We start from the raw sequence: 57671 nt of genomic DNA, 5'->3' as shown, positions 1-57671 counted from the left end.
TACTGCGCCTCCAGCGACATCTGACCCGACACGTACAGCGCCAGAGCGTCCGGCCCGTGCTCGTCGAGAATCGCCCGCAGCCGCCCGGCAGCCTGCGTGATCGCCGCATCCACGTCCAGGGCCACCGGCTCGGCACCCCGCTCGGGACGGACCCGCGCGGTCGCCAACCGCCCCGGCGCGGCCAACAGGTCCGCGTGCGTCGCACCCTTGGTGCAAAGCCGTCCGCCGTTGGCCGGATGCTCCTTGTCACCGGAGGACTTGGCGACCATCCGCCGCCCGTCGGCACCCTTGGCGATGTCCAGCACGATCCCGCAGCCGACCCCGCAGTACGAACAGACCGTCCGCACCCGCCCCGCCACAGCCTTCTGCTCCGCCACAGGAACGCCCCCTCCAGACCAGCAGCGCGGGTCGATCCCGTCCCCGCCAACCTAGAAAGGCCCTGTTTCCCCGGCATGACCGGCAACGCCACGACCATGTAACACCCACCGCACCCGATGCCGGCCCGGGCTGTGAGGGCCGCAGCTCACCGAGGCGACCGACACGAACGACAGGACAGGCGGACGCCCGACAACCCTCTCGCGCCAGGTCGCCGGTCACCCCCGGACCACCGTCCACGCCCACCTCGTTCGCCAGGCTGCGAATACGACCCCGCAAGCTGTAAAGCCTCGCCGCTCGTGACATATCGATCTTGCGTGACTTGGGCGTTCTTGGCTGTCTCACAGCCTCGTCACCCATGATCAGTCTCAAATCCGTGGCATTTCGTCGCTAGGGCGAGGGCAAGGGCGAGGGCAAGATCAGGCGGCTTGCCCGTGTCGGCCGAGTACACCACGCTGAGCCCGACCACGAGGACTACCGGCGAACCCGGATCGCGCACCGATGAGTTTCCCGCGCCGCGCCGGTCAATACGCCGGACACCCACGGACGGAAGGCTGAGCCATGCGAAAACTGATCTACGGCATGAACCTGACCCTGGACGGCTACATCGCCGCGGCCGGCGACGACATCGGCTGGGGCGGACCTCCGGGCGACGAGCTGTTCCAGTGGTGGCTCGACCACGAGCGGGAGAGTGGCCTGTCGCTGTATGGGCGCAAGTTGTGGGAGACGATGAGTTCCTACTGGCCGACCGGCGACCAGCAGCCCGACGCCACCCCGGCGGAAATCGAGTTCGCGCGGAACTGGCGGGACACGCCGAAGGTGGTGTTCTCCTCGACGATCGACAGGGTCGACTGGAACACCCGCCTGGTCACCGGCGACGCGATCGCCGAGATCACCCGGCTCAAGGCCGAGGACGGCGGCCCGATGAACATCGGCGGCGCAACGCTCGCCGGGGCGGCCATGCGCGCCGGGCTGATCGACGAGTACGCCATCGCCGCCCATCCGGTCCTGGTGGGCGGCGGCACGCCGTTCTTCACCGCGCTGGACAACTGGGTGAACCTGAACCTGGTGGAGACGCGGACGTTTCCCGGCGGCGTGGTCCTGACCAGGTACGAGACGAGGCGCTGAGCAGCAGCACCCACGCGCCAGGTGTACTGCCCACGGAGGTCGGTGACGGATCGCATGGCGGGTTGATCTTCGCATGTTCACGAACATCCGCCGCAGGCTTCTCGCCAGGGCGACACCGACGCTCGGTCCGGTCGCCGCGGGCATGCTCGTTTCGTCACTCGAACAGATGCGGGAACGACGGCGCCCGCCGGCCGCGACGGCCGCGCTCGGGACCCCGCACCACACCATGGCGCTGTGGCTGTTGGCCCAAGCCGCAGTGCCGATGGTGCTGGGACCGGCTCTCGCGCCGGCCGGGGGCCTCGGTCGGGTGGCTGTCGCCGGCGGTGTTCGGCGAACGCCCGCGCTTGGAACCGGGGTTCGTCGCGGCGATGACCGCTCCGGGCCGCGCCGCGGTCGTGGCGGTGACCGTGTCGAGCCTGCCCGCCCTGTGGCGCCTGATGCGACCCGAGGGGCTGCGCATGGAGTGACCGCCCGGAGGCGGGTCGAGTACCGACGCCCCACCGGAAGGCATACGACGGCACGGTGTCGGGGCATGGCCCCCACACCGTGCCATCGGACATTCTCCTGCGCAAGCCGAGCAAGAGAACGGTGACCATCGGCCCCGGCGCCATCACCGTGACCGGGCGGAAGGTCACACCGACCTTGAATGCGCCGACCGGGGAATCCCTCGACGCTTCCCGACTTTTGTCCCCGGTCCGTGGGGACGATCCCGGTCGAGGTATCCCTCGCCCGGGGCCACGTCCGGACACCGGGCATCGCACACTCCCACGGAGCACCCATGCGGCAACCCGAATACCGCGTATCCCACCTGCGAGCGCGCATCCTGGCGGCGGGACTGTCCGCACTGGCCGCAGCCGCACTCGTGCCCTCGACCGCCTCGGGCATCGCCGAGCACCGGTACGAATGGGTCGCCCTGGGCGATTCGTACACCGCGGGCCTGTTCATCGGGAGCCCACTCCCCGCACTCGGTGACCCCACCCGGGACGGATGCGATCGCACCACCGGCTCCTACCCCGACCTCGTCGCCAAGGCACTCGCCGCGAACCCGCCGGACAGACCAGTCCGCCTGACCGACGTCAGCTGCGACAACGCCACCGTCGACGAGATCGCCTCGACAGGACAGACACCGGTCAGCGTCGTGGATCCCCCCGCCGGCGGATGGCCCGCCCTCGACCCACAGATCCGACGAGCCGGACTCGACGAGCGCACCGACGTCGTCACCATCGGCATCGGTGCCAACGGCCTGCCCTTCGGCGGCTGCCTCCAACGCGCGCTGTCCGGCAAGTCCTGCCGCGACCACTACACGAACCCACCCCAGGGCCAGGACAGCCTCGCCACGATGCTCACCAGACTCGACCGGGAGTACTCACGCATGCTGGACGCCGTACACAAGGCCGCCCCGCACGCCCGCGTGATCACCATCGGCTACCCGGCCCTCCTGCCGGAACACGGCACGGACTGCGACCGCGCCGACCTCACCCACATCGGCCCGATCACCCCCGCCGACGTCGACTGGCTCCGCGAGGACGTGCTCGAGCCACTCAACGAAACCATCCACCGCGTCGCCTCCCACCACCACGACCACTACATCGACCTCTACACCGCCGGCATCGGCCACGACGCCTGCCGACCCCCGGGCACGAAGTGGATCGAAGGACTCTGCGGCGACGCCGCCGACTTCTGGCCGAGCGCGTTCCCCGGCGCGTTGCCCTTCGACTGCGCCGAGATCGACAAACGCGCCACCCTGGTCCACCCCAACGCCAAAGCGCACACCCACACCGCCCTCCACCTCGAACCCGCCCTCCGACACGCACTCCGGGAGAACACGGACGACCACGGCGACACCGAACATCCCACCGGCGGAACCACCGACACCGGACACACGGGGGCCTGATCAGCTCCACCGAGTACGAGAACCGTCACGACCCCGCAGCGTTCCACGCCATCCAGGTCCGGTAGAGCGCGGATGCCTTCCGCGCACATGGAGGATGCCGCCAAGTCCGGGATGAACAAGGCGATCCAGGTCCTGAGTGAGCACCCCGGGACCGCCGTACTGCGCACCACCGGCTGATCCCGCGAGGACCGGACGCCCGCAACTCCCGAACCACACCGAGGAGAGCGCCGCTGCTCGCCGTCGAGACCTCGGCACGCAGCCGAGGCACACCGATGCCCTGCCCGTTGGTCACGCCTGGGTCGCGTCGAGACAACGATGCGATCCGCGGGCATCGGCGAACCCGGGGAAACCCCCGCGAAATGGCGCCTACGGGCGAGAGCGTTCCCTCCTCGTCGCCGCGACTTCGCCTCGGAACGAGGCAACCACACCGGCTCGGCGACGGCCCCGTCCCCGTCCTCGTCGCAGCCTGCGTTCACGCCGTGGGCAGCGCCGGGGACATCCGGCCTTCCGTTTGCTCGGCCGTCCCCAGTCGGTATCCGTCCTCGGCGGAAAAGGCCGCGGTCACCGTGAACCGATCGGCACGCACCAACGTCTGACGCCACTCGACCGGGCGCGATGCGGCCACGCCCAGTCGGTCGATCGCGTACAGGGCCGTGTTCGGCGGGCTTTCCAGCATCGTGCGCTCGGCACGGTTGGGCACCACGGCTCGGATGCGTTCCCATCCCCCGGTGATCCTGATGCGGCAATGCCGCTCCAGTTCGGCGTACAGCGCCGTGTGCGTGAAGTCGACCCCCAGCAGGGGGGCGCTGATGTCGGCGGGGAGCCATACCCGATCGACGGCGAGCGGCCGCTCGTCGGCGAGGCGGAGGCGCTCCAAGTGCACCAGCGGTGTGGACTCCTCGAGGCCGAGCCGGGCGGCGACCACCCCGTCGGCGCGCCGATCCAGAACGCGCACCACGCTGCGCTGCACCGCGCCGATCTCCTCGACCGAGGCGAAGAGACTGTACGGCGTGCCGACCTGTTGTTCCATCGAGGTGTCCGCGAGTGCGGATACCCGTCCCCGGTGCGCCGTGACGACGCCTTCGCCGCGCAACTGGCGCAGGGCCTCGCGAACCGTGTGGCGGCTGACTCCGTATTCGGTCGCGAGGGCGTGCTCGCCGGGGAAGTGGTCGCGGAATTGGTCGGCCTCCAGGCGACGGCGCAGGTCGGCTCGCAGTTGGACCCACAGCGGCACTCCGCTCGCGCGATCGACGGGATTCGCTCCCGCGGGCTGCGTTGATGTCACCGAGGGTTCCCCTGACGTGCGACGGACCCGTGCTCGTGTCCTGTGTGAGGTCACGAAAGTACGGAAGCACGCCTTCCGATGGCAACTCCGCAGGGGCACCCGTGGACGTCTCCGGAGTGCTTGCTCGGCGACCCGCATACGGGTGTCACGGCAACGGTCGAACGGTCCAAAGGATCCAAAAACTCCAAACGGTCCAAACGGTCCAAACGGGCCGAACGGGCCGAACGGGCCGAACGGGCCGAACGGTCCACGAAGAGCGGCCACATGCATGAACGCCGCGGGGCGATGATGAGTAGCGCGGCGAACATCCACTGAAGGGCGATCCCCGAAAGTCCGTACGGCGAGGGCTCCTCCGCCGCCCAATGCACCGATGGCGAGCCCGATCCGGCGCCGGACGCGAGCGAGCATCAGGACGCTCCCCTCGGGGCCGGAACGTCGATTGTGGCGCGGCCTACGGGAAGTCCCGTCGTGCTGTGGGGTGCTCGCGGCGGTAGGAGGCGAAGCCGCCTTGGAGATCGCACACCTTCGTGAAGCCCGCCGCACGCAGGATCGACGCGGCGATGGAGGACCTGCGGCCGCTCGCACAGAAGACGGCGACGGACTCGTCGGGCGACAACTCGTTTATTCGTGACAGGAGTTCGGGGAGCGGGATCAGGTGGGCCCCGGGGATTGTGCCGTCGGTGCGCGCCTCGCCGGGATTGCGGACGTCGACGACGCGCGTGTCCGCGTCGAGCGCGACGAATGCGTCGACGCGATGCCGTACGGCGATCCGGCGGTGTCCGGGCTCGATTCCGGGTGCCCCGGCGGCGAGCGCTCCCGACACGCGGTCGAAGCCGATCCGGGCCAGTCGGTTGCGGGCCTCGCGTTCGGTGCCGGGGTCGCAGACGAGCAGGACGCGGCTGTCGGCGCTCAGGATCTCGCCGGCGAGTTCGGCGAATCGACCGCTCAGGGGGATGTTGATCGAGGCCGCGAGGTGTCCGGCGGCGAACGCGTCGGGATCGCGGGTGTCGAGCACGACACCGCCGGTCGATCGGGCGCGCAGAAACTCGGCGAAGGGCAGGGCGGGTACGTGGGCGGTCTCGTCCAGGGTCGACCGCGTCTGTCGATTGCGCGCGGCCGTGAAGGGGAAGTAGCGGGGCACGCGGGTCCGCGCGGAGCACACCAGATTCACGAATTCGTCCTCGGCCATGTCGGCCAGTGCGTGGTTCGTGTGCCGTTGCTCTCCGATGGTGCTGTGATGCGCGGCGGACAGGTTGCTGCCGCAGGAGGACCCGCTCCCGTGCGCGGGGTAGACGCCGGTGGCGTCCGGGAGGGCCAGCAGGCGTCGGGTGGAACGGTACAGGGCCCGTGCCGATCTCTCCGCCGACCAGCCCGCGCCGGCGGCCAGATCGGGACGTCCCACGTCGCCGACGAACACTGTGTCCCCTGTCAGCACGCCGAAGGGCACCCGGTCGTCCGCGTGGGCTCGCACGACCACGCAGATCGACTCGGGGGTGTGCCCGGGAGTGTGCAGGATCTCGAGTTCGACATCACCGAGCGGGAGTTTCCCGCCGTCGGGCAGCGGATCGACGGCGAAGTCGACCACGACTGCGGAGCCGTAGGAGATCCGCGCCTGGGTCCGGGCGGCGAGTTCGAGGTGTCCGGACAGGAAGTCGGCGTGCACGTGGGTTTCGACGACCCGCTCGATGTTCAGGTTCAGTCGTGCGGCGTCGGCGATGTACTCGCCCACGTCGCGTCGGGGATCGACCACGACCGCGCGTCCCGATCCGCTGTCGCCGACGAGATACGAGGCGTGGGAAAGGCAATCCAGGTAGTACTGCTTGAAAACGAGCGTATCGACGCGTTCCATTGAGGAGCTCCGGCCGGGTCGGATGGGTGGCTTCTTCGGGTGCGGTGCGATGCGGTGCGGCGGGCGCGGGCAGGCGCGGCTCGGCGGCGGCCTCGAAGTGGCGGTCGTGATGTGGCTAGGCACGCCCGCGAAGCATCAGGTTCCAGTACAGGAACGGCAGTCCGTAGCGCTTGAGGTACCACATGTCGGTGCGTTCCCTGGTCGTGTCGATCAACGGGATCGAAGGGGCGGGCTTCATCGAGTAGTCGAACTCGGCGAGGAGCATCTTGCCTCGCGCCGTCGTCAGCGGGCAGGACGCGTATCCGTCGTAGCGGGCCGGTGGCGCGAGACCGTTCAGGCGCGCGATGAGGTTTCGCACGACGACCGGGGCCTGTTTGCGCACGGCGGCGCCGGTCTTGGAATTCGGTGACGAGCCGACGTCGCCCAGTGCGAAGACGTCGGGGTAGCACGGGTGTTGCATGGTCCACTGGTCGACGAGGACGTAGCCCGCGGGATTCTCGGGGTCGGCCAGGGGACCCTGCTTGATCCAGTCGGGCGCGCTCTGGGGAGGTACCAGGTGCGCCATGGTGTAGGGCAGCGTGGTGGATGCCCGGGTGCCGTTGTGGGTGACCACGACTTCCTTGGACTCGGAACGGACCTCGCTCACCTCGCTGTCGAAGTGCACGGTGATGCCGTATCGCCGAACGACCCGATCCAGGACACGCGAGAACTCCGGGACCGCGAACATGGTGGGTGTCGGGAGCACCAGGTGCACGTCGATGTCGCCCAGGACGCCTTCGCGGCGCCAATGGTCGGCGGCCAGGTAGGCGATTTTCTGGGGCGCGCCGCCGCACTTGATGGGTCCCGACGGCATGCCGAACACGGCGGTTCCCGACCGGGTGTCCCGGATGAAGCGCCATGTCGCCGGTGCCGTTTCGGGCAGATAGTTGCTGGAGACGCCCTCGACGCCGAGCGTGGCCTCCAGTCCGGGGATTCTCGACCAGTCGAGTTGGATCCCGGGACACACCACGAGGCACCGGTAGCCGATGATTTCCCCGTCGTCCAGGGTCACTTCCCGCGCGTCCGGATCGATGTGGACCGCGCTCCGACGGATCGACCGCACTCCTCGAGGCACCACGGACGCCTGCGGGCGGGCACTCTCCCCGATCGTCGCAAGTCCGCCGCCCACCAGGGTCCATAAGGGTTGGTAGTAGTGCCGGGTGGCCGGATCGATGATCGCGACATCGCGCTCGCCGGAGCGGCGCAGCCGTGCCGCCACGGTGATGCCGGCGCTCCCTCCCCCGATGATCACTGTCCGATGACGTTGCGCCGACACCATCACGACCTCCAGGACAGGGATCAAATGTACAGACATTTAATATGGACAAGACCTACGGTCTTGCGCAAGAAAATGTGCGTACATTTCTATCCGGTCAGGTCGGAGCATCCGAGTCGGTCCGACGGGTCGGCGCCTGATCCGGCGGAACGCAACCCGGCCGGGACGCCCGGCAACGCGGCCCCACGTGCGTGCGCTTCGCAAGACTCGCGCCGGCGGCAACGCCTCGGCCACCGCGCCTCGGCCATGGTGCTCGGCTCCCGTCCGGCGAACCGGCCACCGGCAATCGCCCCTCGAACGCGCGCTATTCGAGCACGTCACCGCGCCCACACCACGAACCGGACTCCGCGAAGGGCCCGTTCGTCCCGGACCTGCGCCTGCGGGGCGGCCGTCCCGTGCACTCGGCCCTGCCCGCCCGCACGGGACACGTCCGGTCGCCGGGCGCATTCGAGGAGGCCGGCGCCTTCGCCGAGCAGGCGTGCACCCGGTGCCGGCGTTCGCGGGTGGTCTGTTCGCGGATCCCGCCGGGGCGGGCGGGTTTGACGGCAGCCTCCGCCCGGGGACCGAGCGGCCCGGTGTACGGCAGCCGTGACCGTACCGTCGACAACGGTGTACGGGTGAGAGTCGACGGCGGGTGATCGTGAGCGCCGCCGACGGGCGGGAGTCGGGACGTCGCGCGGTCGTACGCACGGGGGTTCGACGGCACCCGGGCTCAACCGGCCCAAACGTGACGATCGAAGCGGCGTCGAACCCCCTGCTGTCGATCCCCCGCCGCGCCGAGGGCGGGGCTGGTGGATCAGTAGGTCAAAGCCGGGCTGAACGCGCTCTTGCCGACACACCAGATGTCGACGTTGTTGGGATTGTGGTGCAGCTTGACCGACCAGTTCGTGGCGCTGGGCGGACTGGCCGACTGGATCACGGTCATGGCCTGACCGGCGGATATCGTGCCCGCCGTCTTGTTCAGCGGACCCAGGTTGACCGGACCGAAGGGACCGGACGTGCCGGCGGTACCGCTGAAGGTGACCGTGCCGCTCGGACCCCCGAGGTTGGCGGTGATCGTGAGATCGCCGTTGTTGATGGTGATCAGCGGCGCGAGCGCGATGGTGGCCGAGAGCTGGTGCGACGCGTTGGTGGTGAACGTCGCGGTCTTGCCGGTGTAGCTGACCCCGATCGAGGTCAGACAGTCGTACTTCGCGGTGGACGGACCGCCGGCCGTGGCCGTGCCGCTGAGGGCAACGGTCGCGGCCATGGCACCGGCGAAGACGGCGGCGCAGGCCGCGAGGGCTTTGGATCGTGACATGGAAGGTGCCCCTTTCGACAGATACTGCGGAAAGTTCCTGTCGGCGCATTTGGAGTGAATCCGAAGTCTCGGATTTCGTCAAGCAGGATCGGAACGCAATACCCCGACGGCGAAATCCGCGATGGACAATTCATGATCGCAATTCACCACCAGTCACCTCGGCAAAGAATATTCGGTTTCCCGGGTATTTCTCGATCATGGTGACACGTGTCGACTGAATCGGATCGCGTCTCGCTCTTGACTACCGATGATCCAAATGTGCGAATAGTTCGCTACGCCTTTCGTTTCCGACGGGCTCCGAACAGGCCGTCCGCACCGGCCGTCCACACGAAGGAGCAACGTGTCAAAACGGTTATCCCGACGATTGACCCGCCATCGCTGGGCCGCCTCGGTGGCGGCGAGCGCCCTGGCCCTCGGCGGCGGCCTGGTCGCCCTCGCGCCGTCGGCGGGCGCGGGCACCGTGACCCCGGTCATGCGGTGTACCACGCCGGTCGGTGCCCCCGAGGGGCAGCAGCGGTTCGAGGTGACCCTGGACCCGACGCATGGCGACGGTGCCACCTCGATGCACGTCGTGGCGGGTGGGAGTCCGGCGACCAGCCCGATCCCGATTCCGCTCGCGACGATCAAGTCCGTCTACACGTTCGCCATGTCCGGCGGTACGACCGGGGATCTCTCGGTGGCGCCACCCTCGTTCGAGACGCCGATCGAGGTGAACACGCCCATCGTGCCGCCCCCGTTCACCGTGCCCACGACGATCGTCGGCGCGCCGGCCGGGTCCGCGGTGGACCTCACCCTGAAGTCGATCGTGGTGCAGACCATCGTCGGCGGAAACCTGCTCGCGACGGCGACGTGCGTGCCGATCTCCGGTAACGGCGTGGTCGCGTCGTACACGGTCGAGCAGGGCAGTCAGGCGCCCACGCTGACCGCGACGCCGAGCACCGTCGACTCGAACTCCCGGGTCACACTGTCCGGCGCACACTGGCCGGCCGGTCCGGTGGGGTTGACCATGTGCTTCCCCGAGTTCGGCGGATTCTGCGACAACGGCTACTCGACCATCGCCGCGAGCGACGTCAAGGTCGTCGACGGTGTGCTGTCGGGGTGGGTGCACGTCGCCGGCGCGGTTCCCAGTACGACGGCGCTCCTGAAGGTCACGTCGGGATCGGTGGCCCTGGAGGCGCCGTTGACCGTCGTGTCCGTACCAGTCGGCGGGCGGGGGCTGGTGCTGAGCCCGAACACCGGTCCGGTCGGCACCCGGGTGACCGTCACCGGCACCGCGTTCTCGCCGAACGCCCAGATCACCGTCCAACCCCAGGACGGGCCCGGGGCGCCGACCGAGGACGCCATAACCACCACCGCGGACGCGAACGGCTCGTTCACCGCGACGTTCACGGTGACCGCCGCGGCCACCGCCGCGGTCGCGGCGTACGAGTTCGGCAACCCCGCGATCGGCATGCGGACGCCGTACACGGTGGGCGAGGGCCCGGCTGGGCTGACCCAGTCGGTCAGTGGGCAAATCAAGCCCGGCGGCCTGACGATGTCCCAGGCCGGCGGCCGGATCGACTTCGGCAGCGCGACGATCGACGGCAAACCGCTGCGCCTGAACGCGGCGCTCAACCGGGTCACCGTGGTCGATGCCCGAGGGACCGACCTCGGGTGGTCGCTCACCGGCACGATGTCGGAGATGACGGCCGAGAACGGCACCGACAGGCTCCCGGCCGGGAGCGTGACCTGGACCCCCGCGTGCGCGGCGGCCGACGGCGCGCCCGGAACGGTCACCCCCGGCACTGCGGGGCCGCTCGGGACGACCCAGGCCCAGTTGTGCACGCAGACGCCGGTCGAGGGTCGAGCCACGGGCGGCAGCGTTTCGGCGGACGCCGCCCTGACGTTGACGACCCCGGCGTTCGTACGCCCGGGGACCTACTCGGGGACGCTCACGCTGAGCCTGAGTTAGCCGAACGGGAGTCAACCAGGCTCGCGTCAATCGGGCTTGAGATGGTCGACACCGAGTCGACGCGTCGGGATGTGCGGGTGTCGACGCTTCGAGACGGTGCCGCTTCACCCGCCCGGTGGTGTGGGACGACTCGGCCGCTCCGGCCGGCGCCCCCGCCACCGGGCGATTTCGTGCGCGGCGCGGGATCGTGATCGGCAGCCCGGAGCCACGGTGTGGGGCCGTCGCGCCCCTTTCGCGACCGCCCGGTATCGCGACCGCTCGGGGACGGCGGGGAATGCGTCGACATTCTTCGGGGCGAGGAATTCGGCGGGCGGGCTTTACCGGCGCGGTATTACGCCGCCTTCCCGGCGCCCGGCGCCCCGGGTGCGAAACCGGGGCGCGGACTACGGCGGCCGGCGCATCGGCGGGATCAACGGCTCGTCGGTACCCGGACGCGCGAGCGCCCCTGTTCCCGAGCAGCCGAAACACACCGCCGGCCGGTCGTGGTTGCCCCGGAATCCGACCGGTTCATCGCCGAACACGACGGCTCCGAGGTGCCCCTTCGCGGGTGGTGGCAGATCCCGGAGTGTCGAAGTTCGTGGTTGTGCCGGGATTTTGGCGTCGGCGGCGACGGGCTGTGTTCACCGATGGATCAGGGCGGCGTGCCGGTCGCCGTGAGGTCGAGTTCCTTACGCTGCGTGGCCGTCGGTGTACAGGCCAGGACGCTGCCCGGCTCGATGTCGACGACGACCGTCTCGAACGGGAGCCCGACCACGCCCAAGGGCGGTCCGGCAGCGACGTCGATCGCCTCGGCGACGGCGGCCGGCGTGACGAGGACGGGTGGCGGGTGACCGGCGCCGGGCAGGGCGCAGCGCCGGGCCACCGGGTCGTATTCGGCGTACGGGCAGGTCGCGACGAACGGGTCCGGGCCTCTGCCGAACTGCTGTACCAGGTCGTCCAGGTGGGTGAGGAGTTCGGTGGGGTCGAGTTCCAGGTCGGCGAGCGTGCGGACGGCTGTGCGCGGCCGGCCCATGGTGGCGGTGGCGTACAGGCCCTGGCCGGCCACGTCACCGACGACGAGGGCGACCCGGGCAGGCTCCGCTCCCGCGCCCCACGCCTCGGGCAAGGTCGGCGGCAACCTGCGTCGGCCGACCCGCTACCACCGCATGCTGCAACGCCTCGTCCACACCTCGGCGTTGGTGAGCATCCGCTGTGGGCACCGTGGCCCCGGACAGGTGAGGGCCCGTCGTGCTGCCGCCGACCCGGTGGGTCCGTGCCGTGTGCGCGTCGGTCGGCGTTGCCGTTGTGATGCCGGTCCACGCGGTGCCTACCGACGTGCCGTGCCCTGCTGTACCCGTGGTTGGGGTGCGCGGACCATGTGGTGGATCTGCCGGCCGCACCACATGCCCGGGACCATCCACACGGCGGTTCCCAGCGACATCAGCACGGTGATGGCGTGGCGTGCCCGGGCATCCGGGTGGTCGCCGCCGTCGTACCCGGCGAAGGACAGGGCGAGGGCGGCGAGCCAGACGACGACCGCAGCGAGTGCGGTTTGGGCGAAGGCCGCCAGGCCGTAGAGGGTGCCTTCGCGGCGTTCTCCGGTGCGGGCCGATTCGGTGTCGGCGATGTCGGGGAGAATGGCCCAGCCGGTGACGGCGACTGCCATACTGCCGGCCGAGCTGAGCAAAATGAGCGTCCAGAACAGGACGTCGTCGCCGCGGCCCGGGAAGACGAACAGGCACTGCACCACGGCCCAGCAGCCGGTGAACAGCAGGTATGTGCGGGGCTTGCCGATCCGGTCGGTCATTCGGCGCACCAGCGGCAGCCACGCGAGTCCGGCCGCGAACCAGGTCAGCATCACCAGGGACGCGGTGTCCTCGCTGTAGCCCATGACATGGACGCCGTAATACACCGCGACCGCACCGGTGACACTCAAGGGCGCCCAACCGAACGCGAGCATGCCCAGCGCCAGTCGCACGATACGGGACTCGCGGACCATCGCCAGGCCCTCTCGTGGTCGGACGGTCGCGGGTTCCGCCGCCGGTTCGCGGCCGCGCGCCGTCGCCCGGGTCACCAGCAGTCCGCCGGTGGCCAACAGGGCGCATACCGCGGCGGCGGCCGACCAGCCGGCCCTGTCGCTGCCACCCAGGGCGTCGCCGAGTACCCCGTGGAGCGCGAGGGGGGTGACTGCGCCGACGAGTGCGCCGAGTTGTGAGAAGGCGGTGCGTACGCTCGACAGGGCGGTGCGCTCGGTCGGGTCGGTGCTCAGCTCGGCGCCGAGTGCTCCGTAGGGCACGTAGAAGACGGTCAGGCTGGTGAACCAGGCCAGTGCGACCGCGGTGTAGTAGGCCGCACGGGCGATGCCCGTCAGGCCGAAGTCGGTGAACAGCAGCCAGGACGTCACCGCGTACGGGATCGCCGCGGCCGTCAGGAAGGGGAGTCTGCGTCCGTGGCGCGAGCGCAGGCGGTCCGAGCGCCGGCCGATGTACGGCTGGAGGACCGCGTTCCACACCGTGCCCAGCGCCACCACCGTTCCGCCGAGCGCGGCGGACGCGCCGACGACGTCGGTCATGTAGTAGAGGAACAGGGTGGAAAACGCCGTCCACATCACGGCGTTGGCCCACTCGCCGCCTCCGTACCCCCACCGCACGCGTCTCGGCAGGGCCGCGGCGGATGCGGGGCGCGTCATGACGTGCCTCCGGCAACCCGCAGGTCCAGGTGGGACGCGGCGGCCGCGTCGTGATGAATCGTCGTCGTGCCCGCACGGGTGTTGCGGTCCCAGCGGTCGAAGGCGCTGCCGGATATCTCGGCGCCGATCCGATGACCCGCGCGGAAGCGATGACCGGTGGCCGCCAGGCCGACGTACGCGGCATACACGCGACCCGGTTCCACCGGCGTCGGCGCATTGGCGGGATCGCGGTGCGTCAGGCGCCGGATGCCCTCCTGGACGAGTTGGGCGGAACCGTCCGGGGCGATGTCGACCAACGCGACGGTGACGTCCGCGTCATCGGCGGTCGTGGAGGCGTGGATCGTGGCCGTGATCGGGCCGACGACGACCATGTCGTCCGTCAGCGGTTCGCTGCGGTAGACCAACACGTCGGGGCGCGTGTGGAGATCGCGGCGGTCCCTCAGCGCCTTGGTCATCCCCCACAGGTCCTTGCCTTCCCACGGCGCCGCCGGGTCGGCCGGATCGTAACCGAACCGTGCGGCGTGCTCGCTGAACTCGGGTTCGTCGGTGGTGAGTTCACGGTTTCCCCGCAGGTAGAGGCGGAGTTCGGCGGTGTCGCGGGGCGGCCATGCGTCGGCGGTGTGCCAGCGGTCGGCTCCGGTGACGTACGCCCGTACCCGGGGTCCGTCGAGCTTGACGGGTACCGTCGTCGACCCGCCGGTCCGGGCGAGGACCTCGTCGGTGAACGCCAGCACCCGGTCCCAGGAGCGGGGACCGGCCGGGATCGGAATGCGGCCCACCCTGCCGTCGAAGTCGCAGCTTGTCTCGTGGTCGGTCGGGCCGATCACCAGGCGCCTCAGGTGCGCCAGGTCCGGGCGGCGCTCCTCGAGCTCCGTCCAGCACTGGAGCGTGCCGGGCAGCAGGTTGTCGTACCAGCCGCTCCACACCATCGTCGGCACCTCGACGCGGTCGAGCAGGTGCCGGAAGTCGTGCGCGTTCCAGAAGTGGTCGTCGGGACCGGTGCGTTGGGGGCGGTCGGCGAACTCGCGGTAGAGCCCGCCGGGCAGTCCGGCCGCGTCCGCCATGTCCCGTACCGGCAGTTGCCGGGTATCGAGGCGATGCCAGTTGAGGAACCCGCGCCCTGCCTGGTCGCACGCCCACATCGCGGTGCTGCCGAGGCACAGCGCGCCGCCTTCGAACAGCAGCGTGTGCATGTCCAGGCCCATGTCGCCCGGCGAGATGCAGGCCAGCGCGGGATGGCCGGACGCCGCGGCGGCCCACTGGGTGAACGCGTAGTAGGACTCGCCGGTCATCGCCACCCGGCCGTCACACCAGGGTTGGTCGGCCACCCAGTCGATCGTGTCGTAGCCGTCGTCGACCTCGTGCACCAACGGACGCCACTCGCCCTCCGAACCGAACCGGCCGCGGACGTCCTGCACCACCGCCGCGTAGCCGCGCCGGGCCCAGAAACGGCCGACGGCGGGCATGTACGCGTACGCCTCGCGGATCCCGTACGGCATCCGGATCAGCATCGCCGGGTGCGGTCCGGACGGGCGCGCGGTGCGGTCGGCCGGCAGGTGGACGTCCGTCAGCAGGCGCACGCCGTCGCGCATCGACACCATCGCGCCCCGCACCGTCCGCACCTTGGGGAAACGTTCCGGCGATGCCGAGGGCAGTTCCTTGAACGGCAGGGCGAGATGCTTCGCGCCGACCAGACACGCCCGGGTCATTCCCCACTTTGCGTCCGCAATGAGATGCTTCATCGATGTCTCCCCTTCGCGACGTGACAGACGGGTGACGCTAGTCGCCGCAGAACGCGCGACCATGGGAAGAATTCGCCGGCATCTCAACGGAGTGGCATGGACACATCACCCGGCGCACCCCAGCCCCGCCGCGGACGCGGTCGGCCGCGCGAAGTCGTCCGCCGCAACCCCGGGGAAGGCACCCCGCTGGACCGTCGCCCTGCGGACTCTCCACGGACGACCGCCGCGATCCTCGATGCGGCACACCGCGTCCTGCTCCGCGCCGGGACGGCCGGGCTGACCCTGGTCGCCGTCGCTCGCGAAGCCCACGTCGACGTGACCACCGTCTCGTACCACTTCGGCACCCGGCACGGGCTCATCGAAGCCCTGATGGACCGCCTCTACCAGGACCAGGCGGTCGACTTCGCCGACAAGGCCCGCGAGCTGCCACCCGGGCAAGAGCGCTGGCAGGTGTACCTCGACGGCGTCGTACGCATGTGCCAGGACGGCGACGCGACCCGCGCGTACTTCGCCATCGCCGCACTCGGCCTGCGGGACGACGCATTGCGCGCCCGGCTCGCCAAACTGAACGCCTGGACGGTCCGCGCGTTCGCCGACACCATCAACGCCGACGCCGCGTCCGACGAACGCCCGCTGCTGGATCCCGAACGCCTGCGCACCATCGGCGAGTTCGTCTACGCGGCCGTCGACGGCATCGAACTCCACCATGCGCTCGGCGACGACACGTACCCCCTGCGCGACGTACTGGCCATCCTCGACGACATCGTCACACGGCTTCTGACAGAGCGTTCCGTCCCGTGAGTCGTGTGTGGCTCCGGGCTTGGATGTCGCGCCGGTTCGGGGTGTTCTCGCAACAGGCGATGCGTGTGCTCCGGGTCGACCGCGTCCAGGACGGCGGTCCACGAGGTTCGGTCCGGGGTCAGGGCGGCGACGAACGAGTACGGCCGGTGGCCCGTCGGGTCGGTTCGGGTCCGGCGGGATGAGCGGCGCGTTGATCGCGGCGGTGCGGATGGTCGTCGCGACCGTGTCGGGATCGAGGCCGCTGTCGAACCGGGGAACCGCGTTGATCGAGTGATTACTTCCACTCGATCAACAGCCGCTTGCGCTCAGGGCTGTAGTGCCACCGCGGCCGGCCGGCCCGTCCTTCGGCCCGGCCCGCGGCGGACCCGATCGTGTCGAGCAGGCATGGGCCGCGCCGTTCGCCGTAGGCGGCCGACATGCGCTCGTGCACCTCGACCGGATCCTGGTCCACGAGCCGCCCGTACGTGACGAGTCCGATGCGTTCCCGATCTGCCCGTGCGTTCCGTTCGGACATGCGCCGCACCCCTTGACACAAGGTTGCAAGTCCTGGATTACTGGAGCCGCCACTAACGTAACCGAATGTTCGGTCAGTTATAGGGACGGCGAAGCACACATGACATCTGTCCAGGATCCCGCGCAGCGGATGTTCGCCGCGGACGAGGCGTCCCAGGGCCTGGGGATCGAACTGCACGAGGCCGGCGAGGGCGCCGCCCACCTGAGCATGGTGGTGACCGCCTCGATGGTGAACGGCCACGGCCTCGCCCACGGCGGTTACATCTTCCTGCTGGCCGACACCGCCTTCGCGTGCGCCTGCAACAGCCACGGTCCGACCACCGTGGGAGCCGGCGCCACGGTCGATTTCGTCGCCCCCGCGTACGAGGGCGACACGCTGGTGGCCAAGGCGCACGAGGTCGGCCGGTTCGGCCGAAGCGGCATCTACGACGTGACCGTCACTCGCGACGAACAGGTGGTCGCGGAGTTTCGCGGTCGCAGTCGCGGCATCCGAGGCATGGAGAAGTCCGCATGAGCGAGCGCACCACCGCGTCCCCGCCACGACTGGGCGACGCCCCGCCGCGGGAACTCCTCGACGCAGGCGAGCGGATGGACCGCAGCGAGCTGCGCGACCTCCAACTCGGACGGTTGCAGGCCACCCTCCGGCACGCGTACGACAACGTCGAGCTGTACCGGCGCAAGTTCGACGCCGCCGGGGTCCGACCGGCGGACTGTCGCACCCTCGACGACCTGGCGCTGTTCCCCTTCACCACCAAGGCGGATCTACGCGACACCTACCCCTTCGGGATGTTCGCCGTCCCGCGCGCGGACGTCCGCCGGATCCACGCGTCGAGCGGCACCACCGGCAAGCCGATCGTGGTCGGCTACACCGACGGCGACCTGGACACATGGGCCGACGTGGTCGCCCGCTCGATCCGGGCCGCGGGCGGCCGGCCCGGACACCGGGTGCACAACGCGTTCGGGTACGGGCTCTTCACCGGCGGACTCGGCGCCCACTACGGCGCCGAGCGCGCCGGGTGTACGGTGATCCCCGCCTCCGGCGGCATGACGGCGCGTCAGGTGCAGCTCATCCGGGACTTCGAGCCCGAGATCATCATGGTCACCCCCAGCTACATGCTGGCCCTGCTCGACGAGTTCGAGCGGCAGGGCGTCGACCCGCGCGGCTCGTCCCTGCGGATCGGCATCTTCGGCGCGGAGCCGTGGACCGAGGAGATGCGCCGCGAGATCGAGGAGCGGGCCGGCATCCACGCCGTCGACATCTACGGGCTCTCCGAGGTGATCGGACCCGGCGTCGCGCAGGAGTGCGTGGAGACCAAGGACGGTCTGCACGTGTGGGAGGACCACTTCTATCCCGAAATCGTCGACCCGCTCACCGACGCGCCGGCCGGCGCGGGCGAACATGGCGAGTTGGTCTTCACCTCCCTCACCAAGGAGGCCATGCCGGTCGTCCGCTACCGCACCCGCGATCTGACCCGGCTGCTGCCCGGCACCGCCCGCCCGGCGTTTCGCCGGATCGACAAGATCACCGCGCGCTGCGACGACATGATCATCCTGCGCGGGGTCAACGTCTTTCCCAGCCAGATCGAGGAGATCGTGCTGCGCACGCCCGACGTGTCCCCGCACTTCCAGGTGGAACTCGCCCGCCGAGGCCGCATGGACCACATGCTGATACGCGCCGAGACCCGGGTGGGCAGCGATCCGGCGACCCGGGCACCGGCCGCGGCGGCCATCGCCAAGGCGGTCAAGGACGGCATCGGCGTGAGCGTGGAGGTGGACGTGGTGGACGTGGACACCCTGGAGCGCTCGATGGGCAAGTTGCGCCGCGTCCGTGACCTGCGCGAGCCGTGACCGGCGTGTTTGCCACAATGCCTGTATGAGCACCACTCTCCCCTCGGGCACCGGCGGACGCCGGGGCCGGCCAGGCTACGACCGCGAATCCCTCCTGGCGATCGCGGTGACGGCGTTCAACGAACGCGGCTACGACGGCACCGGCATGGAGGAGTTGGCCCGGCGTCTGGGCATCACCAAATCCGCCATCTACCACCACGTCGCCGGCAAGGAGGAACTCCTCGAACTCGCCGTCGACCGGGCCTTGGACGCCCTGTTCGCCGTGCTGGACGAGGAGCGCGAGAAGTCGACCGGCGCCACGACGCGACTGGAACGAACCGTCCGGCGCAGCGTCGAGGTCCTCGCCGAACAACTGCCCTACGTGACGTTGTTGCTCCGGGTGCGCGGCAACAGCGAGGTGGAGCAACGGGCCTTGGCTCGGCGACGCGATTTCGACCACCGGGTGGCCGACCTGGTGGCCGAGGCCGCCGCCGAGGGCGGGGTGCGGGACGACATCGATCCGGGCCTGATCAGCAAGCTGCTGTTCGGCACGGTCAATTCGCTCATCGAGTGGTACCGCCCGAGCGGCGCCCTCCCGGTGGGGACGGTGTCCGACGCGCTGGCCACCATCCTCTTCGACGGCCTGCGCGCCCCCGCGAAGGTCGCCGACGAAGGCTGACCCGGCACCCGCATCCCACCGACGAGGGAATGTCGGTGCGGAACCTGGGGGATGTGATGTTCGCGTTCACCACCTTCCTGGAGGCCCACCACGACGCATACGGTATTGCCGGCGACTTGGAGTCGACCGACCCGGAGGTGCGGCGGGTCCGGGAACTGCTGCTGGACTGCGGGTGGGACCCCGACTCGGACGATTGAGCCCGGTCGAACGTGGCCGGGTCCGGCGGGAATCCGAGAGACGTCGCGGACCGGGCGACCCGCACAGCGGATCGGTGCAGGCAACTCCCGGACCACGCCGGGGAACCGAGCCGGCACAGATCGCCCGGTCGTGGCCAACTCGGCTCCCTTCTCCGCGAGTTCGGCCACCGCAGCCGTCGACATACGGTCGACGCCCCGCCCGTCAGCCGGCCCGGACGTTCCCGAAACGGCCTCCACCGCAGTCGACCCGGATGTCGTGATCGCGATGTCGGGCATCGGATGACTCCCTTTGCCCAGGGTGTACACCGGGTCCTTGATGGTCCCTTTCACGACGGATGTGCGCTGCCGACCGTCGCGGCACCGGGGTCCGGTCGTGACGGCGGGCGGGCGGCCCGTGCGGTGGCGATGCCGGCGATGAGGCCCAGGGGGAGCGCCGAGATCCATACCAGGGCGGGTGTGGCGATGCGGCCGAGGGCGAGTCCGGAGGTGGGGCCGATCGCGGTGCCGATGTCCTGTGTGGTGGACAGGGCGGCCTGGTAGGTGGCGCTGCGTCCCGGAGGGGCGTGGCGAGTGATGAAGGCCGAGGTGACGGGGCCGGTGATCATCATGCCGAGGGAGGTGACGAGGACGGCCACGACGAGGGCGGGGTAGCCGAGTCCGGCGGCGGCGAATCCCGCGAGGCCCGCGCCTTGGAGCGCGGCGCCGAGGAAGAGCAGGCGACCGGTGTCGTGTCGGCGGGTCCAGCGGGTGACGGGGAGTTGGAACACGATGATGGCGAGGGCGTCGATGGCGAACAGGGCCGCGTAGGCGGTGGTACCCAGGGGGTGGAGTCCGTTCAGGAGTACCAGGCCGTCGGCTTCCCACCAGGTGAAGGTGATGCTGAGCAGGCTGCCGCCGAGGATGAGCAGTGCCAGTCTGCGGTCGCGCAGGATCCGGGTGACCGCGCCGTACACCTCCCCGGCGTTTTCCCCGCTGTCCTTCTCGGCCGTCTCCGGGCCGATGACGCGGTCGGGGGGAACGGCGACGAGCACCGTCAGGGCGGCGCCGACGAGCAGGGCGCCTGTGGCGGCGAATACGCTCGACAGCGAGAAGGTCACGGCGACGGCTCCCAGGATCGGGCCGATCACGCCGCCGACACTGGCCACCACCCGGGTCACGCCGAACGCGTGGGCGAGGTCCTCGTCGGCGTGCAGGTCGCCGATGAGCGCTGCGATCGTGGGGTGGAACGCCGACTCGAAGAGCCCCGCGGCCAGGAACAGACCGAGGGCGGGTATCGGGTGGTGCACCAGGAAGAGGCTGCCGTAGCCGAGGGCCATCCCGGTGGTGGACAGCAGCAGCATGCGGCGGTGGCCGATGCGGTCGGCCAGGGCGCCACCCGCCAGACCGCCGGTGAACTCGCCGGCGGCCTGGACGAGGAACAGCGCGCCGGCCGCCGCTCCGCTCAGCCCGCCGACACGATGCGCCCACAGGATGATGAAGGGCAGCATCACGCCGTTGGCCAGGGCGCCGAGCAGCCGGACGACCAGGAGTCCTCGGAAGGCGGCCGTGACCTGTCGCTTCGTCGGTGCGCCCCGCAATGCGGGCGCCGTTGGGGTCACGTCGGGTTCCGCGAGGTGACGGCGGGGCGGCGGTCGGCGGTCCAGTAGCCCTTGGCGAAGACGTGGTCGGGCCGGACACCCAGGCCGTGCACGAGTTCGCGGAGCGACCGCGCCGCGTGGGCCTCGGTGAGGAGGTAGACCTGTTCGAAGCGGCCCGCCCGGAACTCCTCCGCGACCGCGGCGAGAAGCGCCTGCGGGTCGCCGGCCGGGACGCCGTCGCGCTCGAGCCAGCGCACCCGGCCCGCCACGATCGGGACCCGGTCGGCGGCAGACTCGGTCTCGACGACGACGGCGGCCTCCTGACCGGCCGGCAGTGCCTCGGTCAGGGCCGCGATCGCCGGCAGGGAGGCTTCGTCGCCGACGAACAGATGGCCGTCGGCCGGCCGGAGTTGCAACTTTCCCTTGGGGCCGACGAACTCCACGGGCGAACCCGGTTCGGCGCTCGCCGCCCAGGTGCTGCCCGGCCCGCCGCCGGCGTGCAGGACCGCGTCGATGTCCCACTCGCCGACCTGCGGGCGGGCCTGCCGAATCGTGTAGTGCCGCTTGACCCGGCTCCCGCGGGCGTCGGCGAGCAGCACCTCGATGTCCTGGGCCGGCAGGGGAGTCAGGCCGATGAGGCTCGGGCCGCCCAAGGTGAGTCTGACCGTGCGGGGGGTGAGGTGGCGCCGGGCCAGCACCGTACAGCGGTGGGTTGTCTTCATGGGGTTTCCCTATGGTGTCCGGGGAGTGCGGGACATGCCTGTGGCGGCCCGCTCCAATTTCGAGGCAACGTGCCTCGATATGAGGTTAGCATCATTCCGAGGCATCGTGTCTTGATATGCTGGTCGCATGTCACGCACAGCCCACGGACAGGCCACACCCGGACGCCCCCGCAGCGAATCGGCGCGGATCGCCGTTCTGCACGCGGTCGACGACATGCTCGTCGAACAGGGGTACGCGGCGATGACCATGAAGGGCATCGCCGAACGCGCCGGAGTCGGGCGCCAGACCGTGTACCGGTGGTGGTCCACCAAGGCCGAGATCCTGCTGGAGGCGAGCACGTCCGACGCCGCCCACGAATTGGCCGTCGAGCCGCAGGCCCGTCCCGCCGACGACCTCCTCGCCTTCCTCGAGGCACTGACCACCTTCCTCACCACCTCGCCGGCCGGCCTCGCCTACCGGGCGTTGCTGGGCGAGGCGCAGCACGACGGCGCGGTACGCGATCTCGTCCGCGCCGCCGACCTCGTCGGCACCGCCACCTCGGCCGTGCTCGCTCGCGTACGTCCGCACGCCGCCGCCATGCCCACTCCGCCGCTGGCCGCCGCCCAACTCGCCGGCCCGGTCGTCGCCGTCATCCTGGAGACCGGGCACCCCCTGACACCGGCCCAACTCGCCGACCACACCGGGCTCCTCCTCCGCGCCTGGACAGCGGGCCCCCCACCACGCTGAGCCGCCCGACGCGGCCCGACCCGATTCCTTCGACCACGCGGCTGTCCCGGTCGGGCCGACATGTCTCACGAGACGTCCGGGACGCCTGTGCCTGCGGTCTCGCTCGGGTTCGGCGGTGTGCCCCGGTCGATGTGCGATGTCTGGCACGCTGATTGCTCCGTACGGGAGTCGGGGGCGTGGGTGGATGTCGTCGGGCGTGCGTTGGTGGTGGGGATCGGGCGTTTCGCGGCGGACGGGTCGGGGGGCGAGGTTCCGGTCGGCGCGTCGGTGTGGTCGGAATTGCCGTTCGTGGACGAGGTGGTGCCGCCGGTCGTGGCCGCGCTGAACCGACTCGGGTATACGACCGATGTACACATGGACATCGGTTCGGCCGCTTTGCGCGTTGCGGTGGCCGGCGCAATCGGGACCGCGCGGGTCGTCTACGTGGCGTCCCACGGGCAGGCGAGCGGTTCGAACCCCGATCGTGTGGATGTGGTTCCCGCGGACGCCCGGGTGGGGCATGGCACGAACGCCGCACAATGGGTGGACGACGCGCAGGAACTGGGTGTTCCGACGTTGTTCCTGTTCGACTTGTGCCGGGCCGGTCGCGCGGCGGCATTACCGCACTTGGTGCACCGGTCGGACTCGCCGGCAAACGCGTGGGTGATCGCCGCGTCGAGCGGGCACGAGAGCGCGTACGACGGGCGGTTCAGCGTCGCCCTTGCCGAGGTGTTCGATGAGATCGCTCGCACCGGGTTGGACACGGACCCCGCGCGGTCGCACGTGCCGTTCTCGACGGTGGCCCGCAGAATCCGCCGGCAGGTGGAGGGAATGCCCGGGACGGTGCAGAGCGTGCAGAGCACCGCGATGGTCCTGGCCGAGGACGAGCCGGACCTGCCGTTCTTCCCCAACCCCGCTTACGATCCCGCAACCGCCCGCGCGGCCGGTGTGGATCCCATGCTGCGGGTGTTCCTCGACCCTTCGGACGCCCGGCACTTCACCGACCGGGCCGGTACCCGGTTCACCGGTCGGCGCTCGCAACTGCGCCTGCTCGCACCCTGGTTGGACGACGTCGAGGCGGGTGGCCTGCGGGTGGTGACCGGCAGTCCCGGGGTGGGGAAGTCGGCTCTGTTGGGGGCGTTGGCATGCGCCGCGCACCCGGAGTTGGTGGAGGTCGCGCCGCACGTGCGCGAACGTCTGGACGCCCGGGACGCGTCGGGGTGTCCCTCGGTCAACGACAGATTGGCCGCCGTGCATGCCCGGGGTCGCACCTCTTCCGAGGTGTTCGCGTCGATGGCTCGTCAACTCGGCATGGTGCGCGCGTCCGGCGTGTCGATGGGCACGACGGTGTGCACGGGCCTGCTGCGCGAGCGGGGCGAGGTCCCGGTGGTCGTGGTGGACGCCTTGGACGAGGCGTCCGACCCCGGGGTGTTGTGCGCGGAGCTGATCCGGTTGGCGGACGTGCGCCGCCCGGACGGCAGGGCGGGAGTGCGCCTGTTGGTGGGCACCCGGTCGTGGCCGGCCTTCGCGGCTTTGCTCGACCGGGCGTCCGCGGCGGGTGGGCTGCTGGACCTGGACACCGTCGATCGTGCCGAGATTCGCCAGGACTTGGCGGACCACCTCAATGCTCGCCTCGCCGACCTGGCCGGTTACGCTCCGCCTCGCATGCGTGCGATCCGACATCGTCTCGCCCAGGCGATCGCCGATCGCCTGTCTCCGCACTCGGATCGGAGCGCGGAATGGGGGGCGTTCCTGGTGGCCGAGATCTTCACCCTCCACCTGACCCGGGTCCCGGTGCCGGCCGACCTCGACGAGGCGGGAGAGTTGGGCCGTTCCGTGCCCACGACGCTGCCGGCGGTGTTCGACTTGGACATGGCCTGCCGTCCGGATGGTCCCAGCATCCGCGCGGTGCTGTCGGCATTGGCGCCGGCCCGGGGCGAGGGCATGCCGCTGGAGGTGGCGCTGCCGTTGGCGGGCCTGTTCGCCGACGTCGATCCCGAACGCGCGCGAACGTTCCTGCCGGACGCACTGTTCTACCTGCGTGCGATCCCCGACCGGGACGGAACCCTGCTGTACCGCCTCTTCCACCAGGCACTCGTCGACCATCTCACCCGACAGCCCACGCTCGATTCCGCGACGCCCAACCCCGGCGACGTCCTGGACCATCTCCTCGCCACGCACACCACGTTCGACGGCCGCATCCGCACTTGGGACAGCGCACCCCCCTACCTCGTGCGCCACGCTCTCGCCTACGCCGAAGCCGCCGGCCGCCTCGACGAACTCCTGGTCGACACCGAGTACTTGGTCCACGGCGACCCGGCCGTACTGGCCCCCGCATTCCTCGATGCCAAAACCTACGGGGCGCTGCTGGCCCGTGCCGTCTACCGCACCTCCATCCACGACCATCACCACGCCGACCCCGCCACCCGCCGTCGCGTCCTTGCCTTGGACGCGACACGGTTCCGGGCGGCGGCTCTCGCGTTGGCCTTCGCGGACAAGACCGAAGCGGGCACCTGGACGGCCGTCGTGCGGACGGCCGATCCCTTCGAGTACGAGCGCAGGGACGCCCGCACCGAACGCGCCGGGGCGGTGAATGCGATCGCATACGCGGTCCGGAACGGGCGGCTCGTCGCCGTCACGGGAGCCGACGACCACACCGTGCGGGTATGGGACCTGACCACGGGAGTACTCCTCGGTCACCTCACCGGACACACCGGGACGGTGAATGCGGTGGCGTGCACTGTTCTGGATGGTGACGAGTTGCTCGCCGCCGTCACCGGATCCGACGACCACACCGTGCGGCTATGGAACCTGCGCAACGGGCGGCAACTCGGCGATCCCCTCTCCGGGCACACCGGGACGGTGAATGCGGTGGCATGCACCTTCGTGGAAGGGCGGCCCGTCGCGGTCACCGGATCCGACGATCGCACCGTGCGGGTATGGGACCTGGGCCGCCCGGGACCCGACGCGCCACTCGGGCGATCCGGCGAACCCCTCACCGGACACACCGGGTCGGTGCTTGTGGTGGCGTGCACCACCTGGAACGGGCGGCCCGTCGCCGTCACCGGCTCCGCGGACGGCGACGTGCAGGCATGGGATCTGGCCGCCGAACAACGCATCGATGGATTCCTGCTGCCCGCGCCACCGGGCGTGTTCGGCAGAGAAGTCGGCGAACCGTTGTTCGTCAGTTTCGCTGCGGACGTCGCGCTCTTCGTGCGCCGGTCCCCGACATGGTCGAACCGCCTACGCCTGAACCCGCCCGCCGCTTGGGACATTTCGTGACACGGTCCATCGTGGGAGTCCACGGCACAGGGAACTTGCGCTGCGGCGAGACACCCGGTGAAGCGGCCGAAACCCTGGACCGGGCCCGGCACACCCACCTCACCACGGCGCTCCACCGCGCCGGAGCCGGCGGACCGACACCCGAGGCGTCCGGGGCCTACTTCGCCGACCTGCTCGGCAAACCCGGCAGGCAGGATGCCGGCGACGATCTCGACGACGACCCGGGCCCTCCGAAACCGAGTTCGCGCGTCAGTGGTCGGACACGGTCGACCGACCCCGGGACGTCGCCGCCGGCGAGCGGACCATCGGGCCGCGCCAGGACGTCGAGATCCTCCCCCGCTCGCGGCTCCTGGGCCCGATTGCCCCGAAGTCGTGCGCCGCGATCTTCTGCCGTGAGGTCCCCACTTGTCTGAAGGTCCCCGAATGCCCGGCTCACGCCACTGCCCGGTCCCGGGTAACCGACGCCCTCGAAACCGCAGGCGTCCGCGTGGTGATCGCCTACTCTACGGCGAGCGGGCCCGCACCTCCGTCGTGCTGATCGACGAAGTCGTCGACGGGGGCTGGGGCGTCGCCGGCACCGTCCTGACCGCCATCATGCTCAACGGCAAAGCCTGACCTGCACCCTCCGTACGGGCTCGGCGCCGTGGTGTCGCCCGGCCCCACCCTGCCGGGCCCCACCCTGCCGCGCCCCGCCCGAGCCACCTGCGGGCCCACCTCGGCCGGCTCCGTAGCCGACGACCGCACGGCGAACACGCGGGCCCACCGCCGAGTCGATTCGCCGACCGTCCCCCGCCGCTCACCGCTGCCGGAGGATGGCGGCGGGTCCGTAGGCGGTCGGTGGGCGGCCGAGAAGGTTTCCGAACGCCGTGGTGAAGGCGGCGGGATTCTCGTAGCCCAGTGCGGTCGCGACCCGGGCGACCGGCGCCCCCGCGGCCAGGTGGCGCAGCGAGTGCAGCACACACGCACGCTGTCGCCATTGGGTGAAGCTCAGACCCGTGCCACTGCGAAACAGGCGGCTGAGCGTGCGTTCGCTCACGTTGAGGGCTGCTGCCCAGCGGGCGGGCGGGTCATGAATATCGGGACTTCGGAGAAACGCGTCGCACAGTCGACGCAGCTCCCGATCGGCGGGAAGCGGAAGATCGAGCGGAAGCGGTGTGAGGTTCCTGATCTCGTGCAGGAGCAGATCGATGAGGATGGCATCGCGCCCATGCTCGGGGTAGCGGGGTTCCATCTCGACGGCATCGAGGATGAGTTCCCGCAGCAACGCGGAGACGTCGACGACTCGACAGCGCGAGGGAAACCACGGGACGGCACTCGGCTCGATGTAGAGGCTGCGCGTGCCGACTCGCGTCATGGTGACCTGGTGCGCGGTCATGGGCGGGATCAGTACGGCGCGGTGCGCGGGCACGGTCCAGGTGCCGTCGACGGTCTCCACCTGCATGACGCCGGTGACGGCGTAGAGGAACTGGGTCCGGCGATGCTCGTGGAACGGGAGCAGGTGATCGGGGGGATAGTCGGTGCCGATGGCCAGCACGGCACGATCGAGGCCGTCCACTTCCGCGACGGGGATGTTGCGCATGTGGCGACGCTACCCTTGCTGTCCGCTACGCGTAAGAACATGGCGATCGATCGATTGCCCGCCGGCCAGGGGCGTCCGTAGCGTTCCTGCAGTGCTCACTCCTCTCCTTGTTCTCCTTCTGTTCGGCTGCCTGACGGGCGTCACGACGGTGCTCTTCGGTTTCGGTGGCGGGTTCATCACCGTCCCGGTCGTCTACGCCTTCCAAACGGTCACCGCGGATTCCGGTACCGATGCGATGCACGTCGCGGTGGCGACGTCGACGGCGGTCATGCTGGTGAATTCGCTGACTGCGACCCTGGTGCAACTGCGCCTCGGGCGGCTCCGTCGGGAGTACCTGTGGCCGCTGCCGGCCTTCGTCGCGATCGGCGCCGTCGTCGGTTCCGTCGCGACCACGTGGGTCGACGGCCCGCTGCTGCACGTACTCTTCGCCGCCTATCTGGTCGTGACGATCGTCGACAGTCTGCTGCGGAAGGGGTTCGTGGTACCCACACACGCCGTACGGCCGGCGCCCCTCGGCCGGCTCACCACCACCTTCGGCGGAGCCGGCATCGGCGCGGTCGCCGCATGCCTGGGAGTGGGCGGAAGCGTCATGACGGTCCCGCTCCTGCGGCGCAGGGGTCTCCCGATGGCCGAAGCGGCCGCGATGGCGAACCCGCTGAGCCTTCCCGTCGCCGTGGTCGGGAGCATCGTGTACGCACTCGCGGCCGGCTCGTCGGCGCATGCGGGCCGGGTGGGTTACGTCGATCTGATCTCCGCCGCGGCCCTGCTCGGCGGTTCGCTGCCCACCATCGCCGTGGTGAAGCGCATCGGCCGCCGCGTCCCGGATCGCGTTCACTCCGTTGCCTACATCGCCCTGCTCGTACTCGTCCTGTTCATGATGGTCCTGACCGGGATGTGATCCGGCACCAGGTTCCGGGCCTGGCCCGCCGGCCAGGCAATCCAAGGAGCCATCCTGTACACCGGTTCACCCTGGTACGCCCCGCACCGCGGGTGTCGATCGAAGGAACCATCGCGTACACCGATTCACCCCGGTACGGCCGCCCCTGGGCGTCACCGGGACGGACCGTCGGCTCCCCCGCTGCGCCGCCGCCCGTCGCGCACCACGGGCGGCACGGCGGGCGCCCTGTCTCCCGGAGGACGAATGCGCTTGCCGGAGCGCTGCCCTCGACAGTCCCGAGCGTGGGAGGCGAAGGCATGCCCGCCCGTTGCCGGGGATCGCGGCCGGGCCGGCCACACTCCCTTGATCCTCCGGTCGCCGGCTCGCGTCGCCCGACCGGACTCCGCCGAACTCGGCCGAACTCGGCCGAACTCGGCCAACGTGCAAGCGACTTCCGCGCGCGGCTTCTAGGCTGGGTCGGTGACTTCTCCGTTTGCGGTTTCCCGAGGTGAACAGCGGTTCGTCGACGCGGCGCAGGACCTGGCCCCACGGTTCGCGGCGGCGGCGGACCGGCATGATCACGAGGCCACTCTCCCGCTCGCCAATCTGACGGCCTTGCACGAGGCGGGGTTGGACCTGGCCGCGATGCCTCGGGACCGGGGCGGTGCCGGGCTGTCCTACCAGGCGCTCGGGGAGATCCTGCGCATCGTCGGCAAGGCGTGCCCGTCGACGGCGTGCGTGTGGACGATGCATCTGGGCGCGGCGCAGGCGCTGGTCGGTTTCGGACCACCCGTCTATGCGGACGAGTTGGCGGCGGGCAAACGGTTCGCGAACGCGTTGTCGGAGCCGACCGGCGGGAACCTGTTCCTGATGCCGCTCCAGCGAGCCAGTCCGGTGGACGGCGGATTCGAACTGGACGGCGCCAAGCGGTTCGTGTCCGGGTGTGAGATCGCGGATCATTTCCTGGTCAACGCACTGGTCGAGGACGGGCCCGCGTTCTTCGGGGTCGGCCGGGACGACAGCGTCGAGATGGTGTCGATCTGGGACTCGATGGGCCTGCGCGGCACCCGCAGCCAGTTGGTGAACTTCCGCAACACGCTCCTGCGTCACGAGAACCGATGTCGCATCGTCGACCCGACGGCGCCGAACATCATCGCGCTCGGCCTGCCGTGGCTGTCGATCGGCGTGGCCGAGGCCGCGCTCGACGCGTTGGTCGACCATGCCCGCAAACGCGTCGTACCGACCACCGGCAGGCCGGTGGGCGACATGCAGTGGGTGCACTTCGACGCCGCCGACGCCCATGTCAAGCTCCTGGCCGCCCGCACTCTCGCGGAACGGGCCATGTGGCTCGCCGACCGGGGCGCGCCGGGCACCCTGGATGCCGCCGTGGAGGCGAAGCTGTACGCCAACCAAGTGGCCAAGTCGATCGCGGAGTTCGGGCTCCGGGTCGGCGGCGGCTCGGGGTTCCTGCGATCCTCGCCGATCCAGCGGCACTTCCGCGATGCCCAGGCCGGCGCACTGATGGCCTTCTCGGTCGAGGTCTGTCGGGATCTGATCGGCACACGCCTGACCGGCGGCGAACAGCCCTGAGATCGACCCCATCACGCAGGCATCCCGGCAAATCGGCCGCGACGATCCTCTGCGGCGCGCGGCCACGGCGCGCCCCCGACCCATGGCCCATATCGCCGACTCGACAGGTGTTTCCGGCCGGAGCGCGCGTGCCGAAACGCTCCTTTGGCAGGCATTCGGGGGGTATATCGAAGACCCTGTGGCGACTGTGCATGGCGCCCGACAGCCGGGGAAGCGGTCGGCCCCGGATCCGTCGGGGCGTTGCTTGCGACTGTCCGGAATCAGCGAAGGGCGGTCGGCGTTTGCAGCTATCGATGCGAAGTTCGCGCCGGCCGCGCCCCGGTCGTCCCGGGACACGCGCCCTGCCGGCGGATGAACCACCGAAGGACACATGAGCACAGAGCGATACCACATCTCGGTCCCCGACCACGTGCTCGACGACCTGCGCGAGCGGCTCGTACGCACCCGGTTCACCACCGCGACGGACGCGGCGTACTGGGCGGCCGGGGTCGATCCCGGCGACCTGCGCAAGCTCGTGGCGTACTGGGCGGACGGCTTCGACTGGCGGGCGGCCGAGGCCCGACTGAACGCGTACCCGCACTTCCGCGCCGAAGTCGGCGGCCGCAAGGTGCATTTCGTACACATGCGCGGCAAGGGCCCGGTCGGAGGGCCGGCGCCGCTGCCGCTGGTGCTCAGCCACGGATGGCCGAGCAGCTTCGTGGAGATGTTGCGGATCGCCGAACTGCTGACCGACCCGGGCGCGCACGGCGCGGACCCGGCGGACGCGTTCGACGTGGTGATCCCGTCGCTGCCCGGGTTCGCCTTCTCCGAGCCGCCGAGCGGCCCGTTCACGCGGCGCGCCGTCGCCGAGACATGGCACACGCTCATGGCCGACGTGCTCGGCTACGGCCGCTTCGGCGCGGAGGGCGGCGACATCGGCAGCGGGATCACGCAGTGGCTGGGCGCGCTGTTCCCGAACGAGGTGGCCGGCGTGCTGGTCACCTCGTCGGTGGTCCCGACCGACTTCGGTGCGGCGCCGCCGACGCCCGAGGAGCAGGCGTTCCTCGACGCGCTGGCCGTGTACGACGCCGCCGACGGCGGCTACAGCGGGATCATGTCCACCCGCCCGGACACCGTCGCGGCCGCGCTGGTCGACTCCCCGGCGGGGCTGCTGGCGTGGATCGTGGACAAGTACCGCGACTGGAGCGACTGTGGCGGCGACGTGACGACGCGCTGGGACCGCGACACGCTGCTGACGGTGGCGACGCTGTACTGGACCACCGGGTCGATCGGCACGTCGTTTCGCGAGTACTACGACTGGCCGCACAACCGGTCGGTGCCGCCGATCACCGTGCCCGGCGCCGTGACGCTGAGCAACGAGCCGGCGTTTCGCGGAATGCCGCGCGGCCTCGCCGAGCGGATCTTCACCGACCTGCGGCAGTGGCACACCCCGGAGCGCGGCGGGCACTTCATGGCCCACGAGGAACCCGAGCAACTGGCCCGCGACCTACGGGACTTCTTCCGACCGCTGCGGGAACGAGACTAGCCCGGACGAGTGGCTCCGATGTTTCCGCTCCCGCCTGGTCGGCTTGTAGGGGTGTGAGCGCAGAGCCGATGACCTCCCACGGCACCATGGAGGTCCGACCTTGAAGGAGTGCCACCTGTGCGACTGGTTTCCGATCCCGTGTTCGGCGAGGTGGATCTCACCGCTTCAGCGGAGGAACCGGCCGCTCCGGCAGACGCGGTGGCCGAAGGCGACGGGTTCGTCGGCGCCACGTCACTGTCGGACGGGGACGCCTTGGCAGGGATCGGAGTCAGGAGGGTATCCGGCCTCGGGCTTCGGATGGAACTCGACGCCTCGCGGCAGGTCCTGGTGATCAGCGGCGATCCCGGTGTGGTGGGGCCGGCCTACGGCTCGAACGGTCGTTTCCCCATTTGCTCGCGCACGGTGACGACTGTGGGGTTGAGGAGGGTACGGCGTTGCCAGTTGGCGCCGTCGACGACGAGGGTGTGGCCGGAGATGAAGCGGGCGTAGGGCGACGTCAGGAAGGTGGCCGCCCAGCCGAGTTCGCGTACCCGGCCGACTCGCATCGCGGGTTGGCAGGGGTCCTTGTCGTGGGTGCGGGCGAGGTTGCCCTTGATGTCGCCGGTCATGTCCTCGTGGGGGAAAAGGCCGGGGACCAGGCCGTTGACCTGGATGCCGTAGGGGCCCCATTCGACGGCCAGGGTCTCGACCATGTTCTTGACGCCGGCCTTGGCGGCGGCGCTGTGGGCGAAGCCGGGGCCGCCGGTCCACGCGTAGGACGCGCCGATGTTGACGATCGAGCCGGGGGTGCCGGCGGCCAGGTGGCGGCGGGCGAACTCGCGGGCGCAGAAGTAGGTGCCGTTGAGGGTGATGTCCACGACGGTGCGCCACGCGTTGGGGGACATCTCCTCGGCGGGCACCGGGAAGTTGGCCGCGGCGTTGTTGATCAGCACGTCCGGGAGTCCGAACGTGTCGACGGCCGCGTCGAAGGCCGCCTCGATCTCGGCCGGCTCGCGGATGTCGCAGGTCGCGGTGGCGGTCCGGGCACCGAGGCCGGCCAGGTACTCGCGCGCTGCCGCCAGGTGCTCGGCTTTGCGGCCGGCGACCACGATGTCCGCGCCGAGGCGGGCGTATTCGGTCGCGATGGCCTTGCCGAGGCCGGTACCGCCGCCGGTCACCAGCACCACGGATCCGTCGTATGTGTCGGGTGGCAGGGCTCGGGCGCCGGGCGGGGCGGGTTCCGGCAGACCCGGGTACGGGTTTGACGTAGAGGCAGCGGGCAGGTCGGTCATGGCGGGGGTTGCTCGACTTCCGGTGTGGTGCGGTGGGCGGTTCCCCGTGCGGAGGCCGCGTACGGCGGTGTCGCGCGAGCGCGCTTGGGGGTCGGCCGCTACGGGGCGAGGCCGAGGCGGTCCATGAGGACCGAGCCGGCGTTGAACAGTTCGACGCCGGCGACGCGGTCGGTGAACACCGGACCCTGGGTCGATTCGGCGTACACCCACATCGGCAGGTCGGCCGCGAGCGTGCGTTGCAGGTCGGTGTAGGCGGCCTTGCGAGCGGCCGGGTCGGTGGCGGCACGGCCGGCCGCGAGGGCACGATCGGCGTCCGGGTTCTTCCAGCCGATCAGGTTCTGCGGGCTGGTGGAGACGAACGCGTTCCAGGCGCGGGGTTCGGGGTCGATCACCCAATCCTGGTAGAGGGTGGCCTGGTAGTTCCTGTTCACCGCCACACGGGTGATGTACGCGGTGATGTCCAGCGGTTCGATGCGCATGGACACGTTGCGGTACGCGCGCAGCCGGCTCTGTAGGTACTGGGCGATCTTGTCCGTCACCGACGCCTTCGGGACGACGAAGGTGAAGTCGGTCGGGCGGCCCTGGGCGGCGAGTTCGTCGAACAGGCGCTGTGCCTCGACCCGGTCGTGGGCCGGTTGGGCGGCGCCGGGGTCGAAGAACGGCGAGCCGGTGTTGAAGTAGCCGCGGGCCGGAACCACGCCGAGATCGAGGGTCCTGGCCATCTCCGCCGGGTCGATGGCGAGCGCGAGCGCGCGGCGGGCCCGGACGTCGTCGAAGGGGGCTCGGGTGAGGTTGAACTGCACCGCCTGGCCGCCGTTGGCACGTACCGGCCGGCTGTGCAGGCCGTGCTTCGCGCGGTCGAGCAGCGCCTCGGCGCCGATGACGATGTCGGCTCCGCCGGAGCTCAACGTGTTGTACTGCTGTTCGATGTCGCCGACGACCTTCACATTGACCTGGTCGAGATGGGGCAGGCCCTGGTCCTTTTGCCAGTAGGCGGGGTTCTTCCGGTAGATCTGCTCGGCGCCGCGGGTCCAGCGCGCGAGGGTGAACGGCCCGGCGCCGATCGGCTGATTGCGGTACACGTCCGGCCCTTTCGCGAGCACGGAGGGGGCCGCGACGAAGGTCAGGTCCACCGCGACCGTGCGATCGAAGGTGGGGTTGGGCGCGGCGAGGGTGATGCCGAGGGTGAGCGGGTCGACCACCCGAAGGGTGAGCCCGAGGGCGGCGACGCGGTGTTGTGAACGCACGTCGGGCCTGGCGTGCATCTCCCAGTTGGTACGCACCGCGTCGGCGTCGAACGGGGTCCCGTCGGAGAAGGCGACGCCCCGGCGCAGCCGGAGAGTCCAGGTGGTGCCGTCGGTCGTGGTCAGGGCCTCGGCGAGGTGGGGCTTGACGGTGTCGGACTCCGGGTCGAGGTAGACCAGCGGGTCGTAGAGCGCGGCCATGCGGGCGTTGTCGGCCGGCGCGCCACCGTAGCTCGCGCCGAACGGGTCGAGGGAGTTCGCCTCGCCGGTGGCCAGCATGGTGAGTGTGCCACCGGCCCGCGGGGGCCTGGTTCCGGCCCGACTCCCGTCCCCGGTCGGCCCGTTCCCGTTGCCGCCCGTGTCCCCGCCCGCGCATGCCGTGGTGGTCAGCAGCGCGGCGGCGATGAACGTCGCGGCGACCGTTCGGGGGCGATCGGCATGTCCGGCAGCGCGCATGTGTGGTTCCTCGCATCGAAGTTGGAGCGTCCGGCGAACGGGTGGTGGCGGATGGTCGGGGGTCAGCGGCGGAAGCGTCGGGCGAAGTGGGCCCGGCGGCGCGCGAGGGAGACGGCGCGTTCGGCGCGGGACGTCCGGCGCGCGTCGGCGGGGACGCGGTCGTCGAGGTCGGCGAACGGGACCACGTGGGCGACCGGCGTCGGCGCGGTGCGGGCCCGGACCCAGCGCCAGGCGACGTGCCCGGCGGAACGTCCCTCGGTGTCCAGCCAGTTGGGCAGTCCGGGGTCGGTGTGGGCGACCACGATGCGCACCACGCCGTCGGCGTCCACGTGTGCTTCCTGGCCGTTGAGGGCGTTCTGCCGGTTGTGGATGTCGAGCGATTCGAACCACGGCCTGCTGTAGAGCATGACGCTCCAGTAGTCCGCCTCCGGCGCCTCGGTCTCGATGAGCAGCGCCTGGTCCGGTCCCAGTTCGTAGGCGCCGCCGCCGTAGCGGATGCCCTGGGCGCCGCCGGGTACCGAAGCCGGCGGCGAGATGCGGTTCGGGCCGCCCGCGCGCTCGTACACGGTGTCCATGAAGGGGCCCCAGTACTCCATCGTGGCCCGCTGCCACACGGTGGCCTCGGCGATGCGGGCGGCCAGCCGCGTCGGCGTCAGCGGCGCCGGGAACCGGCCTGCCGAGCCGATCCGCTCGATGACGAACTCGCCCGTGCGGTCGAGGTCCAGGTCGCACACGTACACCCGGATCGACAGGTATCGCGCCCGCCGGTCCAGTCGCAGCCACGGCCCGGTGTGCTCGCCGGGCCGAACCGCGGCGACGACCAGTTCGAACGACCCGTCCTCGGCGACGTCGAGGGCATCGATGTCGCACTCGGCGAACACGCCGTACTGCTCCATCTGCATGTCGCCTTCGACGACCGACACGATGAGGTTGCGCACCCCGGCGAGGTTGCCGGTCACCCGGTAGCCGTGGTCAGCGTCGACGCGGGCCCGCAGGTACACGTTGTCGACGTTCGGGCCGCCCCACTTGACCACGTCGTCGTCGAATCGGTGGAACGTCGGGAACGCCGGATCGCCGTGCTCGACGGTCGACTGCAGCGCGTGGATCGCCACCCGGGTCAGGTGGCGGAGGCCGTCGGCGGGATCGGGGTGATCGCCGGCGCGGATCGTGTGACCCAGGTCCGCCAGTTCCGCGCAGAACCGGTCCCACGTGGCGAAGCACGCGGCAGTGGCCTGCTCCGGCGTCGCCGGTGTCTCGGGCGTTGCTGCGGTCTCGGGTGTCTCCGGCCTCTCGGGTGTTGCCGGTGCCTCGGGCGCCGCCGGCTGCGCCGGGTCGTCGAGCGTTTCGAAAGTGTCGGCCATGAGGCTGCCCGCCCTTCTGATCTGAGCACGTTTTGAGGCGACGCCTTAATTAAGGCACCGCCTTAGTAAGGCACGGTGCACATGCCGAGTCAAGGGCCATCCCCACCCGGGGAAGGCGCGCTCACGGGCGGCTCCGACGCGCCCCCAGGCGTGCCCCGGATCCCGTCTCGGGCAGTCCCGCCCCGCGGTCACGCAGGGTCGGCACCCGCTCGCGACGATGGTCGAACCCGCTCCCCGAACGGCCCGAACCGGCTCGCACAAACCGTCGAACCCGCTTTCCCGGATCGCTCGAACCCGCGGTTACGCTGGCCCAATGCCTCGCGACGCGACCACCACCCGCAACCGGATCATCGATGCCGCCGAACAGGTGTTCGCCGAGCAGGGCGTCGGGGAGTCGAACCTGCGCGACATCCACCGCCTGGCCGGGCAGGCCAACAAGTCCGCGCTGCACTACCACTTCGGTACTCGCGACCGGCTCCTCGACGCGGTCATGGAACGCCACCACGCGCACGTCGACCCGCTGCGCGCCGCCCTGGTCGAACGACTCCGCGCGGCCCCCGCCCCACCGGACATCCCGGCCGTCCTCGACGCCCTGGTCGCCCCGCTCGCCGCCCAACTCGGCACCCCGTCCGGTCGCAACCGCATCCGCATCGTGGACCGGATGCGCCACGACCGCGGCCTGTCGGCAGCCACCCTCATCCCCGAAGACGCCGCTCCCGAACTGCCCTGGCTCTTCGATCGGTTGAACGACCATCTCGCGCATCTCCCGCAGTCGGTACGGGAGTTCCGCGTGCTCTCCTGGTCCGCCATGTCCACCGGCGCGCTCGCCGACTGGGCCCGCCACAGCAGCGGCACCACGGCTCCGCTCGGCTTCACCACCGACGAACTCGTGGCAAACCTGGTGGTCATCGGCACCGCGCTCTTCACCGCCCCCGCCCCCGCCACACCCGCGCCTTCACACGACCGGCAGCGGGCGTGACCACCGGCCGCCCGCGTCGCGGCCGCGCGCACGGACGGCCCCGGCAGCTCCCGGCGAGCGGTCGGCCCTGCGGTACCTCGCGTTGTCGACGACCGTCGGCCCGACCGGAACGGAACGCCCGGCTGCGGGAGTACGCGCGGTGCGTGCCGACCACGACGTGACGACGACGGCGGCCCCGGCAAGCCGCGACCAACACGGCGGGAACGACGCGTGAGTCATCGCCCACGGAGTCGTCACCGGTCCGCCCGCGCAGGACGGCCGGGCGACACCAGGAGCAGGCACGTCGACGGTACGACCGGCGCAGGGAAGGGAGTTCCGCGCCGGCGCATCGAGCCGACGAACCCTGGCAAGCCCGTCGGGGTGGTCGGGATCGCGACGGGGGCTCGGATGTGGGGGCGGGCGGTCCCCACGTCGCCGGCGAGACCGGAGCGGTGAGGTGCAACTCGGGCAGTTCGCCGCCGTGTTCGACCCGCAGGGCGTCGAGCCGGCCGGAGCGCACGACCCACCCGCCGGCGATGCCGTCGTTGTCGTCGCCGAAGCCCCGAAAGGGCCCGTCCGGCACCCGCCGGGCCGGGCGCCGACCGAGCGAAACCGCGATCCCGCACCGTGCTCACCTGTTCCGTCGCATCGGGCGGGTCACTCGTGTGTGCGCCTGTCCGCAGTCGGTCGATTCGGGCCACGTGGTCCACGCGGGTCGGGGTGCAGGAGGAAGGTGAGTGTGAGGCCGACGAGGAGAATCGCTGCCACCAGGGCCGCGGTGGCCGAGATGGCGGAACTGCTCGACGGGAGAACGCTCGTGGGGCCCTCTCGGGAGCCCGCGAGGGCGATGTAGGCCGCGACGACGAGGGTGATGCCGGCGGCGGTGCCGATCTGACGTACGGCGTTGTGGGTTGCGGCGGCGACTCCCGATTGTTCGCGCGGGATCTCGCGGAGGGCGATGTGGGTGAGTTGGGCGCCGGCCAGGCCCACTCCGAGTCCGTACAGGCCCAGCCATGCCGTGGGCGTCCACCAGGTCGACGGAGACAACGCGGCCAGGGCGAACGCGCTCATGGTGGCGATTTCGATGCCGAGGCCGGCGCGCACCCAGCGGAGCGGGGCATGGCTGCGGGTCCGGCTCGCGAGGGCTCCCGCGATCAGCACACCCACGGACAGTGCCGTGGGCGCGGCGGTGACCTGGGTGGGCGAGGCGTGGAAGGTCTCTCGTATCCAGCCGGGGATGACGGCCAGGAGGCCGAACTCGCCGAGGGCGATCACGCCGGCGATCAGGTTCGCGGTCCTGAAGCCGGTGTTCGGGCGCAGGGCCGACGGCGTACGGCGGGGTCGACGGAGGACGAGGACCAGGGCGGTCGCTGCGGCGAGTGCGGCGGGGGCGATGGGCAGGGGCCATGGGCGTCCGAGCAGCTGCGGGGTGTCGTGGGGTTGCCACCAGCCGTGGAGCGGGCCGTCGACGACGGCGAAGGCGGCCGTCACGAGAACGATGGCGACCCTGGCCGTTCGGCGTTGGTCGACGGTGCTGTGGTGGCCGGGGATGGGGGCGTGGCGCGTCAGGGCGATGAGCATCACCGCGGCACAGGCGGGCGCCGGTGCGGCCATGGCCCAGCGCCAGGAGTGGTGTTCGGTGAGCCATCCGCTCAACAGGGGGCCGATGGCGGCGCCGGCGCCGATGGTGGCGCCCCAGAGTGCGAAGGCTCGCGTCTGGTCGTGGCCGGGGAGGTGGTGTCTGAGCAGGCCGAGCGAGGAGGTGGTGAGGACGGCTCCGGCGAGACCCTGGGCGGCGCGTACGAGGAGGAGTTCGGTGGGGTGGGTGCTGGTCGCGGCGGCGAGGGCAAGGACCGCGAAGGCGGCGAGTCCGGCGAGGAAGACGCGGCGGTGTCCGTGGCGGTCGGCCAGGGCGCCGGCCGGGAGGAGGGCGGCAGCGAGGGTGATGGCGTAGGACGCGAACAGCCATTGGGTGTGGGTGCGATCGATGTGCAGGTCGGTGGCGATCCACGGGAGGATGGCGGACACGCTGCTGGTGTTGGCCACGACCAGGGAGGCGCCGAGCCCGGGTGCGAGTACGCCGCCGCGTCGGAGTGTTGTGGTCGAGGGGGCGGGTGGTGCGTTCATCCGGGCGCCGTTCCTGGGTTGGGTGGGTCGGTCGCGGAGCCGTACCCGTGTGCGGGGTGGTTGACGAGCGTCGGCGGGCATTCGGGCGACGGTGCGGTCGGTGTGTCGGGGTGGGTTAGGATCGCGCAACCGTTGTCACCCACCGCACGCTCTCGAACCCGTGGCGCAGCCGTCCGGGATGCGGTTCGTGCACCTGTTCGTCTCATCGTGTGAACCCGCCGGGTCTGTCCGGTCCGTTCGGCGTTGCGTCGTGTCGGTGCCGGGCGATCCCGTCGATCGCGGCTGGGCGCGGGGGCGGGCGTGCGTGGCACGTATGAGAGGACGCGCGCCGTGGAGGTTCTGTCCGAGGTCTCGCGCACGCTGGGCGAGTACCTGCTGCTGCCGAACGAGACCACCGAGGAATGCACCCCGGACCGGGTCGATCTGACGACCGCGTTGGTGCGGCACCGGGTCGGCGAGGCATCGCCGTTGCGGGTGGCCACTCCCCTGCTGAGCGCGATCATGGAGGCGGTGTCCGGCCCGCGTCTGGCAATCGCCCTGGCGCAGTGCGGCGGTTTGTCGTTCGTCCACCAGAACCAGCCTGTCGAGGCACAGGTCGAGGATGTGGCGACGGTCAAGCGGCACAAGGCAGGTTTTCGGCCCGCGACGGTGTCGCTCAAGCCCACCGCGACGCTGGACGAGGTCGCGGAGCTGGTCCGGGAGTCGGGGGCGGAGCAGGTGCCCGTGACCGAGGACGGAACGGTGGGCGGACGGCTGGTGGGGCTGATCGGTCCCGGTGACTTCCACCGGGACCGCCACGGCGGGGGCGCGCCGGTGTCCGCGCGCATGCGCGGGGTCGGAGACCTTCTCACCGCGCCGGTGGGCGTGTCCCTGGGTGACGCGAACGCGTTGTTTTGGGACCGGCGCGCGGACGTGCTCGCGGTGGTGGACGGCGCGGGCGTGCTCGATTCGCTGGTCCTGCGCCGCGACTACGACACGCACAAGCGGTTCCGGCACGAGAGTGTCGACGGTCTCAAGCGGTTGCGGGTGGCCGCCGGGGTCAATACGCGTGACCATCGCGATCGGGTGCCGGCGTTGGTGGAGGCGGGCGCGGACCTGTTGTGCATCGACTCCTCGGACGGCTACTCCGTCTACCAGGCACGTGTGCTGGAGGACGTGCGTTCCGCGCACGGGGAGGGGGTGTACGTGGGTGCGGGCAATGTCGTGGACGGTCGGGCGTTCGAGTACCTCGCGGACGCGGGCGCGGCGTTCGTCAAGGTGGGGATCGGTGGCGGCAGCATCTGCACGACGCGGGCGCAGAAGGGGATCGGCCGCGGTCAGGCGTCGGCGTTGTTGGACGTGGCGCAGGCTCGGGACGCGTATGCGCGGCGGACGGGCGAGTATGTGCCGCTGGTGTGCGACGGGGGCGTCCTGGAGGACAGCCACATGGCGATCGCGCTCGCCATGGGCGCCGACGCGATCATGCTCGGTCGCTACTTCGCGCGCACGAGCGAGAGTCCGACCCGGCGGGTGCGGGTGAACGGGCAGGACTACAAGGAGTATTGGGGCGAGGGTTCGATACGGGCCCGCAACACGGCCCGGTACGAGCACCACGAGCACACGCAGGCGGTGGCCTTCGCCGAGGGCGTGGACGGGCTGGTGCCGTACGCGGGCAGCCTGTACGACGCGGTCGCGATGACGACGTCGAAGATCCGCGCGACGATGGTCAGTTGCGGCTCCACGTCGCTGGAGGCGTTCCGGGAGTCGGCGCGCATGGTGGTGGTGTCGGAGCAGAGCTTCCGCCAGACCGGCGCCGAGGTGCTGGTGCGCGAACGCGCCGACACCATCGGCTGACGTACGACGAGGCGATCGCCGCGTTGTGGGGGTACGCCGCCGACACCGGCTACGGCCGGATCGCCGCGCTGCGCCGTGGCGATGGCGTGTACGGCCTCGTACGCGTGTGCCCCAAGCGGGACCCCCGACGCAACCCGATTCCCGCCCCGAACGAACCACGACACCCCGTCCGGACCAGCCGGGATTCCCCGTTTTGCCGAACGACTTCGACCGGGACTTCCCCGATGCCATGGGAGCATTCGTCAGGCGCGTCCTCGCACTCGCGAGCAGGTGTGCCTCGTGGCGACGGCACTCGGGTGTGCGCGGTCCGATGAGTTTCTCGGCGCGTTCAGGTCATCATCATGACGGCACGTAACACCTACCAGAGGGCATGACGGGTCGGCTCGGCGGTGCTGCTTCCCGGTGTCGGTTGGCCGACCATGCCTCATCGAGGAAGTGACATGTTGGACAGCGAACCGGACACCGTGTTGGGGTCGTTCTCGTCTCCGGACGCGCGAGCGACGCCGTGGGCGTCGGCATTGGCGGTCATCGGTGCGGCGGAGGTGTTCTGGCTTTCCACGACGCGGCCCGACGGGCGACCGCACGTGACGCCTTTGTTGGCCGTTTGGAGTTTGGGGGCCATGTGCTTCACCACGGGTGGTCGCGAGCGCAAGGCACAAAACCTCGACCGCAATCCCCGCTGTGTGCTGACGACCGGCACGAATGCCCTGACCGGTGTGGACGTCGTCATCGAGGGTGTCGCGTCCGTGGTGGACGGGCGCTCCGAGCGTGAGCGGGCGGTCGCGGACTTCGAGCTGAAGTACGGCGCACATCTGACCGGCCCGGAGGGGACCTGGTACGGGTTGGGCGAGGCTGTCATCGGGGGCGACGTCAGGCTGTATCGAGTCGCGCCGACCGTCGGATTCGCTTTCGGCAAGCTGCCGGTGGCCAGTCAGACTCGCTACACGTGGCCCGGCCGGTGACCACGATGGCCTCACTGCAGCAAAAGGTCCAAGACGTCCTGGACGACCTCGTCGATACGGGAGCCGAAACCGGCTTGCAAGTGGCGGTGTACCACCGCGGTGCGCTCGTCGTCGACGCCGTCGCCGGTGTCGCCGACGGCCGGACCGGGCGCAGGGTGACCGCGGAGACCCCGTTCTTCGGTTTCTCCGCCGGCAAGGTGGTGACGTCGCTGATCGCTCACCTGCTCGTCGAGTCCGGTGTCGTCGTGTACGACACGCCTGTGGTCGACCTCTGGCCGGAGTTCGGTGCCCACGGCAAGGCGACCGCGACTCTTCGGCACGTGTTGACACACTCGGTCGGTGTGCCGGCGATGCCTCGTGGCATCGGCCCCGCCGACCTGAGCGACTGGTCGCGGGTGTGCGGCGCGATCGCCGACGCCGAACCGCGATGGCGCCCCGGTACTCGGACGGGGTATCACTCGTTCACCTTCGGCTTCCTTGTCGGCGAGGTCGCACGCCGGGCCGCGGGCAAACCGATGCGGCAGCTTTTGCGGGAGTGGATCGCCGTGCCGCTGGGCCTGGACGGTGACCTGTTCTTCGGTGTGCCCGCAACCGACCTTGCCCGCCTGGCACGACTCGAAGACGTCGCGCCACAACCGGTCGTCCCACCCGACGGCAACGCCATGCTCGCGCCCTGGGAACTGCGACCGACCGCGGCGATGGGCAACAGCCACGAGATCCTGCAAGCCGACATCCCCTCCGTCGGTACGTTCACCGCGCGGGCGATCGCCGCCATGAATGCCGCGCTCCTCGACGGTCGGCTCATCGATGCACACCGGCTCGACGAGGTGACGGCGGTGGCCTTCGAGGGCACCGACCTCGTCTTCGGCAACCATGTGCGACTGGCGCTGGGCTACCCGCTCGGCCGCATCGGCGCTCGGCCGGACGAGGGGCTCACCACGTTCGGCTGGGTCGGTGGTGGCGGCAGTTACGTCTATGCCGATACCGCCACCGGCACCTCGTTCGCCATGACCAAGACCCGTCTCACCCCCCACTTCGACACCGCACAACGACTCGCGGACCTGACCGCAGCCGAGATCGATCCCCCTGCTTGAGTCTCGGCACCGGAGGTTGTTTTCCGCTTCTTCAGCCGGGACAGCGCGTGTTCCGCCCGAACTCGCCTCCGGGCAGCGCGGATGCGTTCACAGCTCGACGACCACGGCATGCCGCGCCGAACGCCACCCCTCCGGCGCCGGTTGCGGTGGATGGCCACCGGAGCGCACAGCCCCTACGGCGGCCGGTCGACGAGGACGTGTGAGGCCCGATCGTGTGTGGGCCAGGACGGCGGCGGGTGGGCGAGGGCCACGGGCCCACCTGACCAAAGGCCCCGGACGTGATGCCACCGCTCGACGCCCGGTCGAGGGGGAGGACGCCCACATCCGGGCTCGGCGCACCCGCCCGAAGCAGTCGCCCATGGAATCAGGAGAGTACGACGAACATGTGGCACCGAATCGGCACCGATGAATCGGGCATGACGGTCTTCCTCGGACCGCGCCACCCCGCCGCGATTGCGTCGACATCCCGTTGAACGCCTCGCCGACCAGGCGCGCCGAGGCCGTTCCCGTCGCCGGCGTCGATCTGCACATCGACCTTGTGCGACGTGCCACCGGCGCCGGTCGTTCCCTGGAGGACGCGTTGCGCGAGGCCGTGCGCTCGGGCCGGCTTGCCGCGGGGACCCGTCTGCCCGGCTCGCGCGCGCTGGCGTCGGACCTGGGCCTGGCACGTGGCACGATCGTCCGCGCGTACACCCAACTCGCCGCCGAGGGTTGGTTGACCGGATCGCCGGGGTCCGGCACGCACGTGGCGCACGTGAATGTCCCCGGACCCTCCGACGACGATCGCCGCAGGGAATGTGCACCGGAAAAGCGTCGTTGGCGGGCCGATCTGCGGCCCGGTCGACCCGACCTCGCGTCGTTTCCCCGAACGGCGTGGACGGCGGGTGTCCGCCGCGTCCTGGATCGGGTCGAGGCGGAGCGCCTCGACTACGGTGACTTCGAGGGAAGCGCGACCTTGCGCACGAGCGTGGCCACGTACGCCGCGCGGGCCAGGGGTGCGCGGGTCACCCCGGACGCGGTCGTCGTCACCGCGGGATTCAGCCACGGACTCGCGCTGCCGGCACGTGCACTGCGCGGCATGGGGGTACGGCACGCCGCAACCGAGGACCCGGGGCTCGCGCGGCATCGCGAACTGCTCACGGCGGCGGGCCTGACCTGTGTGCCGCTGCGGGTGGACGAGTTCGGCGCCGATCCGGCCGGCCTCACCGCGGAAACGGGGGTCGCGTTGCTCACGCCGGCGCACCAACATCCCAGTGGTGTGGTGCTGTCGCCCGCACGGCGTGGCGAGTTCGTCGCCTGGGCTCGACGCACCGAAGGGTTCCTGGTCGAGGACGACTACGACGGCGAGTTTCGCTACGACGGCAGACCGGTGGGGGCGCTTCAAGCGCTCGACCCCGAACGGGTCGTGTTCGCCGGCAGTGTCAGCAAGACCCTCGCGCCCGGGTTGCGCCTCGGTTGGCTCGTCGTGCCGCCGGCGCTGCGCGTCCCGGTGTCGGCGGCGATGCGCGAGAGCGGCGGCGGCGTGTCCGTGATCGAGCAATCGACGCTCGCCGATCTGGTCGCACGCGGCGACTACGACCGGCACGTGCGCCGCGTACGTTCGGCGTACCGGCGGCGGCGCGGCGAACTCGCCGATCGCGTCGCCGCGGTCACCGGACTCGCGCTCGTCGGGGTGGCCGCCGGCCTGCACGCGTTGTTGCCCGTGCCCTCCGCCGAACACGAACGTCGACTGGTCGCCGCCGGCGAGTACGTGGGGCTGCGGTTGCAGGGCCTGCACACCTCCGGCTATCGGCATCCTGCCGACGCGTCGGCCCCGGCCGCGCTCGTCCTGGGCTACGCCACACCACCACCGCACGCGTGGAGCCAGGCGCTGGACCTGCTCGGCGACGTGCCGGCGGCGGAGGGACTGCGGGCGGGGCCGACGGGCACCCGGCGATAGGGGCGTCCCCTCGGGGACTTACAGGGTGTCGAACCCGGACCGCCATGACGGGTGGGTCGGGATCCAGCCCAGGTGTTTGCGGGCCAAGTGGTTGTCCGCGCCTCGGGCCCAGCCGGCGTGCGGCACGCCGATCGCTGCGGCGGGCGACGGCGCACCCACCGCACGGGCGAACGCCGGCACCCACTCGTCGGCGGTCGCCGGCTCGTCGTCGACCACGTTCACCAGGCCGCACGGCCAGTGCAACGCGGCCGCCGCCGCGGCGGCGGCGTCGTCGACGTGAACGAAACTCGACACGTCCGGGCCGCCGGGCAACCGAGCCGCCCGCGCGTCGGCCGCCTTGCTCCCGTCGGCCGCAAACCAGGTACCCGGGCCATAGAGCAGGCCATAGCGCAGCACCACCCATTCGGGCAGCTCGCTTACCGCTCGTTCCAGGGCGATCACGCCCTCGACCGTGCCGCGTCGAGGTTCGATGGTCGTGGCGTCCAGCGGCGTCCTCTCGTCGGCGGGCTCTTCACCCGCCTCGTACGCCCACGCGATGCTCTGCGCCACGATGCGCCGAACTCCCGCCTCCTGTGCGGCATCGACGAGATTACGGGTGCCGACGGCGCGCATCCTCGCGTTGGCCACGAGGTCGACCGCGGACAGATCGGTGAGTTGATGCATCACCACGTCGGGCTCGGCCCGGCTGACCACGCGGGTGAGCGCCTCGCGATCGTAGACGTCCGCGGACGCGACCTGGACGCCGTGTGCTCGCAGATCGGTCGAGGCTTCCGGGCGACGCGTCAGCGCTGTGACACGATGCCCCGCGGCGACGAGCGCGGGGACGACCCGCCGGCCCAGGACGCCGGTCGAACCGGCAATGAGAATACGCATGTTCGCAACTTCGGCTTTCGGTCGTGGTCGGGCCGAGGCGTCGGTGCCCCGGGCGGTGTACGGGTTCGGCGCTCACCCGGTCGGTCGAGGCGCCCGGCGGTCCCGCCGTACGAGCAGTTCCTCCGCGTCGACGAGGGTGAGCATGGGCTCGCCGGGGACGCCGACCATGACCACCACGAACCGGCTCCACGCGTCCGCGAGATTGTTGCCCGCCCGGTAGTGGATGACATCGCCGCCCGGCTCCCAGAACGCCTCGCCGGCGCGAATGATCCGCTCGGGTTCGCCTTCGAGCTCGAACACCATCTCGCCTTCGAGCATGTAGCCGAACACCGGACCCGAGTGCCGGTGAGGCGGCGTACCCGCGTCTCCGGGCGGCAACTCGACCGTCATGGCCATCACTTCGGCGGCCGTGGGCAGAAACGGCGGAGTCTGGTGGAGAAGGGTCGTCAGTACCGTCCCACCGCGCTTTTCGGTCATGGCCGCAACGGTAGGCGTGCATCGGTCCGCGTGAGTGGTCCACTCGGAGTCGATTCCGATGGACCGGTCGCGCGGCACGTGAGCATCACCTCGGCGGCCCCTTGGTGCACCCACTCGACGTGTTCGGCCGACCCGTGGTTCGAGGGCCGCCGGATCACGGGTCTACGCGGGTGGCGGGTGCGCGACAACGGAACTCCCCGAAGGACTCGACCGGTTGATGGCAGACCTCCCTTACCGTTCATGACGATTCCGAGCCGCCACCGCACACATCCACGGCCCCGAGTTCCGATCGCGGATGGGCGGGTCGGCCGCGATGCCAGGTGGAGCGCCGCCGACGCGCCCATTCGACGCCCGTCCGCCCTTCCCGCCGTCGGCCCGGGCACGAACCCCCGCCCCGGGAACATCCGGGCTTGGTGAACGAGCGTCGCGCCCGGCCGGGCGGGCGCGGTGGAAGGTGCTCCTCGTGGCCGCCGTGATCTTTGAGCGGACGTTAAGGGACGGCTCAACACCGCTTAAGGACGTGCCTTCGGGAAGGCCGCTACGGTGGCGGCCCGACGCAGGTTCCCCGTGCCGGGAAACACCGTGCCGCGCACGCGGCCGGGCGAAACTGCGAGGTCCACCAAAATCGCCGTCAACATCCGATCCGCGCCCCCGGCCCCGCAGCGCCGATCCCACGCCCGGCCCCGAGACGCCGTCGCTCCCGCGCGTCCGCGCCCCCCGGTGCCCGGAGCCATCCGGGAAACGACGATGCGGCGCGCCCGCCGGGCCGCCGCCTCCCTCGCGCTCTGGGTGACGACGACCACGATCGTGACCGCCCTCGCCTGGTGGGGGGTGCGCGCGGTGCTGCGCGACACCGTCTTCGAACGGCCCCCGTTCCCGGCCGCGCCGCAACACAGCCCGTCCGCACAGGCCCGGCCCCAGTCGTCGGAAAGCCCCGCGGCGCCGACCCCGACCGGCAAGAAGGTGGTGGCGGCCCCGCCACCCGCATCCACCCGTCCGCCGTCGAAGTCCCCGACACCGAAGAAGAGTCCCCCCGACGCGAACACGACGCCCGGGATGTACCAGGTCCTCGGCGGGCGGGCGTCCTTCGAAATCGGTGCCACGTCGGCATCGCTGATCGCCGCGACCCCTGCGCCGAACTGGGCCGCGAAGGTGTGGAACAGCGCCGAGTGGATCCGGGTGGACTTCACCAAGGACGGGCACACGTCCTCGATTTTCGTCACCTGGAACGACCACCCGCCCGTGGTCTCCACCCACGAGGAATAGGCGGGCCGCACAAACCCGTGTCGGGTGTGCCCTTCGGTCCGGGGTTCGTTGAGCCGGATGTGCCTTCGGGCCGATGCACGGGATGTGCGCAGAGGCTGCTCCCGGCCGTGGGTGGTTTCGAACGGACCGCCGCGCTCCACGGAGCCGATGCCGTCCGTACTTCCAACCCGACGACGGCGCGTACCCAACGCCGCCGGGTTCGGAATCGACAGGCGTGGTGCCGTGTCCGGCCCGTCCGCTTCTTCCTGCCGCCCGGTCGACCGGGCCTCGTGCCGCCCGGTCCGGCCGACCACCTCGCGTACGGCGTGCGGGCCGCGGTGCGTCGTGCTCGCCCGCTGCGGCCCCATCGAAAGCCATCGACCTCAGGAAGTGTCGGTGCCCGTCCGCGGGGGCATCTCCCAATACGCGTGTCGACGCCGTGCCCTGCGGGAAGATTCCCGCACCCGCCGGCGATGTTCTTGAGATTCTTTTAAGGCGACACTAGGCCAATATTAATCATGAACCACCAGGTGGACGAGTTCATTTGTGGCACGGGCTGCTAATCTTTCGCGTCGTGAGAATCAATGGAAAGAACATGGCGGGCGTCACCGCGGCCATCGCCGCAGCGGCCGCTCTCGGTCTGATCGGCGCAGGACCCGGTTACGCGGAAAAGTCGGGCGGCCGGTCGGCGTCCTGTCCGACCTCCGGAGAAATGCCGGCCATAGGGAATTCGCCGCGTTTCACCGACAACAATGTGGCGCTTTTCGCGGGCGGCGACTACACGGCCGACGGTGCGGCCGCGGAGGCCGAGGGCCTGTTGGTGGTCAAGGGGCGGGCGACGTTCGCGAAGAGTTCCGGCGGCGTGTTCAACGTGGGCCGTGTGGGCGCCGGTTCGGGCATCCTGCCGACCTCCGGCAACGTCATGCTGGCCGTCGGTGGTGATCTCTCGATCGCCAAGGGTACGACGGTCGACGTCGGCTCCGGGCTCACCACCGGGCCCAAATATGGTGGTTCGGTACAGATCGGCGGCTCCTTGAACGCCGCCGGCTCGTTGCAGACCAACGGCGGGGCCGGCCCGTCGCAGATGGGGCCCGCCCGGGCGATCGAGCCGTACGCCGGCTTCGACCGGACCCTGCAGGACGAGTCCGCATCGCTCGGCGCACTCAAGCAGACCGGCACGGCGATCCGCTCGGGCGCGACCGTGACGTTCAAGAGCACCGCGGCGAGCGTCGGGAACATCCAGGTTTTCGCAATATCCGCGGCGGATATCAACGGCGCTTCGTCGTTCGTATTCGAGGCGATCCCGGAGAACTCCTCGGTCCTGGTGAACGTGACCGGCACACCGGGGATATCCATTTCGCCGATGTCCGTCGGATTCAACGGGGAACGCGTCGATATCTATTCGTCACCCAAATACGGCCAGGCCGCTTCGCGCATCCTGTACAACTTCCGCGAAGCCGCGTCCCTGACCCTGGGCGGCGGCGGCAACTTCATCGGGTCGATCCTCGCCCCCAAGGCATCGGCGGATCTGACGGCGAGCACCAACGGCCGTCTGTACGTCGGTGGGAACGTAAGAATGCACGGGACGGGCAACGAAAGCCACAATTATCCGTGGAGTGGCACGCCGGCCTTCGCCTGCAAGCCCGAACTCCCCGCGCCTCCCACACCGTCCGCATCCGTCCCGCAGCCCTCCCGACCGGGTACGCCCGAGCAACCGGGCCTGCCCGACCGGCCGACCCCGTCCGCGGAGTCTCCGGGCGCCACGCCGCCGGAGTCGGCCGGCCCGAACACGCCCGGCGACGGCAAGTCGCTGGCCGAGACCGGTGGTTCGCACGCAACCGTCCTCGCCGTGTCCGCAACGGCCGCGGTCGCCCTGGCGGGTGGCGCGGGCGTCTTCGCAGCCGCCCGGCGCCGCCGCCGGACGTGACGGCACGGCGACGCTGACGGGACCGGGGCGGGGCGGCCGAGACCGCCCCGCCCCGGTCCCGCTCACAGGACCACGTCGCGGCACCGACCTCGCCTCCGACTCCGAGATTGGCGTCACAGTGAACTACGCAGACCTTGCACCCGTGGAGCCGCACACCCCCGCCTGGACACCGGCGGCCACCACCGACCCGGTCCCGCCCGTCACCTGCGGCGCCCCCGCCCGTCGCACCGCCCGCTTGCCGCGCATCACCGACGCCTTCCCCCAACCGGTCCTGCTCGTGGACTGCAACGGAACCGTCGTCGGCGCCAACACGGCCGCCGTCGACGGTCTGCAGGCACCCACGACCCACCTGCTGGGCCGCGGGGTTCTGGACATCCTCCCGCAGTTCGACCTCGGCCGTACTCCGGGCGGCGTCGCCTGCGACGACGACCGGGACGACGAGCCGACGCACATGACCGTACGGTGCACCGACGGCTTCGAGTTCACCGCCGAGGTCGCGATCCGCCTGGTGCGCCGAGCCGACCTCGACGACGAACCGGCATCGCCGATGTCCCCGCCGGCCGGGCCCGCCCCGCACGGTCTCGACCACGACGACCGCGACTTCCTGATGGTCACCGTCACCGACGTGACGTCACAGCTCTCCGCGGAGCGCGCCTGCCGGCGCCTGAACCGGCAGACGGAGCTGATCCTGCGGGCCACCGCCGAAGGCATCGTCGGAGTGGACATGCGCGGCCGGATCGTGCTCGCCAACCCGGCGGCCACCCGCCTGCTGGGACGCCCCGCAAGCGAACTCCGCGGCCGCGAACTCCTGCCCCTGGCACTGCACTCCACCGAGGACGGCAGCCCGCTGCCCCCGGAGGAGTCGCCGCTGACCGACACCCTGCGGACGGGACGCAGCCACCACGACCTCGGCGCCGTGTTGTGGGGCCGAGACGACACGTGGCACCCGGTCCGGCTCAGCACCGTCCCGATGACCGACGAGGGCCACCTCGTCGGCGCGGTCGTGGCCTTCACCGACCGATCCGCCGTGCACGCGGCCGCAGTTCGCCGCGACCGGCTGGCCGCCGTCCTCGACCACGAACTACGCGCCCCGCTCGACCGGACGGCGCAGATCCTGACCCATCTCGTCGAGGACCCGGCGGGCGTGCTGTGGCCCGAAGCCAATCGCATCCTGCGGCAACTCGCCGAGGACTGCGGCCAGGCCGCGCACCTGGCCGACCGGCTGCTGCAACCGGCCGACGGCTCAGCACAACCGACGGCCGAACTCGCCCGCCGGCAGCAACCCGCGGCGCACGTCGCGACGACCGCAGCCACCCATGCCCAGCCCGCCGCACAGCCCTCCGCACAGCCCGCCCGCCGGGGCCGGCACGCCGACAACCGTGACGACGACCTCCCCGACGCCCACGCCACCGCGCAGCGAAGCCGCCCCTTCGGCCCGCCCCCGGTCACCGTGCCGGGCACCGTCGTCGACGCCGGGCCACCACGCCGCCGGCACCGACAACTCCCTGCGGCGCCGCGCATCGTGGTCCGCGCCCTGGAAGCCGGTACGACCACGTCCACCGCGCCCTCCGACGGCCGAGGAGCCATCGGCGCCAACCGGACGTGAGCCCGGTGCGTATCCACAACGCCCGTATCCGCCCGGGCGCTTGAGACTTCAGGAAGGACCGAACGTGGGACAGCATCGCCGTCGCGACAGGACCGGGAGCCACCGGCGCCCGACGTGGCCACAGGCCGGGGCCGCACCGCTCGGCGCGCAGCGCGGCGTGGCGTACGCCGTGGGCGCGAGCGTGCTGGCCTTGGGTGTCAGTGTCACCGTCGTCGACCGGGCGACCGCCCCACGGCACAACGTCGTCGAAGCGGCACCCGCCGCAGACGGGTCCCCGGCCGCCTCCGTATCGCTCATCCCGCCCGTACCACCCGCTTCGTCGGCGAACTCCGACGCGCCCGCGGCCCCTCGGACGGCTCCGCCCGCCACCCGCCCGACCGCCCGTTCCGAGCCGATCAAGGCCGCCACGCAACCCGCCGCGGCACCACCCCCGGCCCCTCCCCCGACCGAACCGCCGACCAAACCGCCGACCAGGGAAGCACCGACACCACCGCCGGCCGGGTCGACGTTCGCGAGCACCGTCCTGCGCATGGTCAACGGGCAACGCGAGGCCGCCGGACTCCGCCCACTGGCGACGGACGCCGAACTGGTGCACGTCGCGGACACGATGAGCCGGGACGCGGCCACGCCGAGGTATGCGAACGACACTCGCACCAGTGCACGCGACCGATGGAACATCGGACCGTGGACTCGCGGCGGCCTCCCGCGGATCGCCGGGATCGGCGGCGCGAGCCTCGCCTTCGGCCAGCCCTCCCCCGAGGCCGTCCTCGCGCTGTGGATGCACAGCCCGCAACACCGGGCGAACATCCTGGACCCGCGCTGGACACGCGTCGGAGCGGGGGTCCACATCGACGCAATGGGTGTTCCCCACTGGACGCTGCTCCTCGGGTACACGGTCCACTGACCGTGATCCGTCCGGTCCCCGACGATTCACACGGCCATCCGATCCGCTTCCGGGGAATTCCATTCGGCACGTCTTCCCTACACTTTTCCTCGCTCCCGGCGGTCCGGTCGCGGGGGAAACACACGCGGCCGATTGTTCGGTCGAGCCGAGGGCGAGAGCATGGATCGAGCAATTCTCGAACTATTCAACGACTGGGGCCTCGTCGGGCATTGTGGATTCTTCCCGAGGCATACGGACGAACCTTTTCCGCTTGCCGAAGGCCGTCGACGCGGGCGCGGGAACGGGCGGCGAGCGTCCATGGCCGGGCTCATCCGACCTGGTCGTACAGATGTACGCACCGGCACCCAAGGAGACGAAGTACCCGCTTCTCGTTCCGTGTTCGGGCGTCGAGGCAGCCTGCGCAGCCGAGTTCGAAGGGCCGACCCACGACGGATCGGCCTGCCGACGGACACCGTCCACGCGACTTCCGAATCGCCCGGTCGTGCACGACGAAACGGGTGCACGGTCACGCGGGGCAGGCGCTCCTTTGCCGACCCGGACATTGTCTTCGGCAACAAGCCGGAGCGGGTCTCTCAAACTGACGTCAAGGAAGTCATAAGTTGATCTTAAGTACCGTCGCGGTCGGGCTTTTCGTCCTGACAAGCCTTCGGTTCGCCGCTATTTTCCCGCCTATGCCGCACACCGCCGCACAGCACCCTCGTCCCGACGGTATTCACAACGCGGCGTCACGCCCCGGAGGCCGACGCCGCCGCGCGGCCCCCGTCGGTACTTCCCCGGAAGCCGCAGTGCCCACACGACTCGCGCCCGGTCCGCTCACGATCGGGAAGACACCACCACTGGTGGCACCCGTGTCCTCCCGGGGACCGGTGGCGCCACCCGTATCCCTGTCTCCGTCTCCGTCCGCGTCCCCGTTCCCGCCCGCTTCCGCGTCGACCGACAACCCTCCGGCGGCATCCGTGCCCGCACACGCACGCACCCTGTCGTGGACACAGATCGAGCCTCCCGTCGTCCCGCGCACGGCACCGTCACCGTCACCGTCACCGTCACCGCAGGCTCCCCCTGCCGATTCCCCGAAGTCCGCAACGCCTCCGGCACCTCCACGACTGCCCGTCCGCGCCGAAGACCACCCCATGCCCGGGAGCGAGGGGCCCAGGACGGGAGCGGGCACGCACCGAACCGTGGCCCCACCACGAATCTCCCCCCACGTCCCGCAGTTCGCCCTGCTGTTCGTCGGCGGGACGACCTTCGGCATATGGGCCGCACAGATCCGACCCAGCACGCGCCTCGCCGCCCTCCTGGCGACCGCAGCGCACCTGACGGGGTTGCTCGCGGGTCTGGGCATGTTGGCGATGCTGCTCCTGATGACGCGTATACCGGCGGTCGAACACGGCATCGGCGCGGACACACTGGCGCGTTGGCACGCACGCGGCGGGCGCACAATCGTCCTGCTGATGCTCGCCCACACCGGACTCGCCTGGTGGGCCTACAGCGCCTACAACCATGTGGGGCCCGTCGACGGGCTGCTCGACATCCTCGGCTACCCCGCGCTGGCCGCCGCCACGTTCGGCTGCGCGCTCCTGGTCGCGGTCGCGGTGTTCTCCGCGCGCGCGGTGCGCACCCGGGTGAGCCACGAGAGCTGGCTTCGGATCCATCTGCTCACCTACGTCGGGACGGCGATCGCCTTCTTCCATCAGCCTGCGGGCCCCGACCTCGGCGGAGCGCCGGTCCTCGCATGGTTGTGGACCTTCCTTCATGTCCAGGTCGCGGTATTGCTGGTGTGGTACCGGGTCGTCGTCCCGCTTCGTGCGCTGCGCCGTCACGACATCCGCGTGCTGCGCGTCTACGACGAAACCCCGGACGTCGTTTCGGTGCTCATGACCGGCCGCGGGCTCGCGTCCCTGGACGCCGCCTCGGGTCAGTTCTTTCGTTGGCGATTCCTGACCCGTCGCCTGTGCTGGACGTCGCTGCCCTTCTCGGTCTCGGCGCCCGTACGCGACGACACGCTGCGCATCACGGTCAAGGTCGTCGGGGATCACACCCGACGCGTCAAACGCCTGCGGCCGGGCACCCGGGTGCTCGCCACGGGCCCGTTCGGTGCGATGACCGCCCGACGCCGCACCCGCCGCAAAGTACTGCTGATCGCGGGAGGCATCGGGATCACCCCGATGCGCGCCCTGTTCGAAACGCTGCCCGGCGAACCGGGCGACATCACGTTGCTCTACCGGGCGACCGACTCGGCGCAACTCGCGCTCCGGGAGGAACTGGAAGAGATCGCGTGGCGCCGCTCGTGCCACGTCCACTACCTGCTGGGCTCCTCGCGCGGGCCCGACAACCCCGTCACGTCCGCGCGACTGCGCCGACTCGTACCCGACATCGGCGAGCACGACGTGTACCTGTGCGGCTCGCCGGACATGACGCGCGCGACCCTGCGAGTCCTGCGCCGCGCCGGTGTGCCACGCGGGCAGGTCCACGCCGAAGTCTTCGACGCCTAGCGCGTCTTCGATCCCCCGCCGAGCAACTCCCGCGTGGCCGACGCCCGCACGCGCCGACACCTCCCCTTCGCTCCTTCGTTCAAGGAACCGTCATGACTCTTCGTCGCACGGCCACCGCCCTCTCGCTGACGGCCACGAGCGTGTTGATCGTCGCCCTCACCGGCGTTCCCGCACCGAGCGCGCCGGTTGCCCCGGACCGCACGAGTTCGCAGGGCGCGCCGGCGACCACTCCGCAGGCGGCGCCCGGTTCGGGGACGATCGCGGGGGCCCGGGTGCCGTGAGATCGCATCGGACGACCATGCCCGAACGGGCCGGTAGCAGAAACCGGCCGCTTATTTCGCTTTCCCTCCGCCTCCTTTCCGGCCTTGATTTCCCGCAGGGTTTCGATTCCCGATCTCCATGGCGACGCCGAGGCACTATGGTCTCGGGTCATGGCTCAGGTGCTCTTGGTTGAAGACGATCATTTTGTACGTTCCGCTCTGATTCGATTCATCACGCAGGAAGCTCATGGAGTTCGCAGTGTGGGAACCGCCCTGGACGCTCTGCGTGAAATCGCCCGGCAATCCTTCGACGTGGTCATTCTCGACCTGGGATTGCCGGATCTCGACGGTGGTGAGGCACTGAAGATGTTGCGCGGCATATCCGACGTCCCGGTCATCGTCGCGACCGGTCGTGACGACGAGGCGGAAATCATTCGATTGCTCAACGCCGGCGCCGACGACTATGTGACGAAACCGTTCTCGGGAGAGCACCTCCGGGCACGGATGTCGGCGGTGATGAGACGCTACGACAGACGCCGCGACGCCCGCGACGTATTCGTCTGCGGTGCGTTGCGCGTCGATGTCCTGCGCCGTGAGGTGGAGTTCGACGGCAGGACGGTGGACCTGACCCGGCGCGAGTTCGACCTGTTGGCGTGCCTCGCATCCCAGGTGGGCGCGGTGGTGACCCGCCGTGACATCCTCGCGCAGGTATGGGGCCACGCCCAGGGCGACGACCAGACCATCGACGTGCATCTGTCCTGGCTGCGACGCAAGCTCGGCGAAACGGCCCGGCAACCACGCTACGTGCACACCGTGCGCGGTGTGGGGGTGAAGCTCCAGGCACCGACCTGACCCGACCGAGCCGCCGCCGGGGTCGGGCGCGCCCACCGCACCCTCGGCTCACGGCTGATGGCCGACGGCTGACGGCTCACGCGGGAATTCCGCTGGCCGGGGACACCGAGAGAGATCCCCACACATCCGTCGAAAATATCCGTGCTCAGGTGTGCATCACGAAGGGCGAAGCAAATGGCACCGACGGTGGCCGCCGCACCCCACCAGCGGACCCGGCATGTCCACGACCGCGCCTCCCTTAAGTACGACTCATCTCCCACATAAACGCTGCTCTGGATCGGACCGATTCCTTCGTAATCCCTTCTTCGGCTTCCTCGTTGACGTTAGGTTCCAATGCAGCCCCCGTACCCCACACGAACGAAGGACAACCGTCGGTGAAGAAGCATCCGGTGCAAATTCTGGCAGCGTTTCCGTTCACGCTCGCGCTCGTTCTCTCCGGAATAGGCACGGGAACGGCGTTCGCGCATGGCACGTCGCTGAATCCTCCGAGTCGTATCCAGTTGTGTTCGACCCAGGGGGGCGAGAATCCGGAGAACTTCCGACTCCCGGCGTGCCGCGCCGCCAAGGCTGCGGTGGGCGACAACCCCGCCCCGTTCTACGACCCGAACGCGGTCAACATCGCCGATGCCGCGGGCAGGCATCGGCAGATCATTCCCGACGGCAAGTTGTGCAGCGCGAACAACCCCCAGTACGCCGGTCTCGATCTCCCGCGTACCGACTGGCCGACGGCCAACCTGCCCTCCGGGGGGTCGTACACGTTCCGCTACAAGGCCACCGCGCCCCACAAGGGCACGTTCGAGTACTACATCACCAAGAACGGCTTCGACGTCACCAAACCCCTTCGCTGGTCCGACCTGGAGGCGGCGCCGTTCGTGACGGCGACCGATCCCTCGCTGGAAAACGGCTCCTACGTGGTCCAGGGCCGCTTGCCGGCGCGGTCCGGCCGTCACCTGATCTACATCGTCTGGCAACGCTCCGACAGCGGCGAGGCGTTCTACTCCTGCTCGGACGTGGTCTTCGACGGCAGTGGCAGTTCCGTCCCCGCCCCCACCGGCAAGTCCTCCCCCACCACTGCGGCGGCGGGCGGCGGACACGACGCGCACACCCGGTCCGCCTCGGGGACTCCCACCGCAGCCTCGTCGAAGCCCCGCACGGAACCGGCCTCACTCACCCCGTCGAAGCCCGCTGCGGCACCGGTGCCCGAGTCCGAGTCCGCGGCGCCGGAACAGGCCCCGGCACCGGTGAACCCCGAACTCGCCCGGACCGGCGGGAGCGGATCGCAGCCCGGGCTGATCCTGGCCGGCGCCGCAGCCGGATCGGTCGCCATCGGCTTCGGATCCCTCGTCTACGCCCGCCGGAGGACCTCGCGCTGATCACGCCCGACGCGAGCGGCGGCACCGTCGTAAAACGGTGCCGTCGTGTTGCCCCCGCCGCACACGAGGCGTCCCGCGTCGCCGCCCACACGGCACGAACAGACATCCGTCGTCGATCGGTTGATGTCGCAGTCCGACTGTGAGGCGCGGGCCGCAGCGTCGCGCGGGAACGGTGAAGCTCAGGCGGGCGGCGACGGCGTGGATCGGGCGGGCGAATCGACGAGCGCGCCCCCCGGCGGGTCGACCAGACGGTCGACCTTTCGCCGGCCGGAGTCATCATGCAAAGCGTCAAGGCTGCACGTGAGCGACGACGAGGGCTCGGCGCCCCGCGGCACGAGTGCGCCGCCGATCCCCGCTCAGCGACGGCCGGTGGACAGGATGACGAGGAACTGGCCGCCACCCGCCTCGATGTCGGCGGTCACCGGCAGCCCCGGTGCCAGTCGGGAGAACCGGTCCACCAGCCAATCCGCCGCCGCTTGGGCGTCCTGCCGGGTCGGACAACGGCCCACCATCTCGCGACCCCCCTTGCGCTCCAGTCGCGCGGCAACGGCGATCAGCGGGGCGGGTTCGACCACGTACGGACGGTCCGGCCAGGCGATGACCACCTTGACCGCACCCTTGCGGGAATTGCACCCGCGGTGCGCAAGCCGCTCGGCGACCTTGGCCTTCCGGTCGGTGGTCCGACTGTCGACACTGGGCCCCTGCGGGTCGTTCACCGACTTGTCGGGGTCGACCGGTTCGTCGCACACCCAGCATCGCCAGCCGTCGCGCTCGGCCACATCATCAAGGAGACTCACCCGAGCAAACTAGCCTGCCCAGCCGCCACTCCGCGCACCAGGCCCTCGCCAACCGGGTGACCTGTGGGGTCTCGAAGCCGTCCTCCTCGTATCCACTGCCTCGCGGATCGCCGACCACGGCGTCGGGGGGGGGGGGGGGGGGCCCCCCCCCCCCCCCACCACACCCCCCCCCCCCACCGCCCAACGGGGCCCCCATGGGGGGTGGGGAGACACAGCGGCACAAAAATCACCGCGGGCG

The 57671-nt window shown here is 70.6% G+C and carries 45 protein-coding genes and 2 pseudogenes (1 of these 47 cut by a window edge); 28 read left to right on the top strand and 19 right to left on the bottom strand.

Translation table 11 applies throughout. From position 1 onward, the window contains the following. A protein-coding gene (locus tag ACH4U8_RS10180; RefSeq protein ID WP_395776733.1) for a molybdopterin-dependent oxidoreductase crosses the window boundary here: on the bottom strand, nt 1-377 show its 5' end (the start). 3913 nt of this gene lie to the left of the window's left edge; 377 of the gene's 4290 nt are visible here — the first part of the coding sequence; the start codon lies at nt 375-377; its stop codon lies beyond the left edge, outside the window. Between the two features lie 559 nt (nt 378-936). Between ACH4U8_RS10180 and ACH4U8_RS10175 the strand changes: the two genes are divergently transcribed. Both ACH4U8_RS10175 and ACH4U8_RS10170 read left to right on the top strand, forming a co-directional pair. Further along, the gene (locus tag ACH4U8_RS10175; protein ID WP_395776731.1) at nt 937-1503 is read left to right on the top strand and encodes a dihydrofolate reductase family protein; all 567 of its coding nucleotides are present in this window, start codon (nt 937-939) and stop codon (nt 1501-1503) included. A gap of 778 nt (nt 1504-2281) precedes the next feature. Continuing rightward, nucleotides 2282-3397: an SGNH/GDSL hydrolase family protein gene (locus tag ACH4U8_RS10170; RefSeq protein ID WP_395776730.1), complete on the top strand. Its 1116-nt coding sequence runs from the start codon at nt 2282-2284 to the stop codon at nt 3395-3397. A gap of 472 nt (nt 3398-3869) precedes the next feature. Here ACH4U8_RS10170 and ACH4U8_RS10165 read toward each other — a convergent pair whose 3' ends face one another. From ACH4U8_RS10165 to ACH4U8_RS10150, 4 genes are all read right to left on the bottom strand, one after another. Continuing rightward, the gene (locus tag ACH4U8_RS10165; protein ID WP_395776728.1) at nt 3870-4682 is read right to left on the bottom strand and encodes a GntR family transcriptional regulator; all 813 of its coding nucleotides are present in this window, start codon (nt 4680-4682) and stop codon (nt 3870-3872) included. Nucleotides 4683-5133: 451 nt separating this feature from the next. Continuing rightward, nucleotides 5134-6531, bottom strand: a complete 1398-nt coding sequence (locus tag ACH4U8_RS10160) for a rhodanese-like domain-containing protein (RefSeq protein ID WP_395776726.1) — start codon at nt 6529-6531, stop codon at nt 5134-5136. A 115-nt stretch (nt 6532-6646) separates the two neighbouring features. Continuing rightward, the gene (locus ACH4U8_RS10155) at nt 6647-7849 is read right to left on the bottom strand and encodes an FAD/NAD(P)-binding oxidoreductase (protein ID WP_379988145.1); all 1203 of its coding nucleotides are present in this window, start codon (nt 7847-7849) and stop codon (nt 6647-6649) included. A 793-nt stretch (nt 7850-8642) separates the two neighbouring features. Beyond that, the gene (locus tag ACH4U8_RS10150) at nt 8643-9146 is read right to left on the bottom strand and encodes a hypothetical protein (RefSeq protein ID WP_379988136.1); all 504 of its coding nucleotides are present in this window, start codon (nt 9144-9146) and stop codon (nt 8643-8645) included. Between the two features lie 340 nt (nt 9147-9486). Here ACH4U8_RS10150 and ACH4U8_RS10145 point away from each other — a divergent pair, with 340 nt between their 5' ends. Continuing rightward, the gene (locus tag ACH4U8_RS10145) at nt 9487-11097 is read left to right on the top strand and encodes a hypothetical protein (RefSeq protein WP_395776724.1); all 1611 of its coding nucleotides are present in this window, start codon (nt 9487-9489) and stop codon (nt 11095-11097) included. A 631-nt stretch (nt 11098-11728) separates the two neighbouring features. On the opposite strand, the gene ACH4U8_RS10140 is transcribed toward ACH4U8_RS10145, so the two are convergent. Next, complete coding sequence (locus ACH4U8_RS10140; protein ID WP_395777006.1) at nt 11729-12142, bottom strand: PP2C family protein-serine/threonine phosphatase; 414 nt, start codon at nt 12140-12142, stop codon at nt 11729-11731. Nucleotides 12143-12167: 25 nt separating this feature from the next. Here ACH4U8_RS10140 and ACH4U8_RS10135 point away from each other — a divergent pair. Continuing rightward, a pseudogene (locus ACH4U8_RS10135) lies at nt 12168-12287 on the top strand (IS110 family transposase); the annotation flags it as partial. 116 nt (nt 12288-12403) lie between these two features. Here the strand turns inward: ACH4U8_RS10135 and ACH4U8_RS10130 are convergent. Then, the gene (locus ACH4U8_RS10130; RefSeq protein WP_395776722.1) at nt 12404-13765 is read right to left on the bottom strand and encodes an MFS transporter; all 1362 of its coding nucleotides are present in this window, start codon (nt 13763-13765) and stop codon (nt 12404-12406) included. Continuing rightward, nucleotides 13762-15507: a CocE/NonD family hydrolase gene (locus tag ACH4U8_RS10125; protein ID WP_379988138.1), complete on the bottom strand. Its 1746-nt coding sequence runs from the start codon at nt 15505-15507 to the stop codon at nt 13762-13764. The genes ACH4U8_RS10130 and ACH4U8_RS10125 overlap by 4 nt, the downstream gene beginning before the upstream one ends. Nucleotides 15508-15603: 96 nt before the next feature. Here ACH4U8_RS10125 and ACH4U8_RS10120 point away from each other — a divergent pair, with 96 nt between their 5' ends. Further along, nucleotides 15604-16308, top strand: coding sequence for a TetR/AcrR family transcriptional regulator (locus ACH4U8_RS10120; RefSeq protein ID WP_395776720.1), 705 nt, complete (start codon nt 15604-15606; stop codon nt 16306-16308). Nucleotides 16309-16582: 274 nt separating this feature from the next. Here ACH4U8_RS10120 and ACH4U8_RS10115 read toward each other — a convergent pair whose 3' ends face one another. Then, a complete protein-coding gene (locus ACH4U8_RS10115; RefSeq protein ID WP_395776718.1) occupies nt 16583-16822 on the bottom strand; it encodes a helix-hairpin-helix domain-containing protein in 240 nt (79 codons plus the stop codon). A 99-nt stretch (nt 16823-16921) separates the two neighbouring features. Here ACH4U8_RS10115 and paaI point away from each other — a divergent pair, with 99 nt between their 5' ends. The 4 genes from paaI to ACH4U8_RS10095 are packed head-to-tail and all read left to right on the top strand — an operon-like array spanning nt 16922 to nt 19524. After that, on the top strand, nt 16922-17335 hold the full coding sequence (gene paaI / locus ACH4U8_RS10110) for a hydroxyphenylacetyl-CoA thioesterase PaaI (RefSeq protein ID WP_395776716.1): 414 nt from the start codon (nt 16922-16924) through the stop codon (nt 17333-17335). After that, nucleotides 17332-18669: a phenylacetate--CoA ligase PaaK gene (gene paaK, locus ACH4U8_RS10105; RefSeq protein ID WP_360315428.1), complete on the top strand. Its 1338-nt coding sequence runs from the start codon at nt 17332-17334 to the stop codon at nt 18667-18669. The genes paaI and paaK overlap by 4 nt, the downstream gene beginning before the upstream one ends. 25 nt (nt 18670-18694) lie before the next feature. After that, entirely contained in the window at nt 18695-19327 is a 633-nt protein-coding gene (locus ACH4U8_RS10100; protein WP_360315430.1) for a TetR/AcrR family transcriptional regulator, read from the top strand. Between the two features lie 35 nt (nt 19328-19362). After that, a complete protein-coding gene (locus ACH4U8_RS10095; protein WP_395776714.1) occupies nt 19363-19524 on the top strand; it encodes a hypothetical protein in 162 nt (53 codons plus the stop codon). 326 nt (nt 19525-19850) lie between these two features. Here the strand turns inward: ACH4U8_RS10095 and ACH4U8_RS10090 are convergent, their stop codons facing one another. Together ACH4U8_RS10090 and ACH4U8_RS10085 are read right to left on the bottom strand one after the other, a co-directional pair. Beyond that, the gene (locus tag ACH4U8_RS10090; protein WP_395776712.1) at nt 19851-21122 is read right to left on the bottom strand and encodes an MFS transporter; all 1272 of its coding nucleotides are present in this window, start codon (nt 21120-21122) and stop codon (nt 19851-19853) included. Then, nucleotides 21119-21823 carry a siderophore-interacting protein gene (locus ACH4U8_RS10085; RefSeq protein ID WP_360315436.1) on the bottom strand — a complete coding sequence of 235 codons (705 nt, stop codon included), beginning with the start codon at nt 21821-21823 and terminating at the stop codon, nt 21119-21121. Before ACH4U8_RS10085 ends, ACH4U8_RS10090 begins: the two co-directional genes overlap by 4 nt. Nucleotides 21824-21950: 127 nt before the next feature. Between ACH4U8_RS10085 and ACH4U8_RS10080 the strand changes: the two genes are divergently transcribed. From ACH4U8_RS10080 to ACH4U8_RS10070, 3 genes and pseudogenes are all read left to right on the top strand, one after another. Then, the gene (locus tag ACH4U8_RS10080) at nt 21951-22550 is read left to right on the top strand and encodes a TetR/AcrR family transcriptional regulator (RefSeq protein WP_395776710.1); all 600 of its coding nucleotides are present in this window, start codon (nt 21951-21953) and stop codon (nt 22548-22550) included. Nucleotides 22551-22730: 180 nt separating this feature from the next. Then, the gene (locus ACH4U8_RS10075) at nt 22731-25811 is read left to right on the top strand and encodes a hypothetical protein (RefSeq protein ID WP_395776708.1); all 3081 of its coding nucleotides are present in this window, start codon (nt 22731-22733) and stop codon (nt 25809-25811) included. A gap of 501 nt (nt 25812-26312) precedes the next feature. Beyond that, nucleotides 26313-26426, top strand: a pseudogene (locus tag ACH4U8_RS10070) (4-oxalocrotonate tautomerase); the annotation flags it as partial. A gap of 181 nt (nt 26427-26607) precedes the next feature. On the opposite strand, the gene ACH4U8_RS10065 reads toward ACH4U8_RS10070, so the two are convergent. Continuing rightward, nucleotides 26608-27390: a helix-turn-helix transcriptional regulator gene (locus tag ACH4U8_RS10065; RefSeq protein ID WP_360315444.1), complete on the bottom strand. Its 783-nt coding sequence runs from the start codon at nt 27388-27390 to the stop codon at nt 26608-26610. Nucleotides 27391-27481: 91 nt separating this feature from the next. Between ACH4U8_RS10065 and ACH4U8_RS10060 the strand changes: the two genes are divergently transcribed. The 3 genes from ACH4U8_RS10060 (at nt 27482) to ACH4U8_RS10050 (ending at nt 31382) form a co-directional block, all read left to right on the top strand. Beyond that, complete coding sequence (locus ACH4U8_RS10060) at nt 27482-28288, top strand: sulfite exporter TauE/SafE family protein (protein WP_360315446.1); 807 nt, start codon at nt 27482-27484, stop codon at nt 28286-28288. A 459-nt stretch (nt 28289-28747) separates the two neighbouring features. Then, entirely contained in the window at nt 28748-29857 is a 1110-nt protein-coding gene (locus ACH4U8_RS10055) for an acyl-CoA dehydrogenase family protein (protein WP_379992736.1), read from the top strand. 370 nt (nt 29858-30227) lie between these two features. Beyond that, nucleotides 30228-31382, top strand: coding sequence for an epoxide hydrolase family protein (locus ACH4U8_RS10050; RefSeq protein ID WP_360315450.1), 1155 nt, complete (start codon nt 30228-30230; stop codon nt 31380-31382). A gap of 362 nt (nt 31383-31744) precedes the next feature. Here the strand turns inward: ACH4U8_RS10050 and ACH4U8_RS10045 are convergent, their stop codons facing one another. The 3 genes from ACH4U8_RS10045 to ACH4U8_RS10035 all read right to left on the bottom strand — a co-directional run bounded on the left by ACH4U8_RS10045 (nt 31745) and on the right by ACH4U8_RS10035 (nt 35714). Next, nucleotides 31745-32548 carry an SDR family oxidoreductase gene (locus ACH4U8_RS10045; RefSeq protein WP_395776706.1) on the bottom strand — a complete coding sequence of 268 codons (804 nt, stop codon included), beginning with the start codon at nt 32546-32548 and terminating at the stop codon, nt 31745-31747. Nucleotides 32549-32751: 203 nt separating this feature from the next. Then, on the bottom strand, nt 32752-34353 hold the full coding sequence (locus ACH4U8_RS10040; RefSeq protein WP_395776704.1) for an ABC transporter substrate-binding protein: 1602 nt from the start codon (nt 34351-34353) through the stop codon (nt 32752-32754). 62 nt (nt 34354-34415) lie between these two features. Beyond that, entirely contained in the window at nt 34416-35714 is a 1299-nt protein-coding gene (locus tag ACH4U8_RS10035; RefSeq protein ID WP_395776702.1) for a DUF1214 domain-containing protein, read from the bottom strand. Between the two features lie 313 nt (nt 35715-36027). Here ACH4U8_RS10035 and ACH4U8_RS10030 point away from each other — a divergent pair, with 313 nt between their 5' ends. Beyond that, nucleotides 36028-36693 (top strand): TetR/AcrR family transcriptional regulator, encoded by a 666-nt coding sequence (locus ACH4U8_RS10030; RefSeq protein WP_395776700.1) that lies wholly within the window; start codon nt 36028-36030, stop codon nt 36691-36693. 636 nt (nt 36694-37329) lie between these two features. On the opposite strand, the gene ACH4U8_RS10025 is transcribed toward ACH4U8_RS10030, so the two are convergent. Beyond that, on the bottom strand, nt 37330-38799 hold the full coding sequence (locus ACH4U8_RS10025; RefSeq protein ID WP_395776698.1) for an MFS transporter: 1470 nt from the start codon (nt 38797-38799) through the stop codon (nt 37330-37332). Nucleotides 38800-39129: 330 nt separating this feature from the next. On the opposite strand from ACH4U8_RS10025, the gene ACH4U8_RS10020 reads away from it, so the two are divergent. The 4 genes from ACH4U8_RS10020 to ACH4U8_RS10005 all read left to right on the top strand — a co-directional run bounded on the left by ACH4U8_RS10020 (nt 39130) and on the right by ACH4U8_RS10005 (nt 44627). Continuing rightward, complete coding sequence (locus ACH4U8_RS10020; RefSeq protein ID WP_395776696.1) at nt 39130-40632, top strand: IMP dehydrogenase; 1503 nt, start codon at nt 39130-39132, stop codon at nt 40630-40632. Between the two features lie 440 nt (nt 40633-41072). Next, nucleotides 41073-41594, top strand: a complete 522-nt coding sequence (locus tag ACH4U8_RS10015) for a pyridoxamine 5'-phosphate oxidase family protein (RefSeq protein WP_395776694.1) — start codon at nt 41073-41075, stop codon at nt 41592-41594. A 5-nt stretch (nt 41595-41599) separates the two neighbouring features. Further along, nucleotides 41600-42688 (top strand): serine hydrolase domain-containing protein, encoded by a 1089-nt coding sequence (locus tag ACH4U8_RS10010; protein ID WP_395776692.1) that lies wholly within the window; start codon nt 41600-41602, stop codon nt 42686-42688. A gap of 538 nt (nt 42689-43226) precedes the next feature. Further along, the gene (locus tag ACH4U8_RS10005) at nt 43227-44627 is read left to right on the top strand and encodes a PLP-dependent aminotransferase family protein (protein WP_395776690.1); all 1401 of its coding nucleotides are present in this window, start codon (nt 43227-43229) and stop codon (nt 44625-44627) included. An 18-nt stretch (nt 44628-44645) separates the two neighbouring features. Here ACH4U8_RS10005 and ACH4U8_RS10000 read toward each other — a convergent pair whose 3' ends face one another. Both ACH4U8_RS10000 and ACH4U8_RS09995 read right to left on the bottom strand, forming a co-directional pair. Further along, on the bottom strand, nt 44646-45500 hold the full coding sequence (locus ACH4U8_RS10000) for an NAD-dependent epimerase/dehydratase family protein (RefSeq protein WP_395776688.1): 855 nt from the start codon (nt 45498-45500) through the stop codon (nt 44646-44648). A gap of 72 nt (nt 45501-45572) precedes the next feature. Next, complete coding sequence (locus ACH4U8_RS09995) at nt 45573-45977, bottom strand: cupin domain-containing protein (protein ID WP_360316272.1); 405 nt, start codon at nt 45975-45977, stop codon at nt 45573-45575. Nucleotides 45978-46724: 747 nt separating this feature from the next. Here ACH4U8_RS09995 and ACH4U8_RS09990 point away from each other — a divergent pair. From ACH4U8_RS09990 to ACH4U8_RS09955, 8 genes are all read left to right on the top strand, one after another. Beyond that, a complete protein-coding gene (locus ACH4U8_RS09990) occupies nt 46725-47243 on the top strand; it encodes a hypothetical protein (protein WP_395776686.1) in 519 nt (172 codons plus the stop codon). A gap of 553 nt (nt 47244-47796) precedes the next feature. Beyond that, nucleotides 47797-49149: a choice-of-anchor A family protein gene (locus tag ACH4U8_RS09985; protein WP_395776684.1), complete on the top strand. Its 1353-nt coding sequence runs from the start codon at nt 47797-47799 to the stop codon at nt 49147-49149. Nucleotides 49150-49291: 142 nt separating this feature from the next. Continuing rightward, on the top strand, nt 49292-50755 hold the full coding sequence (locus ACH4U8_RS09980; protein ID WP_395776682.1) for a PAS domain-containing protein: 1464 nt from the start codon (nt 49292-49294) through the stop codon (nt 50753-50755). Nucleotides 50756-51284: 529 nt separating this feature from the next. Beyond that, nucleotides 51285-51659: a CAP domain-containing protein gene (locus ACH4U8_RS09975; protein ID WP_395776680.1), complete on the top strand. Its 375-nt coding sequence runs from the start codon at nt 51285-51287 to the stop codon at nt 51657-51659. A gap of 1178 nt (nt 51660-52837) precedes the next feature. Then, nucleotides 52838-54151 carry a ferric reductase-like transmembrane domain-containing protein gene (locus ACH4U8_RS09970; RefSeq protein WP_395776678.1) on the top strand — a complete coding sequence of 438 codons (1314 nt, stop codon included), beginning with the start codon at nt 52838-52840 and terminating at the stop codon, nt 54149-54151. A 92-nt stretch (nt 54152-54243) separates the two neighbouring features. Then, nucleotides 54244-54432, top strand: coding sequence for a hypothetical protein (locus tag ACH4U8_RS09965; RefSeq protein WP_379992203.1), 189 nt, complete (start codon nt 54244-54246; stop codon nt 54430-54432). Between the two features lie 150 nt (nt 54433-54582). After that, nucleotides 54583-55263: a response regulator transcription factor gene (locus tag ACH4U8_RS09960; RefSeq protein WP_395776676.1), complete on the top strand. Its 681-nt coding sequence runs from the start codon at nt 54583-54585 to the stop codon at nt 55261-55263. A gap of 389 nt (nt 55264-55652) precedes the next feature. After that, a complete protein-coding gene (locus ACH4U8_RS09955; RefSeq protein ID WP_395776674.1) occupies nt 55653-56636 on the top strand; it encodes a lytic polysaccharide monooxygenase in 984 nt (327 codons plus the stop codon). Between the two features lie 356 nt (nt 56637-56992). On the opposite strand, the gene ACH4U8_RS09950 is transcribed toward ACH4U8_RS09955, so the two are convergent. Beyond that, on the bottom strand, nt 56993-57433 hold the full coding sequence (locus ACH4U8_RS09950; protein WP_360316245.1) for a hypothetical protein: 441 nt from the start codon (nt 57431-57433) through the stop codon (nt 56993-56995). Nucleotides 57434-57671: the final 238 nt, after the last annotated feature.

The organism is Embleya sp. NPDC020886 (genome assembly GCF_044333915.1).
In the GTDB taxonomy this organism is placed as follows: Bacteria; Actinomycetota; Actinomycetes; order Streptomycetales; family Streptomycetaceae; genus Embleya.
This window is presented reverse-complemented; position numbering and strand designations above follow the sequence as displayed.

Coding starts and splice junctions, on each gene's coding strand:
- ACH4U8_RS10175 (WP_395776731.1), top strand. CDS start 937: ATGCGAAAACTGATCTACGGCATGAACCTGACCCTGGACGGCTACATC.
- ACH4U8_RS10170 (WP_395776730.1), top strand. CDS start 2,282: ATGCGGCAACCCGAATACCGCGTATCCCACCTGCGAGCGCGCATCCTG.
- ACH4U8_RS10160 (WP_395776726.1), bottom strand. CDS start 6,531: ATGGAACGCGTCGATACGCTCGTTTTCAAGCAGTACTACCTGGATTGC.
- ACH4U8_RS10155 (WP_379988145.1), bottom strand. CDS start 7,849: ATGGTGTCGGCGCAACGTCATCGGACAGTGATCATCGGGGGAGGGAGC.
- ACH4U8_RS10150 (WP_379988136.1), bottom strand. CDS start 9,146: ATGTCACGATCCAAAGCCCTCGCGGCCTGCGCCGCCGTCTTCGCCGGT.
- ACH4U8_RS10130 (WP_395776722.1), bottom strand. CDS start 13,765: ATGACGCGCCCCGCATCCGCCGCGGCCCTGCCGAGACGCGTGCGGTGG.
- ACH4U8_RS10125 (WP_379988138.1), bottom strand. CDS start 15,507: ATGAAGCATCTCATTGCGGACGCAAAGTGGGGAATGACCCGGGCGTGT.
- ACH4U8_RS10120 (WP_395776720.1), top strand. CDS start 15,604: ATGGACACATCACCCGGCGCACCCCAGCCCCGCCGCGGACGCGGTCGG.
- ACH4U8_RS10115 (WP_395776718.1), bottom strand. CDS start 16,822: ATGTCCGAACGGAACGCACGGGCAGATCGGGAACGCATCGGACTCGTC.
- paaI (WP_395776716.1), top strand. CDS start 16,922: ATGACATCTGTCCAGGATCCCGCGCAGCGGATGTTCGCCGCGGACGAG.
- paaK (WP_360315428.1), top strand. CDS start 17,332: ATGAGCGAGCGCACCACCGCGTCCCCGCCACGACTGGGCGACGCCCCG.
- ACH4U8_RS10100 (WP_360315430.1), top strand. CDS start 18,695: ATGAGCACCACTCTCCCCTCGGGCACCGGCGGACGCCGGGGCCGGCCA.
- ACH4U8_RS10085 (WP_360315436.1), bottom strand. CDS start 21,823: ATGAAGACAACCCACCGCTGTACGGTGCTGGCCCGGCGCCACCTCACC.
- ACH4U8_RS10080 (WP_395776710.1), top strand. CDS start 21,951: ATGTCACGCACAGCCCACGGACAGGCCACACCCGGACGCCCCCGCAGC.
- ACH4U8_RS10065 (WP_360315444.1), bottom strand. CDS start 27,390: ATGCGCAACATCCCCGTCGCGGAAGTGGACGGCCTCGATCGTGCCGTG.
- ACH4U8_RS10050 (WP_360315450.1), top strand. CDS start 30,228: ATGAGCACAGAGCGATACCACATCTCGGTCCCCGACCACGTGCTCGAC.
- ACH4U8_RS10040 (WP_395776704.1), bottom strand. CDS start 34,353: ATGCGCGCTGCCGGACATGCCGATCGCCCCCGAACGGTCGCCGCGACG.
- ACH4U8_RS10035 (WP_395776702.1), bottom strand. CDS start 35,714: ATGGCCGACACTTTCGAAACGCTCGACGACCCGGCGCAGCCGGCGGCG.
- ACH4U8_RS10030 (WP_395776700.1), top strand. CDS start 36,028: ATGCCTCGCGACGCGACCACCACCCGCAACCGGATCATCGATGCCGCC.
- ACH4U8_RS10025 (WP_395776698.1), bottom strand. CDS start 38,799: ATGAACGCACCACCCGCCCCCTCGACCACAACACTCCGACGCGGCGGC.
- ACH4U8_RS10015 (WP_395776694.1), top strand. CDS start 41,073: ATGTTGGACAGCGAACCGGACACCGTGTTGGGGTCGTTCTCGTCTCCG.
- ACH4U8_RS10010 (WP_395776692.1), top strand. CDS start 41,600: ATGGCCTCACTGCAGCAAAAGGTCCAAGACGTCCTGGACGACCTCGTC.
- ACH4U8_RS10000 (WP_395776688.1), bottom strand. CDS start 45,500: ATGCGTATTCTCATTGCCGGTTCGACCGGCGTCCTGGGCCGGCGGGTC.
- ACH4U8_RS09995 (WP_360316272.1), bottom strand. CDS start 45,977: ATGACCGAAAAGCGCGGTGGGACGGTACTGACGACCCTTCTCCACCAG.
- ACH4U8_RS09990 (WP_395776686.1), top strand. CDS start 46,725: ATGCGGCGCGCCCGCCGGGCCGCCGCCTCCCTCGCGCTCTGGGTGACG.
- ACH4U8_RS09975 (WP_395776680.1), top strand. CDS start 51,285: ATGGTCAACGGGCAACGCGAGGCCGCCGGACTCCGCCCACTGGCGACG.
- ACH4U8_RS09965 (WP_379992203.1), top strand. CDS start 54,244: ATGACTCTTCGTCGCACGGCCACCGCCCTCTCGCTGACGGCCACGAGC.
- ACH4U8_RS09960 (WP_395776676.1), top strand. CDS start 54,583: ATGGCTCAGGTGCTCTTGGTTGAAGACGATCATTTTGTACGTTCCGCT.